Below are 57671 nucleotides of genomic sequence, written 5' to 3' on the forward strand. Positions count from 1 at the left end.
TTGCCCTCGGGGCGCAGGTCGGCGTCGATGAGCAGCGGCGGGTCGGCGGTGGGGAGCTGGAGGAGCCGGCGCAGTTCGTTGGCGACGGCGAACGCGGCCTTCGCGGCCTCCTCCGGGTCGCTGCCCTCGCGGGGTTCGTGGACGAACAGGACGTCGGCGTCGGAGCCGTAGCCGAGTTCGTGTCCGCCGAAGCGGCCCATGCCGATGACGGCGAACCGGGTGGGCAGGGTCTCACCCCAGCGGGACTGCACGGCGGCGCGCAGGGTGCCGGCGATGGTGGCGGCGTTGATGTCGGTGACGGCCTGCCCGGTGCGGTCGATCGCGCGGGCGGTGTCCTCGCCGGCGTACGCGCCGATGAGGTCGGCGGCGGAGGTACGGAACAGCTCGCGCCGCCGCACCCCGCGCGCCGCGGCGACGGCGGACTCGGCGTCGGCGCCGTGCCGGTGGACGGCGGCCAGTATCTCCTGCTCGAGGTGGGCCCGGCCGCGGGGCTGGAGGCCCTGTTCGTCGCCGAGGAGGGACACCGCCTCGGGGGCGCGCAGCAGCAGGTCGGGGGCGAGGCGGCCGGCGGACAGCACCCGGGCGAGGTTCTCCGCGGCGGCGCCCTCGTCGCGCAGCAGCCGCAGGTACCAGGGGGTTTTGCCGAGGGCGTCGGACACCTTGCGGAAGTTGAGCAGTCCGGCGTCGGGGTCGGCGGAGTCCCCGAACCAGCCGAGGAGGACGGGCAGCAGCGTCCGCTGGATCGCGGCCTTGCGGCTCATCCCGGAGGTCAGGGCCTCCAGATGGCGCAGGGCGGCGGCGGGGTCGGCGTAGCCGAGGGCGACGAGGCGTTCGCGGGCGGCCTCGGGCGACAGATGGGCCTCGCCGGGGGCGAGCTGGGCGACGGCGTCCAGGAGCGGGCGGTAGAAGAGCTTCTCGTGCAGCCGGCGCACCTCGAACGCGTGCCGCCGCCAGGCCTTGCGCAGTTCGGCGACGGAGTCGCTGCCGTAGCCCAGGGAGCGGCCGAGGCGGCGCAGTTCGGGTTCGCTGTCGGGCAGCAGATGGGTGCGGCGCAGCCGGTGCAGCTGGATGTGGTGCTCCATGGAGCGCAGGAAGCGGTACGCGGCGTCCATGGCGGCGGCGTCGGCCCGGCCCACGTAGCCGCCGGCGGCCAGGGACGTGAGGGCGGAGAGGGTGGTGGCGCTGCGCAGGGTGTCGTCGGTGCGGCCGTGCACGAGCTGGAGCAGCTGGACGGAGAACTCCACGTCCCGCAGTCCGCCGGGGCCGAGCTTCAGCTCCCGCTCGACCTGGCCCTTGGGGATGGCCTCGACGACCCGGCGGCGCATCTGCTGGACGTCGGTGACGAAGTGGTCGCGCTCGGCGGCCTGCCACACCAGGGGGGCGACGGCCTCGTGGTACTGCCGGCCGAGCTCCGCGTCGCCGGCGACGGGGCGGGCCTTGAGCAGCGCCTGGAACTCCCAGGTCTTCGCCCAGCGCCCGTAGTAGGCCAGATGGGAGGAGAGCGTACGGACCAGGGGGCCGTTGCGGCCCTCGGGGCGGAGGTTGGCGTCGACGGGCCAGATGGTGCCCTCGGCGGTGGTGTCGGCGCACACCCGCATCATCCGGGCGGCGAGCCGGGTCGCCGCCTGCACGGCCTTGCCCTCGTCGGTGTCGCCGCGGGGTTCGGCGACGAAGATGACGTCGACGTCGGAGACGTAGTTGAGCTCGTGGCCGCCGCACTTGCCCATGCCGATGACGGCGAGGCGGCAGGCCCTGGCGTCGTCGGGCTGCTCCTCGGCGGCGATCTCCAGGGCGGCGCGCAGGGTGGCGGTGGCGAGGTCGGCGAGCTCGGCGGCGACCTGGACGACGTCGGTGGTGCCGCAGACGTCGCGGGCGGCGATGCCGAGGAGGGCGCGGCGGTAGGCGACGCGCAGGGCGTCGGGGCGCGACAGGCCGCCGCCGCGCTCGCCCCAGACGCCCTCGGCGAGCTGCTGCTCGAACTCGTCGGTGGTGGGGTGCAGATCGGCGGACTCGTAGCCCGCCAGGGACTCCCACTCGCCGGGGTGGCGGGCGAGATGGTCGCCGAACGCCTCCGAGGCGCCGAGGACGCCCAGCAGGCGGTCGCGCAGCGGTTTGGCGGCGATCAGCGTGGCGAGCAGGGCGCCGCGTCCCTCCGGCTCCAGGGCTTCCGCCAGCCGGGTGAGAGCCAGCAGCGCCTGGTCGGGGTCGGCGGTGGCGCCGAGGGCGTCGAGCAGGACGGGGTCACCGCGCACCTCGGCGAGCGCCGGGCCGGTCAGCAGCCGTTCGGCGGCGGCGGGGTCGGTGAACCCCAGCCGCACCAGCCGGCTGAAGGCACTGCTGCGACGTCCCTGCGGCGACGACATCCCACCTCCGGTCCGATCCGCCCCGGTCGGCCGGGCCCGTTCCCGAGGGTAGCCCCTGACCGGTCGCGGGTCCTCACGTCGCGCGGCGATTCGACGCGGCGCCGCCCCCGGCGACGGTGAGGGTGCACCGGCCGTCGTCGCAGGAGCGCCGCAGCCGGCCCCGGGACACGGTCTGCAGCAGCCCGACCGTCCAGCACATCGGGCAGCCGCGCAGCGCGAGCAGTCCGACGGGCAGCAGGAGGAGGCTGACCGGGCCGGTGACCGGCAGCAGCGCGAGCGCCCCGGCGAGCCCGCCGAATCCCACGGCGCCGCGCGCCAGATGCCGGGGCAGCGAGGCGCTGGAGAAGTCGCGGGTGTCCGGTGAGCTCACCGTCCCTCCCCTCCCGCCCGCAGGGTGTGCCGGACCGCCGTCCGGGCTCGGTGCAGCCGGGACTTCATCGCGGCCGTGCCGATGCCCAGCGCGGCGGCGACCGCCCGGCCGCTGTGGCCCTGGAGGTCCCGCATGATCAGCACCCGGCGCTGGTCGGGCGGCAGGGCGGCGATCGCCGCGGCCACCCGGCCGGCGTCCAGCCGCCGCAGCGCCTCGTCCTCGGCGGAGTCGGCGGCGGTCTCCGGGCCGGCGTCCTCCAGCGGCGTACGGTCGCGTGCGGCGGTCCGGATCCGCCGCAGGCACTCGTTGCGGACGATACGGAACATCCACGACGCCAGCGCCCCGGAGGCCCGCAGCATCCCGACCTTGCGGTACAGGATGATCAGGGCCTCCTGCGCCGCGTCCTCGGCGTCCTCCGGCGTCGCGCACAGCGAGCGGGCCAGGCGCCGCACATTGGGGTGCGAGCCCGACACCAGTGCGGACAGGGAGTCGGGGTCGCCGCGCCGGGCGGCGGCGACGAGGTGTTCCTCCGGCCAGACGGTGTCAGCCACGACGCCCCCGCTTCACGACCAGCACACAGGTGCACAGCAGCACGACACCCACGACGACGGCGATTCCTGCGATCACGGCAACCTCCAGGTCCTGTCCCGGCGTTCGGATCGCCGGGACAGGTATGAGAGGCACGGGCCGCCCGAAAGGATTCGCGGACGGCTACAGCACGGGCAGGCTCTTGCGCAGCTCGAACGCGGTGACCTCGGAGCGGTACTCCTCCCACTCCTGCTTCTTGTTGCGGAGGAAGAACGCGAAGACGTGCTCGCCCAGGGTCTCCGCGACGATCTCGCTGTGCTCCATCAGGGAGATCGCCTCGCCGAGGTTCTGCGGCAGGGGCTGGATGCCCATGGCGCGGCGCTCGGCGTCGGTGAGGGCCCAGACGTCGTCCTCGGCGCCGGGCGGGAGTTCGTACCCCTCCTCCACGCCCTTCAGGCCCGCCGCCAGCAGCACCGAGTACGCCAGATACGGGTTGCAGCCGGCGTCCAGGGAGCGGACCTCGATCCGCGAGGAGCCCGTTTTGCCGGGCTTGTAGAGCGGGACGCGGACCAGGGCGGAGCGGTTGTTGTGGCCCCAGCAGATGTACGAGGGGGCCTCGCCGCCGGCGCCCGCGGTGCGCTGGGAGCCGCCCCAGATGCGCTTGTAGGAGTTGACCCACTGGTTGGTGACCGCGGAGATCTCGGCGGCGTGGGTGAGCAGGCCGGCGATGAAGGAGCGGCCGACCTTGGAGAGCTGGTACTCGGCGCCCGACTCGTGGAAGGCGTTGCGGTCGCCCTCGAAGAGGGACAGATGGGTGTGCATGCCGGAGCCGGGGTGCTCGGAGAAGGGCTTGGGCATGAACGTCGCCTGTACGCCCTGTTCGAGGGCGACCTGCTTCATGACCAGGCGGAACGTCATGATGTTGTCGGCGGTGGAGAGCGCGTCCGCGTACCGCAGGTCGATTTCCTGCTGGCCGGGGGCGCCCTCGTGGTGGGAGAACTCCACCGAGATGCCCATCGACTCCAGCATGGTGATCGCCTGGCGGCGGAAGTCCATGCCGACGTTCTGCGGGGTGTGGTCGAAGTAGCCGGAGTTGTCGGCGGGGACCGGGGGGCGGCCGTCGACGGGCTTGTCCTTCAGCAGGAAGAACTCGATCTCCGGGTGGGTGTAGAAGGTGAAGCCCAGGTCGGAGGTGCGGGCCAGGATGCGCTTGAGGACGTAGCGCGGGTCGGCGTAGGACGGGGAGCCGTCCGGCATCAGGATGTCGCAGAACATCCGCGCGGTGCCCGGCGCCTCGGCGCGCCAGGGCAGGATCTGGAACGTGGACGGGTCCGGCTTGGCGATCATGTCGGACTCGTAGACGCGGGCGAAGCCCTCGATCGCCGAGCCGTCGAAGCCGATGCCCTCCTCGAACGCCTGCTCGAGCTCGGCGGGGGCGACGGCCACGGACTTCAGGAAGCCCAGCACATCCGTGAACCACAGCCGTACGAAGCGGATGTCGCGCTCCTCCAGGGTGCGGAGCACAAACTCCTGCTGCTTCTCCATGGTCCACATCCTTGCAGGTCAGAGGGCTGGTCACGCCCCTGGCGGGGTGCGTGCGGACACCAGTATCACGGTACGGAATTAACGGCGCGTTTCGGGAGGGGCCAGCCGCCCGGACGAACCGTCACTGCCATTGTGGGATACGTCTCACCCGGGCGCCGAGGTGGGGGCCGTCCGGCTCACTCCGCCAGCGCCCCGCGGATCCGCTCGGCGGTCTCGGCAGCCTGTACGTCGTCCGCGTACGTGGTGCGCGGCCAGAAGAACCCGCGCAGTCCGTCCTTGCGGTTGCGGGGTACGACGTGCACGTGCAGATGGGGTACGGACTGGCTGATCCGGTTGTTCATCGCCACGAACGTCCCCGCCGCCGCCATCCCCGTCTCGACCGCGCCGGCGATCCGCCGGACGACGGCGAAGAACGGGCCGACCTCCGCGGGCTCCAGATCGGTCAGGGTCTCGGCGTGCCGCCGGGGCACGACCAGCACATGGCCGGGGAAGAGCGGCCGGGCGTCGAGGAACGCGACGGCCGTCTCCCCCTCGTACACCCGGTGGGCGGGCGGCTCGCCGCCGGCGATGGCGCAGAAGACGCAGTCCACGGCACCAGTCAACCAGCGGCGGCTGCCGTCAGCGCGGCGGGCAGATGCAGCGCACGCGCCCGCAGTGCGGGCAAACGGGTACCAGCTGTTCCATACCGGTCGCCTTCCTCGGGATGGGCCCTCCCTTGAGGTGTTCCCGGTTTTGCGCGTCTCACCGTCACTTTCGAATGAAAGTGCTCTTGTTCGGGTCAGATTCGCGCAAGAACGCGCCGGAGCCGCCGGGCTTCGGCGGCCACGCGGGGCGGTTCGGTCAGGGCGGCGAGCTGTGCGAGGACGGGTGGCTCGTCGCCGCCGCCGGTGAGGGCGGCGCACTCCGCGGCGAGGGTCAGGACCGCGGGCAGGCCCCTGGTCGCGGGGTACGGCTCCAGCTCGTCCAGCAGGCGGACGGCCACCGTCCAGGTCTCGTGGGCGGCGCCCGCCCGGGCGGCGTCGCCGAGGGCGGGGAGGAAGCGGGTGGGGATGCCGACGCCTTCGAGCCACAGCCGGCCCAGCAGTTCGCCCAGCCGCTCCGCGTCGAGCCGGCCGTGGGCGGCGAGGGTGAGCAGGGCCTCGACGGCGGCGGCGCGATTGCCGGCGGGGGCCGCCGTCAGGCCGTACGCGAGGGCGAGATGGGTGACGGGTCCGCAGGGCCCGGTGGTGTACTCGGCGAGGTACGGCAGCAGCGTGTTCGCACGCCGGCCGGTCTCCCTCCCGGCGTCCATGGACAGACGGGGGATCGCGTGGGCCGCGACGAGGTCGGGGTGGGCCGGGGCGACGAGGGGCCACAGGACGCCGAGGAGACCGCCCTCCCTGCCGTGGTTCCGGAAGCGGAACAGGGCGTCGGGGTCGGGCAGGTCTGCGAGGGTCGCCGCCAGTGAGCCCTCCTCGGGCTCGTCCCGCCGGGCGAACACCGGGACGAGATGGGCTCCGGCGACCCGCCGGTCGGCGTTCACGAGGGCGGCCTCGTGCTCCGTGTGACGCCGCAGCCGGAGCTTCGCGAGGACCGGCAGCCCGGGCCCGGTCCCGGGCAGGCCCGCCGCCTCGCGCAGGGCCGCGACCGTGCCCGCAGGGGTGCCCGCGGGGAGCCGGAGGAACGCCTGCTCCAGGTCGTCGGGCCAGGGGGCGGCCCCGGCGGTCGCGTACGCCGTCAGCCGACGGCGCAGGGCGTCGGGGTGTATCAGGCCGTCGGGATCGGTGGGGAACGCCAGCAGACAGGGGACGGGGTCGGTAGCGAGCCGGGAGGTCAGTTCGTACACGCGCCGGATCGGCACCAGGTCCAGGCAGTGATGTCCGTGTTCGGTGCCGGTCGCCAGGAAGTCCCGGGCACCGCTCCAGTGCGGCCGGGGACGGCCCGCCAGAGTCTCGATCAGACAGCCGAGGGCCCGCCGCAGATGGGAGTACGACAGGTGCTCCGTCTTCTCCGCGATCCTCCGGGAGGCCAGCGGCTCCAGCGCCTCCGCCGTCGCCGCCCGCTCGTACCAGGTCAGGGCGACGGCTGCCTGGAGGACTCGTTCGAACTCGAGGGGGTCGGTCAGGGCGCCGTCGACCAGCGCGGCGATCCCGGCGGCCAGCCGGACGGGCGTGTCGAGCTCGGGCGGCATCGCGCGGGCGGGGGCCGTCAGGGGGCTGGCCGAAGGCGGCTCGGGGGCGGCCGGGGAGCCGAAGACCGTACGGGCGTCCCCCTGCAGCGCTGCGTCCACCGTCTCGGCCGCCGCCCGCAGTTCGTCCCGTACCGCCGCGTCCGCGCCCCCGAGATGGCGGGCGGCCACCCTCAGCGCCCGCTCCTGCACGGTCACCGCCGGGTGTCCGAGGGCGAGCGCCACCGTCGCCAGGAGGGGGCCGAAGCGGGCGGGGTCGCGGCGCAGGGCCTTGTCCAGCAGCTTCAGCTGATCGGTGACGAGGGTCTTCTCCGTACGGGCCAGCACGGCACCGCACAGGTCGGCGAAGACGTCGCCGTCCAGCCTCCCGGCCGCGTCGAGCGCCTTCAGCGCCTTGTGCGCCCGGGTGGCGGCGGGCCCCGCTCCGTCGGCGGCGATCGACGCGTACATCCGGACCCGGGCGGCGGTCTCCTCGAGGGTGGGCGCGAGCCCGTCGTAGATCATCGTGAAGGCCTTCAGCGCGCCGGGGCGGTCACCGCGCAGCAGTCGGGCGAGGGTGCGGTCGAGGAGGTCGGCACGGTCCAGCCTGCCCTCGCGGGTGAGGACGACGAGCGCCTTGGGCCATTCGTTGTCCTCGCCGCGGTGATGGGCGTACGGCTCGGCGAGCAGCGCGCCCAGCCCGTCGAAGTCGAAGAGGCGCGGCACCAGTTCGGCCAGCCGCGGGCGGGTCCGCAGCCATTCCAGCAGGGAACCGAAGGGCTGCACGGCCGGCCCCAGACCCTGCTCCCCGAGCCATTCGTGGACGTCCCACTCCCAGCTCGTGGAGAGGTACCTGCGGCTCCCCCGGCGCACCCAGCCCGTCAGATATCCCTCGGTGACCGGGATGTCCGCCCCGGCCCGGACGGCGAGTCCCTCGGCGAGGTCCCAGACGTCCTGGCCCCGCCCGGCGGGCAGCCATTCGGTCAGGCGCACGGCCAGCTCCCGCTGCCACTCGAGGTCGCGGTGCGGCAGGAACAGCAGGGTCAGGAGCACCCGCTCACGGGTCCCGGGCGACTGGTCGCCGAAGGCCGCCGGCCGGAACAGCTCGAGCTGATCGCGGTCCGTGAGCCACCGCAGCGCCTCCCGCGGCGTCCCGGCGGCCAGCACCCCCGCGACCTGCAGCGCGGGCAGCTGCGACCGGGACGACTCGCGGTCGGCGCGAAGCTCACGGCGCAGCGCCTCCAACGGCGCCCGCAGCGCCCGCAGTTCCTCCGGCGGCACGTCCCGGAGCCGCTCGATCACCGCGAGCGGCCCCCGCCCGGCGATCAGCGCCCGCAGCTCCGCCCACTCCACCCCGCCGACGGAAACCCCGCCGCTCCCGATCTCCATGGCGCCAACGTAGCCCCCGGCACCGACAACGACGGGGGACGGCGAGAGGCCGCCCGCACCCCCTCGCCGTCCGCGCGGAGCGCGGGCGGGGGGATACGGACGGCCTCCGACGGGGCCGGTGGGATCAGCGCGCCGCCGCGAGCGTCAGCGCGATGTCGATGATCATGTCCTCCTGGCCGCCGACCAGCCGCCGCCGGCCGCACTCCATCAGGATGTCGCGCACGTCGACCTCGTAGCGCTCGCCGGCGATCTCCGCGTGCCGCAGGAAGCTGGAGTAGACGCCCGCGTAGCCGAGGGTGAGGGTCTCGCGGTCCACCCGGACCGGGCGGTCCTGCAGCGGACGGACGATGTCGTCGGCCGCGTCCTGCAGCTTGAACAGGTCGCAGTTGTGCTTGAAGTCCGACAGGTTCGCCACCGCGACGAACGCCTCGATCGGGCAGTTGCCGGCGCCCGCGCCGTGCCCGGCGAGGGAGGCGTCGACCCGGCGGACGCCGTTCTCCACCGCGACCACCGAGTTGGCGACCGACAGGGAGAGGTTCTCGTGGGCGTGGATGCCGATCTCGGTCTCCGCGTCCAGGACGTCGCGGTACGCGCGGACCCGGGCGGTGACGTCGTTCATCGTCAGCCGGCCGCCGGAGTCGGTGACGTACACGCAGTGCGCGCCGTAGGACTCCATCAGCTTGGCCTGCCCGGCCAGTTCGGCGGGCTCGGCCATGTGGGAGAGCATCAGGAAGCCGGAGACGTCCATGCCCATCTCGCGGGCGGCCTTGATGTGCTGGGCGGAGATGTCCGCCTCGGTGCAGTGGGTGGCCACGCGCACGGAGCGCACCCCGAGGTCGTACGCGCGCTCCAGCTCCTCGATGGTGCCGACGCCCGGCAGCAGCAGGGTGGTGAGGCGGGCGTTCCTGACGACCGACGCGGCCGCCTCGATCCACTCCCAGTCGGTGTTCGAGCCGGGGCCGTAGTTGACGGAGCCGCCGGCGAGGCCGTCGCCGTGGGCGACCTCGATGGCGTCGACGCCGGCCTCGTCGAGCGCGGTCACGATGCGCTTGACGTCGTCGGGGGTGATGCGGTGCCGGACGGCGTGCATGCCGTCCCGGAGGGTGACGTCCTGGACGAAGACGGGGGTGCTCACTTCGCGGCCTCCTTGCCGGCGGCGATCTTCTCGGCCATCTGCACGGCGGCCGAGGTCATGATGTCGAGGTTCCCGGCGTACGCGGGGAGGTACATCCCGGCGCCCTCCACCTGGAGGAAGACCGACACCTGGTGGGTCGGGCGGGGCCGGGAGGGGTCGGCGAGGAGGGTCTCGACCGGCTGGTCGGCGGGGATCTCGGTGATCTGCACGTCCTGGACCTTGCGGTAGCCGGGGACGTACGCGGAGACCTCGGCGACCATCTTCTCGACGGACTCGGCGATCTGCTCCTTGACCGTCTCGCCGTCGTCGCCCTCGGGCAGGTTGACCAGGGCGAACACGGTGTCGCGCATCATCAGGGGCGGCTCGGCCGGGTTCAGGATGATGATGGCCTTGCCGCGCTCGGCGCCGCCGACCTTCACGATCGCCGAGGACGTCGTCTCGGTGAACTCGTCGATGTTGGCCCGGGTGCCGGGACCGGCGGACTTCGAGGCGATGGAGGCGACGATCTCGGCGTACGCGACGGGGACGACGCGGCTGATCGCGGCGACGACCGGGATGGTGGCCTGGCCGCCGCAGGTGACCATGTTGACGTTCGGCGCGTCGAGGTGCTCCCCGAGGTTCACGGCCGGGATGACGTACGGGCCGATCGCGGCCGGCGTCAGGTCGATCATCCGGATGCCGAGGGGGCGCAGCTTCTCGTCGTTGTGCTTGTGCGCGCCGGCCGAGGTGGCGTCGAAGACGATGCCGATCTCGTCGATCTGCGGGGACTTCAGCAGTCCGTCGACGCCCTCGTGGGTGGTCTCGAAGCCGAAGCGGGCGGCGCGGGCCAGGCCCTCGGAGGCGGGGTCGATGCCGACCATGACGCCCATCTCGAGGTGCTCGGCGGTACGCATGATCTTGATCATGAGGTCGGTGCCGATGTTGCCCGACCCGATGACGGCGACCTTCGTCTTGCTCATCGTCATTCCTGTTCGCTGAAGGTGACCGACACCTGGCCGAGGCCGGTGACGGTGGCGTGGACGGCGGCGCCGGGCGCCACGGGGCGCATCGGGCCGAGGGCGCCGGAAAGGACGACCTGCCCGGCGCGCAGCGGCGAGCCCAGGTCGCGGGCGGTCCGGGCGAGCCAGACCACGGCCTCGACGGGGTCGCCCAGGCAGGCGGCGCCGGTGCCGGTGGAGACGGTCTCGCCGTCGACGGTCATCTCCATCTCGGCGGCGACGGGGTCGAAGCCGGAGAGGGGGACGCGCCGCGTGCCGAGGACGTAGGCGCCGGCGGAGGCGTTGTCGGCGACGGTGTCGCCGAAGCTGATGTCCCAGCCGGCGACGCGGCTGCCGCAGATCTCGAGGGCGGCGACGGCATAGTCCACGGCCTCGCTGACCTGGGCGTGGTCCAGGGGGCCCGCGTCCAGGTCGGCCTTGAGCACGAACGCGATCTCGGCCTCGACCCGGGGCTGCAGGACGGCGCCGGCGGGCACGGCGGCGCCGTCGGCGTACTCCATGTCGTCGTAGAGGATGCCGAAGTCGGGCCGGTCGACGCCCAGCTGCTGCTGGACGGCGGCGGAGGTCAGGCCGATCTTGCGGCCGACGACGTTCGCGCCGGCGGCGATCCGCTCGGCGGCGAGCAGGCTCTGCACGGCGTACGCGGCGTCGATGTCGTCGCGGCCGATCAGGTCGCGCACGGGCGCGGCGGGCACGCCGGTGGCGGCGGCCTCGCGGAGCCGGGCCGCGGCGGCGGCGATGCTGTCGGTGCCGACAGCGGGCTGGGTCTGGGGCATGCATCCAATCTGGGGCACGGTCCGGGAGAGATCCACGGGAGCGTTCCACTCAGCGATACGCTGTTCGGCAGAGGGGGAGGAAGGGGTTCCGGTCATGGCGGAGGTTCCCGAGACCGAGGTGACCGGCAGCGACACCGTGCTCGGCAAGGCGCTGGCCATCCTGCGCGCCTTCGGCCCCGCCGACTCCGTGCTGCCGCTGGCCGAGCTGGTGCGGCGTACGGGGCTGGCCAAGCCCACCGTCCACCGGGTGGCCGGGGATCTGGTGCGCCACCGGCTGCTGGACAAGACCGGGCACGGCTACCAGCTGTCGGGGGGCCTCTTCGAGCTCGGTCTGCGGGCCGCCGCCGAGCGGACGCTGCTGGAGCTGGCGATGCCGTTCCTCCAGGACCTGTACGAGCGCACCCACGAGACCGTCCACCTGGGCGTGCGCGAGGGCCAGGAGGTGGTCTACATCGCCAAGATCGGCGGCCACCGCCAGGCCCAGGCCCCCTCGCGCACGGGCGGACGGATGCCGCTGCACTGCACCGCGATCGGCAAGGTGCTGCTGGCGTACGCCCCGCAGGAGGACTGGGCGGCGGTGCTGAACGGGCCGCTGGAGCGCCGTACGCCCCGGACCGTCGTCGCGCCGGGGCTGCTGCGCCGGCAGCTGACGAAGGCGGTCGAGACGGGCGTCGCGTTCGAGCACGAGGAGTCGAGCCCCGGCCTGGTCTGCGTCGCCGCCCCCGTCCTCAAGCCGGACGGCACGACGGCGGTGGCGGCGATCAGCGTCAGCGGCCCGGCGACCCGCTTCAAGCCGGAGTCCCATGCCACGGCGGTACGGGCCGCCGCCACGGCCCTGGGCTCGACATTGGCCCGCCGCAGACGCTGACCGGCGTTACCGCCCCGCGGCGGCGACCATCGCGTCGCCGATCCCCGCCATCGCGTCCGCGAGCTGGTCCATCCAGTCCGTGATCGACCGCCCGTCCCCCGCCTGCAGGGCCACGAAGGCGCCGTCGAAGCCGGCCATGCCGAAGTGCGCGAGGGCGTCGCCGACCCGCCCCGCGATCTCCTCGCCCTCCCCCAGATACGCGGAGCGGACCATGTGCCGCATGTAGTCCCGGCCCTCGTCACGGACCGTGATCACCGTCTGCTGCGCCTCCGGGGCGTCCGCCGCCTCCCGGCTCATCACCAGGACGAGCAGCAGCCGCAGGAACTCCTCCCGGTTCTCCAGCACGGCCCCGGTCCGCCGCAGATACCAGCGCAGCCGCTCGCGCGGGGTGCCGCCGTCGGGCGGATTGCGGTGGGCCTCGCGCATGCCGTCGAAGAAGCCGTGCGCCCCCTGGGCCATGACCGCCGAGAGCAGCCCCGCCTTGGAGTCGAAGTGGTGATAAAAGGCACTCTTCGGCAGACCGGTCTCCTTGGCGAGCGTCGACATCGACGTGCCGGCATAGCCGCGCACGGACATCACCCGCGCCGAGGCGTCCAGAATCTCCTGCCGCGATCTGCGGCCGCGGCTGTTCCCGCTGCGGGGGGTCTGCGGCACGGTCTCCTCCACGTTTTCCACCGTCCGGAGTCTAAGCGCTTGCACAGCCGGACCCGATCCAGAAGGGAATTAGCGGGATATTCAAGGGCCATTCACCTCTTGACAGGGTGGCACGCCATGTCGTTAGCTCTGTTTTGAACCGACCGATCGGTACAAAACAAGGCTGCTCCCGCCACGAAGAAGTGGCCGCGCACACCGCACTGGCCGACGATCGGAATCACCACCCCGAACCTCAGTGCCTTGTGCCCGAGCGAACCCGGAGCCCGCATGACCAGCTACGACGCGGATGTCGCCATCGTCGGATACGGCCCGACGGCAGTCGTCGCCGCTCTCACCCTCGCCAAGTACGGCGTTTCCACCGTGGCCCTCGAGCGCGACCGGGAGATCTATCCCCGTGCCCGCGCCGTGACGGTGAACGACTGGACGATGCGGATCTTCCAGGACGTGGGCATCGCCGACCGGGTGGAAGCCGTGATCGACCCGCAGCGGGCGCTGCGCTGGGTGACGTACGACGGCAAGGAGATCATGCGGGTCGAGCACCCGCCGTCGACGCTGGGCCGCAAGCCGCGCTTCTACAACATCTACCAGCCGACGATGGAGGCCGAGATCCGCGCGGCCGCCCAGGACCGCTACCCCGGCCTGATCGACGTCCGCTACGGCCACGAGGTCACCGGCATCGAGCAGGACGCCGACGGCGTCACGGTCACCGCGACGGCCGACGGCGAGACCCGTACCGTCCGCGCCAAGTACGCGATCGGCGCCGACGGCGGCTCCAGCTCCACCCGCGGCAACATCGGCTGCACGCTGCTGGGCGACACCCACGACTTCACCTGGGTCGTCATCGACTGCTACGTCAAGCGCTGGTGGCCGGACCGCGACTTCCTGACCTTCTGGTCAGACAAGGAGCGCCCGGTCGTCGACATCGCGCTGTCCGCGGGCAACCACCGCTGGGAGATCCCCCTCAAGCCCGACGAGACCCCCGCGGACTTCCCGACCAGCACCGAGGTGTGGCCGCTGCTCAAGGCCCTCGGTGTCACCGAGGACGACGTGGACATCCACCAGCACGCGTTCTACAAGCACCACGTGCGGATGGCCGACACCTGGCGCAACGGCCGGGTCTTCCTGGCCGGCGACGCCGCCCACCTGATGCCGCCGTGGGCGGGCGCGGGCATGCAGTCCGGTATGCGCGACGGCCACAACCTGGGCTGGAAGCTGGCCCGCGTCATCAAGGGCGAGCTGCCCGAGAGCTGGCTGGACACCTACGAGGCGGAGCGCCGCCCGAACGTCCAGTTCTTCACCGACCTCGCGGTGGGCCTGGGCCGGGTCATCAAGCAGGAGGCCTCCGCGGAGGAGGTCGCCGCGATGAACGCCGTGCCGGAGAACACCGTCACCCCGTACGAGCCCCCGCTGATCGCCCCGCCCGTGCTGACCGCCGGCTGGCTGCGCGGCGAGACCGGCGACGCCAGCGTCATCGGCCGCATGATCCCCCAGCCCGTCACCGGCGACACCGCCGGCCGGATGGCCCTCCTGGACGTCCTGCTCGGCGACGACTTCGTCCTCCTCGGCGACGACGTCGACCCCACGACCGTCCTCACCCCCGGGGAGAAGGCCGGCTGGGACGCGCTCGGCGCCCGCTACGTCGCCGTCCGCCCCAAGACCGCGTACACCCAGGGTCCCGACGACCTCGTGGACCTCGACGAGGTGCTGCTGCCGTGGATGCGCCGCTACGGCGCCCGCGTGATCGCGGTCCGTCCCGACCGGTTCGTCGCCGCCGCCGACACCAGCGGCCTCGCCGTCCCCGCCTGACACCGGCGTTGCCCCGCCACGTACCACGCACTACGCAAGGAGAGACACATGTCCGGAGTCAAGGAACTCGGCTATGTCGTCTACGAGGTGAGCAGCCTCGCGGACTGGGAGCACTTCGGTGTCGAGCTTCTCGGCATGCAGTACGGCGAGAAGACGGACGACGGCTTCACGCTGCGCACCGACGAGAAGGCCCACCGCTGGGTGATCACCGAGGGCGCCGCCGACGACCTGGTGGCCTCCGGCTACGAGGTCGCCGGCCTCGCGGAGCTCGACGCCCTGGTGGCCAAGCTGCGCGACGCCGGCCTCGAGGTCACCGAGGGCGACGCGGCGCTGGCCGCCGCCCGCAAGGTGGAGCGGATCTTCGTCACCGCCGACCCGATGGGCAACCGGGTGGAGCTCGTGCACGGCCTCGCCGACGCCGCCACCCCGTTCCACTCGGACAAGCTGCTCGGCGGCTTCGTCACCGGCGCCGGCGGCGCCGGCCACCAGGTGCTGCTCACGCCCGGCGTGTCCCGCGAGACGTACCTCGCCTTCTACATCGACCTGCTGGGCTTCAAGGTCAGCGACATCATCGTCGAGGAGCTCGCTCCCGGCATCGTCGCCGACCTGATCTTCCTGCACTGCAACGGCCGCCACCACACCGTCGCCTTCGGCGACATGCCGTCGCCCAAGCGGACCCACCACTTCATGGTCGAGGTCACCGACATCCGCGACGTCGGCCTGGCCTACGACCGGTGCATGGACGCCAAGCAGCCGTTCGAGATGACGCTCGGCATGCACCCCAACGACCACATGTTCAGCTTCTACGTCATCACGCCGTCCGGTTTCAGCATCGAGTACGGCTGGGGCGGGCTGATCATCGACGACGCGACGTGGGAGGTCAAGACGCTCGACCGGCTGCACAGCTGGGGCCACCGCCCGCCGGGCGTCGTGGCCGAGCTGCTCGCCGCCGCCCCCGCGCCGCACGGAGAGGACCACTGATGGCGCTCGACCCCAAGGACATCGCCCGTACCGTAGAGGTCGCCGACGGCACCCTGCGCTACTACGAGGCGGGCTCCGGCCACCCGCTGCTCCTGCTGCACGGCTCCGGCCCCGGCGCCACCGGCTGGAGCAACTTCGCCGGCAACATCGAGGCGCTCGCGGAGAACTTCCACGTGTACGCCGTCGACATGCCCGGCTGGGGCGAGTCCTCCGCCGTGACCGTCGACGAGATCGACCACGTGCGCACCGCGATCCAGTTCCTGGACGCCCTGGGCATCGACAAGGCCGCGTTCGTCGGCAACTCGATGGGCGGCCAGAACTCGCTGCGCCTGGCCACCGAGCACCCCGGGCGGATCTCCCACCTGATCACCATGGGCCCCCCGGTCGGCATGCGCCCCACCCTCTTCGGCGCCGGCGACGGCCCGTCCGAGGGCCTGAAGCACCTGATCGCCGCCTACCGGGACCCGAGCCCGGAGAACATGCGCCGGCTCGTGGAGATCATGGTCTACGACAAGGCCACCTTCGCCACCCCCGAGCTGTGCAAGGCCCGCTCCGACGCCGCGCTCGCGCGCCCGGACCACCTGCGCAACTACGTGGAGGGCATGCCCAAGGGCGCCCCGCTGCCCCAGTGGGTCAAGCCCGAGCTGCTGTCGAAGATCCAGGTCCCGACGCTGCTCATCCACGGCCGCGACGACCGCGTCGTGTCGTACGAGAACTCGCTGTTCCTGCTGGCGAACATCCCCAACAGCCGTCTGGTGGTCCTCAACCACTGCGGTCACTGGGCGATGATCGAGCACCCGGACGAGTTCAACCGGCTGGTCACGGACTTCGTCAAGAACAACTGACCGGTCCCCCCGCTCCGGGGGCGTGCGGACTCCCCCGTGCCGCACGTCCCCGGTCCCTTGTCCGCGAAGGCGGCCACGCGCGTTGGTCGGGCGCGCCGGGTGATTGTCCCGACGTCCGGCTGATGACCCGTGGCCGCCTTCGTGGCACGGTTCCCTCGTATCGGGATACGAGGAAGTGGAGACGGCCCTGCGACGCTACGCGTTCGACCCCGAGCTGGCCGCGGCCCTGGCCATGGTGCCCGACGTCGACATCTCCGACGTGCCCGCCGCCCGCGCCGCCCAGGCCGGGCAGCTCGCCCCCGTGGCGGCGCTGCCCACCCCCGGCGTCGACGTCACCGAGCGGCTGGTGCCGGGGCCGCAAGGGGCGCCGGACGTACGGCAGGTCGTCTACCGGCCGCAGGGGGTCGCCGGGCCGCTGCCCGCCGTGTTCAGCGTGCACGGCGGGGGCTTCGTCGTCGGCACGCCTTACGTCGACCACGAGTCCAACGCCCGGCTCTGCCTGCGGCTCGGTGCCGTCGTCGTGGCCGCCGGCTACCGGCTGGCCCCCGAACACCGGCACCCCGACGCGCTGGAGGACTGCTACGCGGGACTGTGCCGCGTCGTCGAGGACGCCGGGGCGCTGGGCGTGGCGCCGGACCGGATCGCCGTCAGCGGGGACAGCGCCGGAGCCGCGCTGGCCACCGGCGTCGCGATGCTGGCGCGGGACCGGGGCGGGCCCAAGATCCGGTTCCAGCATCTGTCGAGCCCCGCGGTCGACGACCGGCTCGTCACCGCGAGCTCCGTCGAGTTCACCGACACCCCCGTATGGAACCGGCGCTGCGCCGAGCTGTCGTGGGCCGCGTATCTCGGACCCGGGGTGCCCGGGTCCGCGGACGTGAGCCCGTACGCGGCGCCGGCCCGGGCGGACGCGGCCCAGCTGGCGGGGCTGCCGCCGGCGTTCGTGTCCGTGATGGAGTTCGACCCGCTGCGGGACGAGGGCATCGCGTACGCCCGGGCGCTGCGGGCCGCGGGGGTGGCGACGGAGCTGCGGCTGTACGAGGGGACCTTCCACGGCGCGGCGATGGTCCGGCACGCGGCGGTCGTACGGCGGGCGTCGGACGACGCGGTGGCGGCGCTGGCGGAGGCGCTGACGCCGTGAGTCACGCCGGCGGGCCCGCCGCCCGGTAGGCGTGCAGGGCGAGCTGGGCGCGGAAGCGGTCGTGCGGGTTCTGCAGATGCCAGCCCAGCGCGGACTCCACCCGGTGCAGCCGCGCCGCGACCGAGCTGTGGTGCAGGTGCAGCACCGCCGCCGCCTGCCGCAGTGACCCCGTACCGCAGAACGCCGCCAGCGCCTCCAGACACTGCGCGCCGCCGTCGCGGTCGGCGAGCTCGGCCAGGGCACCGACCTCGGGGCGGGCCCGCAGCCGCTCGGCCGGAATGTCGGCGAGCAGCGACACCACCCCCAGCTCGTCGTGGTCGGCGACGGCCGTCCCCGGCGGATACGGCCCGGCGAACCGCAGCGCCGCCCGCGCCTCACGCCACGACCGGTCCGCCTCCAGCGCCGGCACGCTCCCCCCGACGCCCACCCGGATCCCGGCCAGGGTCCCGCCGCGCCCCAGCACCGCCGTCCGCAACTCCCCGGCCGGGGAGCCGTCACCGTCCGGCCGCTGCACCAGCACCGCGCCCAGCTCCCCCAGCCGCACCACCCGCACCGCACCCGTCAGCCCCGTACGCCCCAGCAGCGTGACCGCCGCGACTCCCGGATCCGGCGGACCGCCCGACGGGGCGACCGCGGCCACCGCCAGCACCCGCAGCGGCCGCTCCGGGACCAGGCCCAGCAGCCGCAGGGCCCGCGCCCGGTCGGCGACCTCCTCCCGCTCGGAGAGCACGAGCTCCGCCAGCGCCGGATCCGCGGCGTGCAGCTGACCCGTCCGGTCCGGGCCGGTGTCGGTGACCTGCGCCGCGATGGCCATCCACTCGAGGATCAGCTCGTCCAGCGGCCCCGCGCCCCCCGGCCGCTCCAGCCACACCCGCCCCGCCGGCTCCAGCGCCGCCTCCCCGGACACGGCCAAGGGCCCGGCCCCGGGCAGCGGATCACCCTCGGGCCCGAACCGTACGACCGGACCCTCCGCCGGCTCCCAGCCCGCCGGACACTCGGCGAGCCCCGCCGTGGACCGCACCAGGGCCTGCGGCTCCAGCGGACCGGCGCTCAGCAGCCCCTCGTAGTGGGCGATGACACGCAGCGCGGTCCCGGCCTCGGCGTCCAGCGCCGACAGGCGCAGCAGCAGACCCTTCACGGGCGCAGTCTAGGGACGGCAGGTGCATGACGAGAAGGACGCACGGCTGCCCGCGACGCCTGACAGTCCGCCGCGGGCATACCCCGACCTGCCGTTACGGCCGGAAGAGCCGGGCCGGAACGGAATCCGCGACGGCCCGGTAGCCGGCGGGGATCATGTGCAGATGGTCCCCGATGTCGTAACCGGGCAGCAGCTGCCGGGGATTCGCCGGATCACGCGTGACCTCGTCGAAGTCCAGTACCGCGTCGAACACACCGCTGTGCCGGATCCACTCGTTGACCTGCGCCCGGGACGCCTCACGCAGCCCCGCCGCGTCGTCGTACCCCTCGTTCCCGCCGAACGGGGTTATCGTCGCCCCGTAGACCTTGATGCCCTGGGCGTGGGCCCGCACGACGATCTGCTCGTACGCGCCGAGGAGTTCCCGTACGACGGCCTGCTGCGCCCCGGGCGTCGCGGCGGCGGTGCCGATGTCGTTCACGCCCTCGAAGACCACCAGCCACTCGACGCCGCTGGCCGACAGGACGTCACGGTCCAGACGGGCCAGGACGTTGGGACCGAGGCCGTCGTCCAGGACGCGGTTGCCGCCCGCCGCCTGGTTGAGCAGGGCCAGATCCGCCGTGCCGCCGTGCGACTGGAGCTGGTCCAGCATCAGGTCCGGCCAGCGGTCGTTGCCGTTGGTCGTCGAACCGCGGCCGTCGGTGAGGGAGTCACCCAGCACCGCGACGGCGGACGCATGGCCGGGGGCGAAGACCTCGACACCGCTGAGGAAGTACCAGTGGTCCGCGCGCGCCGCGCCCGGCAGGTCACCCGCCAGCGTGTGATCGCCCGCCAGCAGATACGAGGAGGTACGCGACCCCGGGTGCGAGGTGATGCTCTCCGACGCCTGCCCGTCCGCCAGATACGCCGTCACCGTGAGATTGGTGCCCGGCTTCACCGCGAACGGCAGCGGATCGGACACCATCTGCGCGCCCATCGGCACGTTCACGGACGACGCCCCGCCGAACGTGACCCGCCGCGAGCTGCCCTCCTCGATCGCGCTCGCCCCTGCCTGCCCCCCGGCGGGCAGGGCCACGGCCACCGAGGTGATCGGCAGATCGGCCCCGCCGAAGGCGTTGGAGAACCGCAGCCGGATCCGCTCCCCGCCCGCCGTGACCCGCACCGTCTGCCGCAGCGTCGCGTCCCGCAGCACCCGGCCGGGCTGCGTGAACGGCGCCGGCGGCATATTGCCCGGCTCCGTCAGCTGCGGCATCGACGCCCAGGTGTGCAGCCAGTGCCCGGCACTGTCCGGCACCGCGGCGACCGGCGCCTGCCGCGGCCCGGACCCGGACCGCAGCGCCCCGCCCAACGTCGCCGACCCGACGACCACCACCGCCGCGACGGCCGCGGCGATCAGCGGGCCGGTGAAGCGTGACGTTCTCTCCATTGGCGCTCGCCCTCCCCTGGAATCACCGGTGCCTCCGGTGGCCCGGTCATCGTGGCAGCGCCGTGGCGGCAGGGCATCAGACACGTGTCGGGCATCCGGCGGGTCCCGCCCGACCCCCGTGTCACACCCATTGACACCTCCGCCGGACGACGGGGATAAAGAGTCAGCCGATTTCCCTGTACAGGACACACGTCACCCGGAAACCGGCGCCCCGGTACGGGACTTGCCCGCCCCGTACTCCCTGCCACCCCCGCGACGACGCGGGGTCCCCTGGAGGTCCTGGTGCTGCTGTCCCGGTACCTGGCAGCCGCGGCCGCGGCTGCCCTGGCGTTCGGCACGCTGACCGCTCCGGCGGCGGCCGGCGAGGAGAACGGGGGCGCCGGCTGCGACCCCGTCGTCCCCGCCGAATGTCTGCTGCCGTTCCCCAACGACTGGTACACCGTCCACGACTCCGGCACCGACACCGGACGCCGCGTCTCCCTCTCCCCGGCCGCCATGCCCCACAACGTCCTGGGCCAGGGCATGGACCCGGCGGAATGGAACCGCGCCGACGGCTTCTCCCCCGGGTCGATGCTGCTGGCCCAGGTGCCGGGGCTCGACCTCGCCCGTACGGGAGCGGCGCCGCTCACCGACATCGGGGCGTCGCTGCGGCGGGACGCGCCGATCGTGGTCGTGGACGCCGACACCGGGGAGCGGTGGCCGTACTGGGCGGAAACGGACGCCAACGCCACGGACCCCGCGCGGCAGGCGCTGATCATCCGCCCGGCGCGGAACTTCCTCGAGGGCCACCGGTACGTCGTCGCGCTGCGGAACCTGAAGGACGCCGCGGGGCACCCCATCCCCGCCGGAGACGCGTTCCGTACCGTCACCGGGCCTCAGCTGCGGCGGGGACACCCGCTGTACGAGCGCCAGCAGGCCATGCGGGGCGTGGAGAAGGCCCTGCGGCGGGCCGAGGTGCCGCCCAAGGGGCTCAACCTGGCATGGGACTTCACCGTCGCCAGCGAGCGCGGCCTCAGCGAGCGCATGCTCCACATCCGTGACGACTCCTTCGCCGCCCTCGGCTCCGCGTCCCCCTCCTTCACCGTCACCGACGTCGTCGACAACCCGGCCGTCCGCCAGGTACGCGGCACCTTCCAGGTCCCGAGCTACCTCAACCAGCCCGGCGGACCCCCCGGCTCCGGCTTCCACTACGGCTCCGACGGACTGCCCTCCCAACTCCCCGGCAACACACAGACCGCCCTCTTCCAGTGCGAGATCCCCCGCAGCGCCTTCACCCACCCCGCCAAACCCGCGCTGTACGGCCACGGACTCCTCGGCCGCGAGTCCGAAGTCGGCTCCGCACCCCAGCTGTCCCTCATAGCCGCGCACAACCTCGCCCTCTGCGCCACCCGCTGGCAGGGCATGGCGGAGGAGGACACCCTCAACGTCGCCGCCACCATGGGCGAGCTGGGACGCTTCGGCACCGTCGCCGACCGGCTGCAGCAGGGCGTCCTCAACGGCCTGTGGCTCGGGAAGCTGATGACACACCCCGACGGCCTCAGCTCCTCCCCCGCCTTCCGGTCCGACAGCGGGTCGCCGGTCCTCGACACCGGCGCCGAACTCGGCTACTACGGCAACAGCCAGGGCGGGATCATGGGCGGCATGCTCACCGCCGTGTCCACGGACGTCACCAAGTCCGTGCTCGGGGTCCCCGCCATGAACTACTCCACGCTCCTCAACCGCAGCGTCGACTTCGCCCCCTTCCAGCAGATCATGGACCAGGCGTACCCCGACAAGCTCACCCAGCAGCTCGGCTTCGCCCTGATCCAGATGCTCTGGGACCGGGGGGAGGCCAACGGCTACGCCCAGCACATGACGTCCGACCCCCTGCCCGGGACTCCGCGCCACCAGGTGCTGATGCACGTGGCCTACGGCGACCACCAGGTCTCCCCCACGGCGGCGGAGGTCGAGGCCCGCACCGTGGGCGCCCGGATCCACACCCCCGTGGTCGCGGCCGGCCGCAACCCGGACGTGGTCCCGTACTGGGGGATCCCCTCGCTGCGGGAGCCGGCCCGGGGCTCGGCGATGGTGGTCTGGGACAGCGGCTCTCCGTACCAGCCCCTGACGAACACCCCGCCTCTCGCGGGACGCGACCCGCACAGTGACCCCCGGCGGTCGCCGGCCGCGTGGGACCAGATGTACACGTTCCTGACGACGGGGGTCGTGGCGGACGTGTGCGGGCGCGCGGCGTGTACGGCGTCCGCGGGTTGACTCCGTCGCGCGGCGGTGTGCGTCCGGCCGGTGGCCGTTTGCGGCGGTCTTCGGCTGGCGGTTGCGTCGGCTGACGCGCATCCGGCCTTCGGCCGGAGGCCTCAAGCGCCGGCCGGGCTGAGGGTGGGTGACTTGGCCTCTGCGTCGGTGCCTGGTCGATCGTGGTGCGCTCCGGCCCTCTGGGGGTCGGGGCCGCCCGACACACCTGTGCGCGTACTGCCGCGTCGTGGTCCATTCGGGCGCGCTTCCCGTACGCGCACAGGTGTGTCGGACACCCCCTTATAGCGTCGGCGGCTGTCCGATCCGCCGTGGGCATGTTATTCAACCCCGTTGCCCAGGGGTAATGGGCCGACTCCGCCACGGGCCGAGCCCCCGGATTCCGGCGGCCGCCGACGAAAGCCAGGGGACGTCCGACACGCCTGTGCGCGTACGGGAAATGCACCCAACCCAACCACGACGCGGCAGTACGCGCACAGGTGTGTCGGGCGGCCCCGACCCCTACCGTGACTGCGGCGCACCCCGATCGACCAGGAACGGCTGAGGAGGCCAACAACCCCACCCCCAGCCCGGCCGGCGCTTGAGGCCTCCGGCCGAAGGCCGGATGCGCGTCAGCCGACGCAACCGGCAGCCAAAGACCGCCCACACCGCCACGCGACTACATCATCCGCCGGAGCACCGCCTCCACCGCGTCCACCAGCAAATCCCCCCCAGCGCGCGGATGCCGCGCAAGGCCGAACTCGACGTCCGGCAAGGCCGGCAGCGCGGACGCCGCGGGGGAGGCCGTCGCGGGCGAGAGGTTCACCGGCATCAGGGCCGCCGCCCCCAGACCCGCCCGTACCGCGGCCTGGACGCCGACCAGGCTGTTGCTCTCGAACGCGACCCGCCACCGCCGCCCCGCCCCCTCCAGGGCCTCCAGCGCCGACGTCCGCCAGAAGCACGGATGGGAGAAGAGCACCACCGGCAGCGGGTCGGCGCCGACATCCACCCCTGGGCCCACCGCCCAGGCGAGCGGCTGCCGTACGGTCCAGCGCGGGGGTCCGGGGAGGTCCGGGACGTGGTCGAGGACCAGTTGGACGCGCCCCGCCGCGTACGCCTCCCGCATTGCCGCCGTCGGCAGGCAGAGCACCTCCAGCGTCGCCCCCGGGTGCAGCCGGGCGAGGTCGGCCAGGGCCTGCGGGAGCCGGGAGGCGGCGAGGTCCTCGAGGAGGCCGACGCGGCAGTGGCCGGTGAGCGCGCGGCCGGTCTCGGTGAGGGCCTCCGTGCAGAGGGAGAGGATGCGTTCGGCGTACGGGAGGAGGTCCTCGCCCGCCCGCGTGGGCAGGACGCCGGAGGGCGAGCGGTGCAGGAGCGGGCGGCCGACTATGCCCTCCAGGCGGCGTACCTGCTGGCTGAGGGCCGGCTGGGTGTGGCCCAGCGCGGTCGCGGCGCGGCTGATGCTGCCGGACCGTACGGCGGTGACGAACGAGCGGAGGAGGGCGATCTCCAGATCCTTGGCCATAAGGATTCATTATGCCGGCGACAACCGATTCACGTCTTCCTATGGCCGGTCGGGAAATCTAGCGTCGGGGGATGACCGGCTACCGACAGATCCTCGCCCTGCCGGGGATGGCCCCGCTGTTCGCCGTCTCCTTCCTCGCCCGCACCGCGATCACGGCCGACGCGATGGCGCTGACGATGTACGTCGTGCTGGATCTGGACCTCGGCTACGCCGCGGCGGGCGGTGTGGCGGCGGCGCTGACCGCGGGGCTGGCGGTGGGCGGGCCGCTGCTCGGGCGGGTGATCGACCGGCGCGGGGCGCGGGGCGTGCTGCTCGGGACGGCCGGGGCGCAGGCCGTGTTCTGGCTGGGCGTCCCCGTGCTGCCGTACGCGGCGCTGCCGGCCGCCGCGTTCGGGGCAGGGCTGCTGATGGTGCCGGCGCAGTCCGTGACCCGGCAGGCGATCACCGCGGCGACCGGGGCGGGGCAGCGGCGGGCCGCGTTCGTGCTGGAGTCGGTGCAGGGGGAGTTGTCGTATCTGGTGGGGCCGGCGGCGGTCGTCGCGGGGGCTGCGGCGTGGTCGCCGGGGGTGGTGGCGTGGGCGGTGGGCGCCTTGATCGTGGCGGGCGGGGCCGGACTGGCCGTGCTCGATCCGCCGTTGCGGACTCCGGAGGAGGAAGGGGCGCCGGCGCGCCGGAAGTGGCTGGACGCGCGCATGGTGGCCGTCCTGGTGATGGCGCTCGGCGCCAACACGCTGCTCGGCGGGGTCGATATCGCGGTCGTCGCCGCGCTGGAGGAGGCGGGTCAGGTGTCGTGGGCGGCGGGCGTGGTCGTCGTGCTCGGGGTGACGTCCGTCGGGGGCGGGCTGACGTACGGTGCGCTGGACCGGCCGCTGCCCACCTGGGTGCTGCTCGGGGCGCTGGGGCTGGTGACGATGCCCGTCGGGCTCGCCCACGGGTGGCCGTGGCTGGCGGTGGCCGCCGTCGGTACGGGGCTGCTGACCGCGCCGACCATGTCCGCGGTGGCCGACGCGGTGAGCCGGCTCGCTCCGGCGGGGGCGCGGGGGGCGGCGACGGGGCTGCAGTCGGCGGCGCTCAGCGCGGGGTTCACGCTGGGGGCGCCGCTCGCCGGCGCGGTGATCGATGTCACCGCGCCGGCGGGCGGGTTCGCGGCGGCCGGTCTGGCCGGACTCGCCGCCGCGGTCATCGGGTGGCTGCTGCCGCGGCTGAGAGGCTGTTGCCGAACCCCCGTCGTCCGCGCGGAGCGCGGGCGTCGCGGCGGTCGGTGCGTGCTCTCGGCGTGCGCTGTCCCAGGTCATGTGGCGGAGCCACCTGTCCTGGGACGGCGTGCGGCGAGAGTGCGTGCCGGGCGTCGGGGCGCAGACGGGGGTTCGGCAACAGCCTCTGAGCACGGGAAGGGCGACGCCGCCCGTCGCCCTCCCCGCACGGTCCCGGTTACCCAGCCGTATACACGGCAACCGTCCTGCCGGGCACGGTGAACGTCCCCGATTCCGCGTCGTACGACGACTGGCGTACCACCTCGTCGGAGCCCCCCGCCTGCACGGGGTGGAGCCGGTAGTCCGTACCGGCGAGGGAGCCGATCCGCTGGCCGGTGGTCTCCGGAGTGGCGTTGAAGACGACGACCAGCTTCCCCAGCCGCATGGTGATCACGCCCGGCGTCTCGGCGGTCCCGGAGAGCGGGAAGGACAGCGCCGACTGCACCCCGGCGGCGGAGGTCTGCGAGAAGCCGCCCTCCGTGGCGCGGATGCGCAGCAGGTCCTGGTAGGCGCCCGAGGCGCCGGCGATGTCCGGGCAGCCGACCTGCAGCGACGCGGCCTTCAGCAGGGGTGCCGCGTAGCCCCACTTGGGCTGGTTGTCGGCGGCGGGGGGCAGTCCGCGGCCGAAGCCGTTGCCGGCCCGGCAGTCCCAGTGGATGGCGTTGAACCAGTCGCCGCTGTCGTACGAGTTGCGGTCCAGGGACTTCGACCGCAGCAGGTCGGAGCCGGCCTGGGAGAGCGCCGGGCCCTGCGACAGCGCGGCGGTGGCCAGGGCGACGACCTGCATCCGGGCGCGGGCCGCCGGGGTCACCGACGCCGGCAGCTTGAAGGCCAGCGCGTCGAACAGCGTCTCGTTGTCGTGGGCGTCGACGTAGGCGAGCGCGTCGCCGGGGTTGTCGGCGTAGCCCGCGGGGGCGCCGTTGTAGTCGACGTCCGCGCCGGTCACCTCGTGGCCGGAGGTGTCGGTGAAGCGGTAGCCGGCGAGGTTGCCGGTGAGGCCGACCTTGATCTGGTCCTGGTAGTGCAGCAGCCGGGCCCGTTGTTCGGCGGTCGTGCCGTTGGCGGCGGAGCCGTTGGGCTCGTTGAAAAGGCCGGAGGCGAAGCCCTGGACGCCGGGGTCGGCGTCGAAGGGGCCGCCGCCGCGGACCGCGTCGCGGGCGCGGTCGGAGAAGGTGGCGATGCCCGTGCCGGCCATGTGCTTCTGGGTGGCCTGGACGAAGCGGGCGTCGTCGGCGATCTCGCCGAAGTTCCAGCCCTCGCCGTACAGGATGATCTTCTTGCCGTCGACGCCGTCCTTTTCGGGGGTGAGGGCGTCGAGGGCGGCCCGTACCGCCAGCATGTTGGCCTTCGGGTGGTGGCCCATCAGGTCGAAGCGGAAGCCGTCGACCTTGTACTCGCGGGCCCAGGTCACCACCGAGTCCACGACCAGCTTGCCCATCATCGCGTTCTCCGGCGCGGTGTTGGCGCAGCAGGTGGAGGTGGCGACGGAGCCGTCGGCCATGAGGCGCTGGTAGTAGCCGGGGACGATCTTGTCGAGGACGGAGGTGGCGGCCTGGCCGGAGGCGGAGGTGTGGTTGTAGACCACGTCCATGACGACGCGCAGGCCGTCGCCGTTGAGCGACTGGACCATCTGCCGGAACTCGCGGGTGCGGTCCGTGCCGTTCGGGTCGCTCGCGTAGGAGCCCTCGGGGACGGTGTAGTGGTACGGGTCGTAGCCCCAGTTGTACGCGTCCTTCGCCGCCGCCTTGCCGACGCACTCCTGCTGCTTGTCGGAGTCCGGGGCGAAGGAGGGCAGGTCGCAGGCGGGGACGGACTGGTCGGCGGTGCGCTCGGGGATCGTGGCGATGTCGAACGCGGGGAGCAGGTGCACGTACGAGGTGCCGGCCTTCGCGAGGTCGCGCAGATGCCGGGTGCCGTCGGAGTCCCGGTCGGTGAAGGCCAGGTACTTGCCGCGGTGGGCGGCGGCCGTCGTGGGGTCCTCGGCGGAGAAGTCGCGGATGTGGAGTTCCTGGATCCGCGCGTCGCGCAGGGGTACGGCCTCGGGCTTGGTCAGGGTGGACCAGCCCGCCGGGGCGAGGGACTTGTCGCGCAGGTCCACCAGGAGGCTGCGTTCGGAGTCCGTCGTGAGGGCCACGGAGTACGGGTCGGTCACCCGGTTGGTGACGACCTCTCCGGCGGCGGGGGCCCAGACGGTCACGGCGTAGCGGTACGCCTTGCCGCGCCAGCTCGCGGGGCCGGTGACGGTCCAGACGCCGGAGGTGGCGTCGCGGCGCATCGGGACGGTGGTGCCGTCGATCTCGAGGGCGACGTGCTGGGCGGTCGGGGCCCAGAGGGAGAGGGTGGGGCGGCCGGCGGTGAACACCGGGCCGAGCTTCGCCTTGGCGGCGGTCCGCCCGTAGAGGTCGTCGAGGACGCCGGCGAGCTGGACGCCGGTGGCTGTGAGGACGGCGCCGTTGGCGGCGCGCTGGGTGGCGACGAGCTGGCCGCCGAGGGCGTCGCGGACGCGGTCGCTGTCGCGGGGGTCGATGTGGAAGGCGGGGTAGTCCTTGAGGTGGGGGAATTTCGTCTTCTGGGCGTCGGTCAGCTCGGCGGGGGTCAGGCGCAGCCAGTGGGCCTCGCCGGTGAGCCGGCCGTCCTGGACGGCGATGCCGCCGTCGCGGGAGTAGAGGAGCTGGGTGGAGGCGGCGGCGGGGCTGCCGTGCCAGGCGACCGTGGTGGCGTCGAGCCAGACGGCCTGGGCCTTGCCGAGGTCGAGCGCGGCGCCGCCGCCCTTGGGCTGCGGGAGGAGGTATTTCTCCCGGCCGTTCAGCAGCCAGACCTCGTGGCCGTCGGCCTTGAGGTCGAGGGACTGGTCGGCGGGGAGGTCCTTCTCGTCGCCCTTGTGGACGATGTAGCTGAGGGAGGTGGCGCCGTCGGTGAGGGGCACCTCGAACACGGCGCCGTAGGCGTCGGTACGGGTGGGCCGCAGGGGCTGGGCCCAGTCGGTGGGGTTCGCGGCGCCGGTCCAGGTGTGCAGGCCCCAGCCGTCGTAGTCGCCGTCGGCGCGGTGGTAGTGAAGGACGGCCTTCGAGGTGTCCTGCGGGGGTGCGTCGGGGGCGGTTTCGCGGACTTCGGGCTTGCCCTGTTCGACCCAGACCTCGCCGGTCTTCGTCAGGTCGACGAAGCGGTCGGCGTCCACGTCCTTGACGCCGTTCTTGTCGACGACGATGAAGCCGACGCCGGATGCTCCCGGCTTGAGCTTGACGTACGCGAAGGCGCCGTTGGCATCGCGGCCGATGAACGGCTGGCCCTGGGGCCAGGGGCCGGACTGGCCGTCGGCGACGTCGCCCCAGGTGTAGAGGTTCCAGTCGGTGTAGTCGCCGTCGGGGCGGCTGTAGTGGACGACCGCGTAGTCGCGGCTGACGGCGGTCGGCGGCGCCTCGGCGGGGACGGAGCCGGCGGTGGTGGCCGCGGTGGCGCTCGCCGTGTGGCCGGCGGAGTCGATCACGACGGCCTTGTAGCGCAGGTCGGTGCCGGCGGGGGCGGTGATCTTCTGGGTGACCTTGTACGGGGCGTGGTCGGCGGAGCCGAGGATCCGCCAGGGCTTGTCGCCCTGCTGGGCGGCGAACACCACGCGGTTGAGCTGCCCGCCGTCGGCGCCGGCGCCGATCTCCACGGTCCCGGCGGCGCCCGCCTCGGGGGCGTGGAGGGTGAGCGTGGGGTCGGTGGTGGGGGCGGGGAGGGGGGTGGTGGCCTCGAGGACGACGGTGCCGAGGGCGGGGACCTCGAGGTCCAGGGTGCCGTCGGCGGTGCTGTGGACGGTGCCGTCGCCGCCGTAGAGGCGGGTGAAGTCCGTGTCCGCCGAGCCGGTCGGGACGCGGACGGTCTTCGGTTCGGTGGCGCTGTTGACGGCGACGAGGTATTCGGTGCGGGCGGCCGTACGGGAGAACGCGTACACGCTGCCGTCCGCGAGGCGTTCGGTCTGGACGCCGTCGCGCAGGGCCGGGTTGTCCTTCGTCAGCTTCGCGAGCGCGGCGATGCGGCGGTACAGGGGGTGGTCGGGGTCGTAGGCGTCGGTGGCGTGGGTGCGGTCGGTGCCGAGCTGGTCGTCGTCCAGGTAGTCGGGCGTCCGGGAGGCGAAGAGGGTCTGGCGGGCGTCCTTGTCGCCGCCGGCGCCGGTGAAGCCCTGTTCGTCGCCGTAGTAGACGACGGGGTTGCCGCGGGTGAGGAACATGAGGTCGTTCGCCAGGCCGTACCGCTTCAGGAGCTCGGCGTCGGAGGCGCCCGGGTTGTCCTGCTTCAGGAACGTGCCGAAGCGGCCCATGTCGTGGTTGCCGAGGAAGGACACCTGTTCGTAGGCGTTGGACTTGTCCGTCGTGTAGCGGTAGTCCTGCGCGAAGAGCCGGGCGAGGGCGTCCGCGCCGCCGCCGCGTGAGGCGAAGGTGCGGGCGGTCTCCTGGAAGGGGAAGTCGAGGGTGGAGTCGAGGCGTCCCTCGGTCACATACGGCGCGGTGATCGCCGGGTCGGCGGAGTAGACCTCGCCGAACATGAAGAAGTCGTCCCGGCCCCGCTCGGCCGCGTATGCGTCGAGCGCGGTGGCCCACTGGGTCCAGAACGGCATGTCGACGTGCTTGACCGTGTCGATACGGAAGCCGTCGACGGCGAAGTCCCGTACCCAGCGCTCGTAGATCTTCTCCATGCCCGCGACGACCTCGGGGCGTTCCGTCCACAGGTCGTCCAGGCCGGAGAAGTCGCCGTGTTCGGCGGACTCGCCGGCGAAGGTGGAGTCGCCGCGGTTGTGGTACATCGTGGGGTCGTTGAGCCAGGCGGGGACCTTCCTGGTCGCGCCGGGCGCGGGGGTGCGGGGGAAGGAGCCGGCGTCGACGGCGGGGAAGCCGTTCGTGCCGTCCGCGTAGTCCGAGTCGTCGAAGGGAACGCCGTCCTTCGTCAGGTACGGGAAGGCGCCCTTGCTCAGATAGCCGTAGGACTTCTCCTGGTAGTCGACGACGTCGGCGGTGTGGTTGGTGATGACGTCGAAGAAGACTTTCATCCCCTTCCCGTGCGCCTTGTCGATCAACCGCGTGAGGTCGGCGTTGGTGCCGAAGTGCGGGTCGACCTGGGTGAAGTCGGTGATCCAGTAGCCGTGGTAGCCGGCGGAGGCGTCGGCGCCGGTGCCCTGCACCGGGCGATTCTTGAAGATGGGCGCCAGCCAGATCGCGGTGGTGCCCAGGCCCTTGATGTAGTCGAGCCGGTCCGTCAGCCCCTTGAGGTCGCCGCCCTGGTAGAAGCCCTTGTCCGCCGGGTCGAACCCGGTCTCGAGCCGGCTGCCCGTCAGCCCGCCGCGGTCGTTGTTGGTGTCGCCGTTCGCAAACCGGTCGGGGAGGACGAAGTAGAACTGTTCCCGGGTCAGGTCGTGCCGGGCCGGTGCGGCGGCCATCGCGCTGTCGGACGGCGGGGGCGGCGGTGCGGCGGCGGCCGCGGGGACCGCCGGTGCCAGGGCGGCGAGGAGCGCCGTCGCCACGAAGGCGGCGGTACGGCGCGGGGCTGGGCGTCTCATACGGGCGGGTCTCCTCGGTACGTACGGTGGCCGCCCGGTGGGGAGCCCGGGCGGCCGGTTGGGGTGCCCCCGGCGCGCGGCCGGGGTCCGGGGTTCAGCAGCGGGCGCCGGTGTGCAGGGCGAGCGCGGTCTGGGCCGGGATGCTCGCGGTGAACCAGCCGCTCGCGTTCACCGTCACGCAGCCGCCGCGCTGGACGTCGCGGTAGGAGCCGGCGGGCAGCTGGGTCTGGAAGGAGCGGTCGAGGGTGGAGCCCTCGTGGTTGATGACGGTGTAGCCCTTGGTGCCGCGGCCGAAGGCGATGGCCTGGTAGCCGTTGTCCCACCAGTTGACGACGGCCTGGCCGCGGGTGGTGTTGCGGAAGCCGACCATGCCCTTGATCTCCGGCCAGGCGTGCTGGCACTTCCAGCCGTCCTGCCAGCAAGCGCCCACGGTGCCGCCGTTCGGCGGGCCGGCGTCGGCGTTGCTCCACTCGTAGCCGGAGTTGATGTCGGGGGCGCCGTAGGGCCAGGCGAGCATGAAGACGTTGGCGAGGGTGTAGTTGGCGCCGTTCTTGTAGTTCAGGGTCGAGCCGTTGCGTTCGGTGTCGTGGTTGTCGACGAAGACGCCGGCCTTCGAGGAGCTCAGATAGCCCCAGGGTTCGCCGTAGTTGTTGAGGTAGGCGAGGCGTTCGGAGGTGAAGACGCGCTTGAGGTCGTAGGCGTAGCGGAACTCCTGGACGTCGCCGCTGCCGGTGTACTCGCCGGGCTGGACGGCCTCGCCGGCGCCGTAGATGACCTCGTGCTTCCAGTAGACACCCGGGTTGGTCAGCCGGGACTTGATGTTCGCGAGGTCGGCGGCTGCAATGTGCTTGGCGGCGTCGATGCGGAAGCCGTCGACGCCGAGGGAGAGCAGGTCGTTGAGGTACGCGGCGATGCGGCCGCGTACGTAGTCCTCGCCGGTGTCGAGGTCGGCGAGGCCGACGAGCTCGCAGTTCTGCACGTTCCAGCGGTCCGCGTAGTTGCTGACCTGGGAGGTGCAGTTGTCGAAGTCGGGACTGGAGTAGACGCCGGGATAGTTGTACTTGCTGTACGAGGAGCCGCCGGTGCCGGTGCCCGAGCCCGCGGACATGTGGTTGATCACGCTGTCGGCGACGACCTTCACCCCGGCGGCGTGGCAGGTGTTGACCATGTTCTGGAAGTCGGTGCGGCTGCCGAGGCGTCCGGCGATCTTGTAGCTGACGGGCTGGTACGAGGTCCACCACTGGCTGCCCTGGATGTGCTCCTGGGGCGGGGAGACCTGGACGAAGCCGTAGCCGGCGGGGCCCAGGACGTTCGTGCACTCGCGGGCGACGGAGCCGAACTTCCACTCGAAGAGGACGGCGGTGACGTCCTTGGTGCCGGGCGGTGCGGCACCGGCCGTTCCGGTGCCGGGTCCGGCGACGGCGGTGACTGCGGCGAGCGCGACCAGTACCGCGGCGGTTCTTCGGGCCATGACTCCTCCTGGAGGGCACTGAAGGTTCTTGCAGAAAGATTCAGCGCTGTATTGCGGAGGACGGTAGGGCGACATGACCTGGCGGTCAACCCTGAGGACGTAATGCGGTGGTGTCCGGGCCGTATCGATACGGAGGAGGCCGGCGGAGGGCTCTGCAAGAAATTGCAGGACCGGTCGGCCGGCGCGCCCGGACACAAAGAAGGGCAAGGAGTCGTTCGCTCCCTGCCACTCTCAACCTATAGCGCACCGGGGGGCTTGCGGCAAGACCGGGGCTCTGGCGCACAATGCCGGGCCGAGGCCACAACCTGCGGAAACGGGCGTACAGATGACTGACGTGATCATTGTCGGCGGCGGGCCGACGGGACTGATGCTGGCTGCCGAGCTGCGGCTGCGCGGGGCCGCCGTGGTGGTCCTGGAGAAGGAGACGCGGCCGACCCCGTTCGTGCGCTCGCTGGGGCTGCATGTGCGGAGCGTCGAGGTGCTGGACCAGCGGGGGCTGCTGGAGCGGTTCCTCGCGCACGGCACGCGGTATCCGGTGGGCGGGTTCTTCGCGGGGCTGCCCGGGAGGGCGCCGGACGATCTGGACACGGCGCATCCGTACACCCTCGGCATCCCGCAGACGGTCACCGACCGGCTGCTCGAGGAGCACGCCGTCGGGGTCGGCGCGGAGATCCGGCGGGGGTGCGAGGTGACGGGGGTGAGCCAGGACGACGCGGGGGTGACGGCAACGCTTTCCGACGGTTCGCGGCTGGGGGCGCGTTACCTCGTCGGCTGTGACGGCGGGCGGAGTACGGTCCGGGGGCTGCTCGGGGTCGGCTTCCCCGGGGAGCCGACGCGTAACGAGACGCTGCTGGGCGAGATGGAGGCCGCCGCGCCGGCGGAGACGGTGGCGGCGGTGGTGGCGGAGGTCCGGGAGACGCAGAAGCGGTTCGGCCTCGGGCCGCTCGGGGACGGGGTGTACCGGGTCGTCGTACCGGCCGCGGGGGTGGCGGAGGACCGTGGGGTGCCGCCGACGCTGGAGGAGTTCCGGGCCCGGTTGCGGGCGGTCGCCGGGACCGACTTCGGGGTGCACTCGCCGCGCTGGCTCTCCCGCTTCGGGGATGCCACGCGGCTGGCCGAGCGCTACCGCACCGGCCGGGTGCTGCTGGCCGGCGACGCCGCGCACATCCATCCGCCGACCGGCGGCCAGGGCCTCAACCTCGGCCTCCAGGACGCCTTCAACCTGGGCTGGAAGCTCGCCGCCGAGCTGTCGGGGCGGGCGCCGGAGGGGCTGCTGGACAGCTATCACGCCGAACGGCATCCGGTCGCCGCCGCCGTACTGGCCAACACCCGGGCGCAGATGGAGCTGATGTCCACCGAGCCGGGGGCGCGGGCGGTGCGGGCGCTGGTGGCGGAGCTGATGGAGTTCGAGGACGTCAACCGGCGGCTGATCGAGAAGATCACCGCGATCGGCATCCGCTACGACCTGGGCGCGGCACATCCGCTGGCCGGCCGCCGGCTGCGCGACGTGAAGCTGACGTCGGGGCGGCTGTACGAGCTGCTGCGTACCGGGCGCGGACTGCTGCTGGACCGTACGGGGCGGCTGTCGGTGGCGGGGTGGACGGACCGGGTGGACCACGTGGTCGACGAGGGCGACCTGGACGACGGCCTGAACGTACCGGCCGTCCTGCTGCGCCCCGACGGACACGTGGCGTGGGTCGGCGACGATCAGGCGGAGCTGTCCGGCCCGCTGGAGCGGTGGTTCGGCGCGGCCGGCTGAGGGTTACGGGTCCGGCGCCGGACAGGGCCGTACTCACGCCCCCTTCCGCCGCCCGGAACGGGACGCGACGTCCTCCGCCCGGCCCACGCCGAGGACAGCCACCGCCAGCAGCGGCCACACCAGCGCGAACAGCACCCACTGCGACCCCAGCGGCAAATGCTCCGCCAGCACGTCGACCTGCCACAGCCGGTCCAGCAGCAGCACCCCGCCCACCAGCGCGACCTCGTGCCACAGGTACACCGTCACCGCCCGCCGGTTGAGCACCCGCACCAGCCGCTCCCCGCCACCCCGCAGCGACGGCACCCCCCGCGGCCGGAACCGCATCAGCGCCAGCACGAACCCCAGCGACCACAACGCCTGCGCCAGCGGAATCCCGCCCAGGTCGTACCCCCCGTCCGGCACCCGGTGCGTCACCGCGTACCAGCCCCCCGCCCCCAGCAGCACCCCCGCACCCACCAGCACCGTCCGCCCCCGCACCGCGTCGAGCGACCCGTCCCGATGCGCGAACCCCAGCAGCCAGCACGCGCCGAAGATCCCGAAGTCCGAGAGCGCCGCGGACACCGGCTCGGGCAGCCCCCACACCTCGTACTGCGCACACGCCGCCAGCCCGAGGAACCCGCCGAGCAACGGCAGCGGGGCCCGCCGCCAGGCCCACAGCAGCACCGGCGACAGCAGCACGAACCACAGATAGGCCCGGATGTACCAGAGCGGCCCCGTCAGCTGCTCCCCCCACGCACTGCCCGGCGGATCCCCCAGCGGCACCACCCACAGCACCAGCCGCCACGGCTCGGCCGGATGCCACCCGCGCTCCAGCATCCACCCCACCGCGACAACCGCGAACACCCAGAAGGGGATCAGCAGCCGCCGCATCCGCCCCCGGATCACGGACCACGCGGACCGGTCCCCCAGCGACCGCGCCATCAGCGATCCGGCCAGCGCGAACATCACGCCGAGGGACGGGAACAGCACCGTCAGCCACGCCCAGCCGAAGGTGTGATAGACGACCACCCGCACCAGCGCGACGGCCCGCAACAGGTCCAGCCAGCGGTCCCGTCCGGCGGGCTTCGGCGGCGAAGGCGCCGGCGCCGGACGGGGATCCGGCGGAACCGGCGGGGTGCCGGAGCCCGGGCCGGACCGGGGCCCCGCCATCACCACGGCCACCGCCGGCGACGGAATGACCACCTTGCGCGGCACGGACGCCACGAGTTCCCCCACCTCCCCCGTACGCCGCAGCTTGTGCCACTTCAGCCGACCGCCGCTCAGCGCCGTCACCGCCGACTGGAGCAGCACCAGATACATCAGCTGCCGGTACACCAGATGCTGCAGCGGCAACGCCCACAGCACCCGCGGCGGCTCCCCGTCCAGCCGGAACGCGTACGCCGCGCACACCGCCTGCACCCCGAGCACCGCGCCCCACGCCAGCGCCGTACGGGTGGGGTCCAGGAACACCAGCCCGTACACCGCGAACAGGTCGACCAGCGGCCCGAGCAGCGGCGCGACCACGGTGAACAGCGTGACCAGCGGCAGCCCGACCCGGCCGAACCGCCCCGAGTGGCCCCGCTCGACGACCGCGTGCCGGTGCTTCCAGATCGCCTGCATCGTGCCGTAACTCCAGCGGTAGCGCTGGCGCCACAGCTCGCCGAAGCCGCCGGGGGCCTCGGTGTGGGCGACGGCGGACGGCTCGTACACGACCCGCCAGCCGTCGCGGTGCAGGGCCATGGTGAGGTCGGTGTCCTCCGCGAGGGTGTCGGCGCTCAGCCCGCCGATCCGGGCGAGGGCGCCGCGGCGGTAGGCGCCGACCGCGCCGGGGACGGTGGGCATGCAGCCCAGCACGTCGTACATCCGGCGGTCGAGGTTGAAGCCCATCACGTACTCGATGTGCTGCCAGCGGCCGATCATCGTCCGCCGGTTGCCCACCTTGGCGTTGCCGGCGACGGCGCCGACGCGCGGGTCGGCGAACGGCTGGAGGAGGCGGTGGACGGTGTCCGGCTCGAAGACGGTGTCGCCGTCGACCATGACGATCAGGTCGTGACGGGCGGCCATCAGCCCGTTGTTGAGGGCGGCGGCCTTGCCCTGGTTGGTCTGGCGGACGAGGCGGACGCCTGGCAGGTCCAGGGCTTCCACCAGCTCGGCCGTGCCGTCGGTGGAGCCGTCGTCCACCACGATCACCTCGACGGGGTGCTCGCCGGAGGCGAGCGAACGTATCGCGTCCTCGATGCACTCCGCCTCGTTGTACGCGGGCACGATCACCGTCGCCGGTTCGGTGACCGGCGGGCCCCAGCCGAAGCCGGGCGCCCGCCGGATCCGGGCGTGGCGGCGGGCCAGCCACAGCATGGCGCCGAGCCGGCCGAGGAGCAGCACGCCGACGAGCCCCAGGCCCCACGCGAGTACGGGCAGCACGCGGTCGGAGAAGACGATCCCGCCCACGAAGACCCGCCCGCGCCACAGTTCGGCGCCCGCGACCGGGTGGTTGAAGGCGTCCGCGCCGGTGGCGCCGGCGATCGTGGTGAAGGTGTAGCCGCGGGCCCGGAGATCCGGGATGAGCAGGTCGAGCGCGGCGACGGTCTGCGAGCGGTCGCCGCCCGAGTCGTGCAGCAGGACGACCGCGCCCGCGCCGGCCTCCTCCGGCACGGCGCGTTCGGCGATGGTACGGGCGCCGGGGCGCTGCCAGTCCTCGGTGTCCAGATCGTTGAGGGCGATGACGTAGCCGTCCCGGCCGAGCTCGGCCACCGCCGGCCAGGAGGAGTCGTCCAGGGCGTCGGCGCTCGAGGAGTACGGGGGCCGCAGCAGCGAGCTCTTGATGCCCGCCGCGCCGGCCAGGGCCAGCTGGGACAGGGACGTCTCCCGGTCGATGCCGTCCGCGTCGCGGTACGCCAGGTCGGGGTGGCCGAAGGTGTGCAGTCCGATCTCGTGGCCGTCGGCCACCATGTCGCGCACGATCCCCGGGTGCCGGGCGGTCATGGCGCCGGTGACGAAGAACGTCGCGGGGACCCGGTGCCTGCGCAGGACGTCCAGGACCTTCGGGGTCCAGATCGGGTCGGGGCCGTCGTCGAAGGTGAGCACGACGGTCCGGTCGGGGGTGCCCAGGGAGCGGACGACCGGGCCGGTGGCGTCGATGACGGGGCCGCCGGTACGGACACCGGCGGGTACCTTCCCGGCGGCCACGGGCGGGTGGACGCGGTGGTCGGCGGCGAAGTCGCCGCGTACCCAGCCGCCGGCCAGCAGCACACAGGTGAGGGTCAGCAGGACGAGCAGCGGCAGGACGACGGGCAGCCGGCGGGGCCGGTCGGCCCGCCTACTCACCGTCCCCGCCGGCGAGTCCGTCCAGGAGGCCCGTCACGGGGTCTGAGGCGGAGTCGGTGGGGGGTTGGTCCGATTCGGTCGGGGGTTGATCTGTTTCGGTCGGAGGTTCGGCTGATTCGGTCACGGCATCGTCCGATTCGGCCGCGGGCTCGGAATCGGCCGATTCGGCGGGCACTTCGGAATCGGTAGTGGATTCAGATAATTGAGCGACAGCAGGTTCGGAATCGACTGCAGGTTCGGGTGATTCGGCTGCGACAGCAGGTTTATCCGATTCGCCGGCGGGTTCGAGGATGTCGGTCACAGGCTTCAGCGCCTGCTCCAGCGGCTCCGTTGCGGGCTTCAGCGCGTCGGTGACCGGCTTCAGCGCCTGGGTCAGCGGCTCGGTGACCGGGCGGAGCAGATCGCCGACGGGATCGGTGACGGGCCGGAGCAGATCGCCCACCGGTCCCGTCACGGGCTCCAGCAGATCACCGACCGGCTCGGTGACGGGGCGGAGCAGATCGCCCACGGGCTCCGTCACCGGCTCCAGCACGTCGCCGACCGGCTCGGTGACCGGATCGAGGACACCGCCGCCGGACGGCTCGTCCGCCCCCGGCTCCGTACCGCCGCCGCCCCCGGGGTCCGATCCGTCGGCAGGGTCCTCACCTGTGGGTATGTCCTCTGCGGGCGCCTCGGCCCCACCGGGGTCGCCGCCCCCGTCACCCACGCCCACGCGGTCCTCCGCGCCGCCCGCCGGCGCCTTCCCGGCGGCGTCCGGCTCCGGGGCGTCCGGCTTCGCGTCCGACGGCTGCGTGCCCCCGAGCCAGGGCGGGAGGCCGGCGGAGTCCCGGCGCGGCGAGGGCGCCTCGCGGGCCTCGCCCCCGGGCTCGTCGGGCCCGGTGCGGGTGGGCCCCCGGAAGGGCCACAGGGTGTCCGGGGGGAAGGGCGTGGCGCCCGTCATGCTCAGGCCCAGCGCCAGGACGTAGGCACAGCACACCCCGCCCGCGCCCCGGCCGGCGCGCCGCACCCAGCGGGCGCGGCGTCCGGTGACGTCCACGAATACGGGGGTCACGCTTTCCCCCGCGGACGTACCGCTTTCCCCAAAATCCCCGGCCCCCACGGTCTCGTCGCCAGCCATCAACGGCCCCCCTCGAAGTCATACAGTCAAATTTTCAACGGTGACCCTAGATCAGAATTCCCCCCTCCGTAAGCTGGATTTCCGGTCACACCGAAGAACGGCGCGGATATCCGGGAAATTCAATATGCCCTTGGCAAGATCACGCTAAAATCCGGTGGACGCGCGGTGTCCGCACACGTTTGGGTGGGGGTCATGTACCGGACCCAGCCCCCCGTGCCCCATGAACTCCGAGGCTTCCTCCAGGACGGCCGCCTGCTGCGCCTCCCGGCGAAGTACGGCAAGCAGCTGCTGGTGCTCGACTATCTCGCCCGCGCCGCCTTCGAGCCGGACCGGATCTACGACGAGCCCGCGGTGAACGACATCCTGCGCGGCTGGTGCGAGCGCGGTCAGACGGACCACGCGGCGGTACGGCGAGCACTGGTGGAGGCGGCACAGCTGCGGCGTGACCCCGTGCAGGGTTGGTACTGGCGGGCAGAGGACTAGAAAGCCATCGCGGCGGCCACCGGACGGTGGTCGCTGCCCGTCTGCGGCAGCACCCAGGAGCTCGTCGGCTCCAGGCCGCGGACCATGATCTGGTCGATCCTGGCCATCGGGAAGCCCGCCGGGAAGCTGAAGCCGAAGCCGTCCCCGGCCGCGCCCTGCGCGGAGCGCAGCTGGGAGGTGATGTTGGCCAGCGCCCGGTCGTTCATGGCGCCGTTGAGGTCCCCGAGCAGCAGGACGCGGTCCAGCGGCTCCGCCTTGATCGCCTCGCCCAGCGCGTGGGCGCTGCGGTCGCGGCGCTGGGCGGTGAATCCGGCGTTCACCTTCACCCGTACGGACGGCAGATGGGCGGTGTAGACGGCGAGCGGGCCGTCGGCCGTGGCCACCGTGGTGCGCAGGGCGCGGGTCCAGCCGAGCTCGATGTCGACCGGCTTCGTGCCGGACAGCGGGAGCTTGCTCCAGATCCCGACGGTGCCCATGACCTGGTGGTACGGGTAGGTGGCGGCGAGGCCGCGCTCGTAGTCCGCCCGGTTGGCGCGGGTGATCTCCTGGAGGGCGATGATGTCCGCGCCCGAGTCGGTCAGCGCGCGGCTCGTACGGTCGTGGTCGAGGTTCTCCTCGGCCACGTTGTGGCTGAGGACCGTCAGATCGTGGGCCGGGCTGGACTTGTCGGTGAGGAGTCCGCCGAAGAGGTTGAACCAGACGAACACCGGCAGCAGCAGCGCGGCCGTCGCGCTCGCCGAGCGGCGCAGGACGGCCGCCGCCGCCAGCGGGACGAGGAGCAGGCCGAGCCAGGGCAGGAAGGTCTCGGTGAGGCTGCCGAGGCTGCCGACCCGGTTGGGGATCCGGGCGTGGAAGAGCATCACCAGGCCCAGCAGCACCGTGAGCACCGCCGGGATCAGCCCGCGCCGCCAGGGGCCGGGGTCGGTGAGGCGCCGCTTCAGCTCGGACCAGTCACGGATGTCACGCACCCGCCGGCGGCCACCGCCCGCGTCCCGCGCGCCCGTCTCCGCCGTATCCAGCTGCGCCATACGGTGCCCTCGCTCCTTCACCGGTCGTCTGCACGTACGGGTCAAGACGCCCACCGCCCCGCCCGGGGTTCCGCCCGGGGACAACATCCGAACCCGGCCAGAACTCCGGCACGGCTATCCACCGTGACCCCGAGTAAACCACCGCAAAGCGCGATGTCGCCTCACGTGCGGCTGCGGGCGCCCTCCAGCAGGGCGTCGACCAGGCGGGCGGAGAGGTCGTCCGGCGTCGGGCGCCACTCGTGCAGGATCGTCCGGACCAGCATCGGCCCCACCAGCATGTCCACCGTGAGCTCCACGTCGAGGTCCGCCCGCAGCTCCCCCCGCTCGATCCCCCGCCGCAGCACCGTCCGCATCAGGTCCCGCCGCCGCTCCACCACGCTGTGGTGGTAGAGCTCCGCCAGCTTCGGGTTGTCCCGCCCCTGCATGATCACCGTGCGCCACAGCGCCGAGGAGCCCTTCGTGCCGCCCATCTCCCGGACGGCCTCGAGGTACGCGATCAGATCGCCCCGTACGGACTCGCCCGTCGCCTCGACCGTGAACGTGCCCTCGAGCTCGGCGAGCACGTCCACCAGGAGTTCGTCCTTGCCGCCCCAGCGCCGGTAGATGGTGGCCTTGCCGACCCCGGCGGTACGGGCGACGCGCTCCACGGTCAGCTCGCTGATGGAGACACCGTCCTCGAGCAGATGCAGCACGCCCTCGATGATCGCCCGCTCGGCCGCCTCGCTGCGCGGACGCCCGCGGGCCGGCCGCCCCGGGGTGTGCTCGCCGTGCCGTTCCCTCAGCCCCACAGCCCTGCGCCGCCCCTCATCGTTCCCCCGCGGCCGCGTTCTCCCGCGCCTCGTCGGAAGCGCCGGCCTCCGGGTCGTCCTCCCGGCCGGGCAGGAAGTAGCCCACCAGTACGGCGGCGACCAGCGCGATCCCGCCGGCCACGGCGGACGTGACGTGCATGGCGTGGACGTACGCGGCGTTCGCCGGCCCCATCAGCGCGTCCCCCGCGGCGCCGAGGCGCTCGGCGACCGTCCGGGTGGCCTCGATGGACTCGGCGGCGGTGTGCCGGACGCCGGGCGGCAGCGGGGTGGCGGCCAGCTCGCCCTCGATCCCGCCGCGGTAGACGGCCGAGGTCAGGGAGCCCAGCACGGCGACGCCCATCGCGCCGCCGACCTGGCGGAAGGTGTTGTTCACGGCGGAGCCGGAGCCCGCCTTCTCCCGGGGCAGGGAGTGCATGATCGAGACGGTGGCCGGCGGCATGACCAGGGCCATCCCGCTGCCCATCAGCAGGAAGACGATCTCCAGGCCGACGATCGGCGTGTTCTCGTCCAGGAACAGGAAGCCCAGGAAGGCCAGCCCGACGATCACCATGCCGCCCGCGCACACCGGGCCGGTGCCGAAGCGTTCGACGACCTTGTTGGCCCGCGGCGCGATGATCAGCTGGGCCACGGCCAGCGGGAGCAGCAGCAGACCGGTCTGCAGGGGGGAGTAGCCGCGTACGGACTGGGTGTAGAAGACGACGAAGAACGTCACGCCCATCAGCGCGAAGAACGCCAGCCCGATGGTGGCCACGGCGGCCGAGAAGCGCGGGTTGCGGAAGTACGCCATGTCGAGCGCCGGATGGCTGCTGCGCCGCTCGTACAGCACGAAGGCCGTCAGGATCACCAGGCCGCCCAGCACGGTCGCCCAGACCTCGGGGCGGGTGAAGTCGGCGTTCTGCCCGCCGCGGATCACGCCGAAGATCAGCAGCGTCAGACCGGCGATGGACAGCAGTACGCCGAAGGGGTCGAGCCGGCCGGGGTCGGGGTCCTTGGAGTCGGGGACCAGCAGCACCATGGCGACCAGGGAGGCGGCCACGATCGGCACGTTGATCATGAACACCGAGCCCCACCAGAAGTGCTCCAGCAGGGCCCCGCCGGTGATCGGCCCGATCGCGATGGCCAGGCCCACCGCGCCCGCCCAGATGCCGATGGCCCTGGGCTGCTCGTCGCGCTCGAAGACGTTCATGATGATCGCGAGGGTCGCGGGCATGATGAACGCGGCGCCGAAGCCCATCAGGGCCCGGAAGCCGATGAGCTGTCCGGGCGACGCGGAGTAGGCGGAGAGCAGCGAGGCGACGCCGAACACGAGCATGCCGCCCAGCAGCATCTTCTTGCGTCCGAGCCGGTCGCCGAGCAGGCCCGCGGTGAACAGCAGGCCGGCAAAGACCAGGGTGTAGGAGTTGACCGCCCACTCCAGCTCGCTCTGGGTGGCGCCGAGCCCGCTGGGCGCGGGGGTGGCGATCGTCTTCATCGCGACGTTGAGGATCGAGTTGTCGAGGACGACGACCAGCAGGCTGAACAGCAGGACGGTGAGGATCGCCCAGCGCCGGCGGTGGATCTCCGGTGGGACGTGAGACGTCGGGCCTATGGCAGTGGACATACCTCGACGGTAGCCCTCTTTACGAAACGGCACCGTCTCGTATCGCAAAGACCGGGCAAACTCGCGTCTCCCCGGGGTCCCCCTTTCGGTGTATGCGACCGCGTGTCAGCATGGAGGTGATCCGGGGACGCCGGCAGGGCGCCTCGAGACGACACAGACGAACAGGAGCGTTGCGATGACGCACGCCGTCAATGAGCGCGGGCAGTCCGCGCCGCAGGACGCGAAGCCGGCCGACAGCAGCAAGGCGCTCTACGGGGGCACGAGCTCCCGCCGTGTCACCGTCCGGGACATCGCCCGCGCCAAGGAGCGCGGCGAGAGGTGGCCCATGCTCACCGCGTACGACGCGATGACCGCCTCCGTCTTCGACGACGCCGGCATCCCGGTGATGCTGGTCGGGGACTCCATGGGCAACTGTCACCTCGGGTACGACTCGACCGTGCCCGTGACGATGGACGAGATGACGATCCTGACGGCCGCGGTGGTGCGCGGCACCAAGCGGGCGATGATCGTCGCCGACCTGCCCTTCGGGTCGTACCAGGAGGGCCCGGTGCAGGCGCTGCGCTCGGCGACCCGGCTGCTCAAGGAGGCCGGCGCGGGCGCCGTGAAGCTGGAGGGCGGCGAGCGTTCGGCGCACCAGATCGAGCTGCTCGTGCAGTCCGGCGTCCCGGTGATGGCGCATGTGGGCCTGACCCCGCAGTCGGTGCTGGCCTTCGGCGGGAACGTGGTGCAGGGCCGCGGTGACGAGGCCGCGCAGCAGCTGCTGCGGGACGTGAAGGCCGTGCAGGACGCCGGGGCGTTCGCCGTGGTCCTGGAGCTGATCCCGGCGGAGCTGGCCGCGGAGGTCACGCGGTCGCTGCACATCCCGACGGTGGGCATCGGCGCCGGTCCGGACTGCGACGCGCAGGTGCTGGTCTGGACGGACATGGCGGGCCTGACGAAGTGGCCCGGGCGCACCCCGAAGTTCCTCAAGCAGTACGCGGATCTGCGTACGGTGCTGGGCGACGCCGCCAAGGCGTTCGCCCAGGACGTGGTGGGCGGCGCGTACCCGGACGCGGAGCACAGCTTCCACTGACGTACCGGACCGGAGAGGGGCGGGGGCGAGTCCCCTGCCCCTCTCCGCTGCCTCGAGACCTGCCCCGACCTGCGGTGTCGGTGCCGTGTAGGTGGCTGTCGGTCCGCTGTCGGCGGTCTGTCGGACGCTCCTGGCATGGTCGTTGCCATGACGCGAACGACTACGAACGCCATCGAGGTCCGGGGCCTCGTCAAGCACTTCGGCGACACGAAGGCCCTGGACGGGGTCGACCTCGACGTGAAGGAGGGCACCGTCCTCGGTGTCCTCGGCCCGAACGGCGCCGGCAAGACGACGCTGGTGCGCTGTCTGTCCACGCTGCTGCGCCCTGACGCCGGCACGGCGACCGTCGCCGGGTACGACGTGGTGCGCCAGCCGCGCGCCCTGCGCCGCACCATCGGCCTGACCGGCCAGTACGCCTCGGTCGACGAGAAGCTGTCCGGCCGGGAGAACCTGTACATGATCGGGCGGCTGCTCGATCTGTCCCGTACGGAGGCCCGGCGCCGCGCGGACGAGCTGCTGGAGCGCTTCTCCCTCACCGACGCGGCGCGGAAGGCCGCCATGGACTACTCGGGGGGTATGCGCCGGCGGCTCGATCTGGCCGCCTCGATGATCGGCAGCCCGGCGGTGCTGTATCTGGACGAGCCGACGACGGGCCTGGACCCCCGGACCCGTAACGAGGTGTGGGCCGAGGTCCGGCGGATGGTCCGCGAGGAGCGGGTGACGGTGCTGCTCACCACCCAGTACATGGAGGAGGCCGAGCAGCTGGCCGGCGAGCTGGCCGTGATCGACAGCGGCCGGGTCGTGGCGGGCGGCCGGGTCGACGAGCTGAAGGCCCGGGTCGGCGGCCGCACCCTGCGCATCCGCCCGGTGGACCAGGCCGATCTGCAGAAGATCGCCGACGCGCTGGCCGCCGCGGGCCTGGACGGGGTCGCGGGGGCCCACGTCACCGACGGCGCCGTCACCGTACCGATCCTCACCGACATCCAGCTGACGGCCGTCGTCACCCTCCTCGGCCGCAGCGGCGTCACCCTCGCCGGCATCGACACCCAGCTCCCCAGCCTGGACGAGGTCTTCCTGGCCATCACCGGCCAGAAGGCGACCACCACGCAGGACACCGCCACCGCCCACGAGCTCGAGGAGGTCGCCGTATGAGCGCCGCCGTTCTGACCAAGCCCGCCCTGCCCGTGACCGACGAGGGACGCATCGGGCTGCGCGCCAATCTGCGGCACATCGGGGCGCTCGCGCGCCGCAACATGCTGCAGATCAAGAAGGACCCCGAGTCGATGTTCGACGTGCTGATCATGCCGATCATCTTCACGCTGCTGTTCGTGTACGTCTTCGGCGGCGCGATCTCCGGCAACGGCAACCAGGACGAGTACGTCAACTATCTGATCCCGGGCCTGATGGCGATGATGGGCATGAACATCGCGATGGCCGTGGGGACCGGGGTCAACGACGACTTCAAGAAGGGCGTGATGGACCGCTTCCGGTCCATGCCCATCGCGCGGTCCTCGGTGCTCATCGGGAAGATCGTGGTGGAGCTCGGCCGGATGGTCGTCGCGGTGACGATCCTGCTGGCGATGGGGTTCCTGGTGGGCTTCGAGGCGGACAGCGTGCCGGGGCTGCTGGCGAGCGTGGCGCTGTCGCTGGGCTTTGGTGTCTCGCTGATGTGGATCTTCATTCTGCTGGGGCTGTCGCTGAGCAGCCCGCAGGCCGTGCAGGGGATGGCGATGATCGTGCTGATGCCGCTGCAGTTCGGGTCGTCGATCTTCGCGCCGACCAGCACGATGCCGGGCTGGCTGCAGTCCTTCACCGACGTCAACCCGCTGTCGAATCTGGCGGACGCGGCCCGGGCCCTGACGCAGGGCGGTTCGGTGGGCAACTCGGTGTGGATCACGCTGGCCTGGGCGGTGGGCATCACGGTGGTGACGGCGCCGCTGGCGGTGGCGAAGTTCCGTAAGGCGGCGTAACACACCGCTCCTCGAAGACAGCCCCTTCCCGCTTGTCCAGCGGGGAGGGGCCAATGCGGTGATCTTATTAGCTGTCCGGGTGCCGTCGCGTGGTGCCTGCGCCTCCCCGGCTCCTCGCGGACCGACTGTATGACCGGCAGACGCGTCAGTCGGCCGGTGCTCGCCGCCGGACCGCGTGGAGAAGGAGGCCGCCCGTATGAACCGATGGCAACGAGTGTCCCTGGCGCTCGCCGCCCTGCCGCTGCTGCTGGCGGCGGCGCCCCCGGCACAGGACCCGCCGGACGACGGCGGCTCGTACGCGCAGGACGGGGACCCGAAGAACCCGGGCGGGGCCCCGGCCGGTGTCCCCGACTTCGGTACGTTCACGCCCCCGCCGCAGGGCGACTCCGACGACACCCCCGCGCTGGCCGCGGCGGCGCTGGCGGCGATGTCGATGGGCGCGGCGGCGTTCGTCCTGGGCTGGGGCCGCAAGCCGGGCGCGCGGCGGGAGGAGAAGCCGGGGGCGTCGTGACCCCCGGGCTCAGATCAGCTCCGCCGCCTCCGGCAGGGTGAGGGCGCGCCCGTCGTCGTACTCCCGCTCGTACGCGGCGTCGTCCCCGAGGGCCGCCCGGACCTCCCGTTCGGCGCGCTCGCGGTACTCCCGCTCCACCGGCAGCGGACGCGAGCCGACGCGCTGTTCGGCCAGGGCGTCGTACGCGCCGAGCAGCCGGGCCCCGGTCAGCGGGTCGCCGAGTCCCGCCTTGGTCCAGCCAGCGAAGACGAGCTGGATGATGGCCAGATGGGGCGCGATCAGCTCCGCCAGCCGGTCCTGGGTGCCGACGACGGCCGCCCGCAGCCGGGGCAGCGCGTCGGCGTACTTCCCCTCCAGCAGATCGATCCAGGCGAGGAACCCCTCCGCCATATGGACGAAGAACGCCGGTCCCCGGCCGCGCAGTTGTACGGCGACGGCCTCGAACAGCTCGCGGGCCTCGGCGGTCCGGCCCGTGCGCCCGTAGTGCGCGGCCAGATGGATCCGGCAGAAGTGGCGGGATTCCCCGCCCTGCCGGCCGGAGTCCGCCACCGCCACCAGCAGCAGCCGCTCCCCCTCGGCCGTGTCGCCGGTCTCCACCAGTACGGCCCCGAGCCGGGCCTTCATCATCGGCAGCTGCGAGAGGGCGCCCAGCCGTTCGGCGCGTTTCAGGGCCTCGCGGTAGTCGGCCGCCGCCGCGGCGAAGTCCAGCTGCCGCTCGTGGGCCTCGCCCCGGCTGGACAGCGCCTCGGCGCCGCCCCAGTCGTCACCGAGGCGTTCGAAGATCACCAGGCTCTCGTCGGAGTCCCGGGCGGCCTGCTCCTGCCCGCCGGGCCGTTCGGCGAACACCCGGGCCCGCAGCTGCAGGGCGAAGGCCAGCTCCCACTCCCAGCCCAGCCGGCGGCAGGTCACGACCGCCTCCTCGATGACGTCGGTCACCAGGCCGAAGTCCCCGGTCAGCATCGCCGCGTAGATCCAGCTCGAGCCCGGATGGCGGCACACCTGCGGCTGGCCCGGCCGGTACGTCGCCAGGACGCCCGCCATCTCGCGCCGGACCTCGGGGCTGCTCAGGGTCGTCATATCGCCGTCGGAGGTGTTCAGGACCATCATCCGGACCGCCCGCCGGGCCTCCAGCAGCACCTCGTCGTCGTACGGGGGCGGCAGGTCGCCGGCGCCGTGCTCCAGATCGGGCGCGGGGCCGGCCGGCGGGTCGAAGGGGTTCGGCGCCATCGCGGACACGGCCTGCGCCCAGATCCGGGCCTCCGGCTGCAGGTCGCGCATCAGCCAGAACCAGCTCAGCGAGATCGCCAGGCTCAGCGCCTCGTGCTCGTCCGGCAGGGCGACCGCGTGCCGCAGCGCGGCGCGCAGGTTGTCGTGTTCGCGCTCCAGGGTGTCCAGGGCCTCGAGCTGGCGCCGGCCGCGCAGCAGGGCGTCGTGGGCACGGGCCAGCTCGCGGTAGTACGTCAGATGGCGGCGGGCCGTCGCCGTACGGTCGGCCGGGTCGGCGGCGAGGCGTTCGCGGGCGTACTCCCGTACGGTCTCCAGCAGCCGGTAGCGCATCTCGCCGGCCACCGGCTCGGCCACCACCAGGGACTTGTCGACCAGCGCGCCGAGCAGCCCGGGGAGGTCGCCCGGGGCGGCGCACACGGCCTCGGCGGCGGTCAGGTCGCAGCCGCCGGCGAAGACCGACAGCCGGGCCAGCACGGCCCGTTCGGCGTCGTCGAGGAGGTCCCAGGACCAGTCGACGACCGCGCGCAGCGTCTGCTGGCGGGGCAGCAGGGTGCGGGCGCCGGAGGTCAGCAGCCGGAACCGGTCGTCGAGCCGGTCGACGAGCTGGCGCGGGGTGAGCAGCCGCAGCCGGGCGGCGGCGAGTTCGACGGCCAGCGGCAGCCCGTCCAGGCGGCGGCAGAGCTCGGCGCACGCCTCGGGGTCCTCGTCGGGGGTGAAGCCGGGGCGGGCGGCGGCGCCGCGTTCGGCGAGGAGGCGCAGGGCGGCCGGGTCGGGCAGCGGGGCGAGGGGGCGGACGGCCTCGCCGGGGACGGCGAGGGGTTCGCGGCTGGTGGCCAGGACGGTGACGCCGGGGCAGGCGGTGAGCAGCCGTTCGGCGAGGGCGGCGGCGGCCTCGACGAGGTGCTCGCAGTTGTCGAGGACGAGGAGCAGCCGCCGGGGGGCGCAGTGTTCGACGAGGCGTTCGAGGGGGTCGGTGGGGCGCAGGGCGTCGGCGGCGGTACCGCGCAGGACTGCCTCGCGGGCGCCGAGGGCGCTGAGCACGGCGGGGGCGACGGCGTCGGGGTCGTCGACGGGGGCGAGTTCGGCGAGCCAGACGCCGTCGGGGTGGCGGGCCCGGTCGGCGGCCTCCTGGGCGAGGCGGGTCTTGCCCGCGCCGCCGGGGCCGGTGAGGGTGACGAGGCGGCGGGCGCGCAGGTCGGCGGCCAGGGCGGTGAGTTCGGCCTCGCGGCCGATGAAGCTGGTGAGCCGGGCGCGCAGGTTGCCCTTCCCCGGGGCCGGGGTCTGCGGCCGGAGCAGTTCGGCGTGCAGGGCGCGCAGTTCGGCGCCGGGGTCGGTGCCCAGCCGGTCGGCGTACTCCGCGCGGAGCTCCTCGTACGCGGCGAGCGCCTCGGCCGGGCGGCCGGCGTCGCGCAGGGCGCGCAGGTGCAGGGCGCGCAGGGGTTCGTCCAGCGGGTGGGCGGCGGTGAGTTCGGCGAGCTCGGCCAGGACGGCGCCGGGGCGGCCGAGGGCGAGCGCGGCGGCGGCGCGGGTGCGGCGCGCGTCGAGGCGGCGGGCCTCGAGGCGGGCGGCCTCCGCGGTGCGGTCGGGGAGGTCGGCGAGGGCGGGGCCGCGCCAGAGGGCGAGGGCGTCGTCGGCGAGCTCGCCCGCCTTCCCGGCGTCCTGGGCGGCCAGGGCGTCGGCGGCCTGGGCGGTGAGGGCGTCGAAGCGGTGGACGTCGACGTCGTCCGGGACGGCGTTCAGGGTGTAGCCGCCGGCGGCGGAGGTGATCGCGTCCGCCCCCAGGACCCGGCGCAGGCGGCCGACCAGGGCCTGGAGCGCCGCGGGGGCGTCGGCGGGGGGATCGCCGGCCGCCCACACCGCGTCGATCAGCGCCTCGGCGGTGCGGGGGCGCCCCGGGCGCAGGGCCAGCGCGGTGAGCAGGGCGCGCAGCCGGGGTCCGCCGAGGGGCACGGGGTCGCCCGTGTCGGTGACGGCTCGCGCGGGGCCCAGGAGGTGATAGCGCACGGGACCATTGTCCCCGGGACACCGGTGCGCGTCCGGCCCGGGGCCGTACCGGCACCGGAACGGCGGGGTCCGGCGCCGGAACACCCCGGGCCCGAGCCTCGTTCCAGGGGTGAGCCCTCCGCGACGTGAAGGCAGGCACCGTATGACCCCCTCCGACAGCGCCCGGGCGATCAGCCGCCGCGACCGCCGGATCAGCCCCGTGTTCCTGGGGATCGTCGCCGTGATGGCCGTCGCGGGCTGGGCGGTGTACCGGGACAGGGGCCTGCCCACCGGGGTGGGGGTGTTCCTCTTCGTCACGGCGGCCTGGGTGGTGTCGCTGTGTCTGCACGAGTACGCGCACGCCCGGACCGCCCTGCACAGCGGCGACATCTCGATCGGGGCGAAGGGCTATCTCACCCTGAACCCGCTGAAGTACACGCACGCCATGCTGAGCATCGTGCTCCCGCTGCTCTTCGTGATCATGGGCGGGATCGGTCTCCCCGGCGGCGCGGTGTTCATCGAGCGGCAGCGGATCGAGGAGCGCTGGAAGCACAGCCTGATCTCCGCCGCCGGCCCGCTCACCAACGCGCTGCTGGCGGTCGCGCTCACCGCCCCCTTCTGGCTGGGCGCGGCGGACGACTGGCCGCTCGCCTTCCGCTGCGCGCTGGCGTTCCTGGCGCTGCTGCAGGTCACGGCCGCGATCCTGAACTTCCTCCCGGTCCCGGGCCTGGACGGCTACGGCGTGATCGAGCCGTGGCTGCGCCCGGAGACCCGCGCCAAGCTGAACCAGTACGCGGGCTTCGGCCTGCTGGCGGTGTTCGCGCTGCTGTGGATCCCGGAGCTGAACCGGGTCTTCTTCGACGCGGTCCACGCCGTCCTCGACGCCCTCGGGGTGACGGAGGCGGAGGTGCAGTGGGGTCTGGACTGGTTCCGGTTCTGGGACGGTCAGCCCGGGTCCTGAGGTTCTTTCCGTATCGGAAACTCGACTCTTGCCGTGTCGGAAACTCACCGGCTAGAGTTTCCGTCATGGAAACAGACGAGGGAACCTTCCCCCTGAGCCCGGAGCAGGCCCGCGCCGCTCTGGCCGACACCGACCACATCCGTACGTCCGTCTCGGCGATCTCCGCCACCCCGTGGCCGCTCTGGTTCGTCACGGCGATCACCGCGATGCTGTTCGTCACCCCGATAGCCCTCGGCGGCGTGATGGCCGAGCCCGGCGACTGGCTGATGCCCCAGTGGGTCTGGCTGACGGGGCTGCTCTCGGCCGAGGCGGTGTTCTACGCGCTCTTCGCCGTCGCCGCGAAACGCTGGCGGGAGACGACGGGCGTGGCCCTGCGCTTCGACGTGCTGCCGAAGGCCGCCACCCTGCCGCTGTGCGTGGTGCTGCCGGTGATCGTCGTGGGCTCCGGCTTCGTCTTCCGGGAGACCGGCGAGCCGCTGTGGCTGTACGCGGCCTCCGCGCTGGGCGCCGCCCTCTCGATCGGCTTCCACCTGTGGTTCGTACGGCTGCACGGGAAGACCGCGTGAGCGCGGGCACCGAGGACCCGATGGCCGGCTTCGACGCCACCATCCACGCGCCCAACCGGCTGCGGATCTGCGCCCTGCTGGACACGGCGGGCGAGGCGGAGTTCGGCGTCGTACAGGAACAGCTCGGGGTATCGCCGTCCGTCCTCAGCAAGCACGTCACCGTGCTGATGGACGCGGGCTACGTCGAGCAGCGCAAGGCGGTGCGCGACACCCGCCGGCGGGTGTGGCTGTCCCTCACCCGCGAGGGCCGCGAGGCCTACCGGGCGCACCTCGCCGCCCTGCGGGCGATCGTCGGGCCCTGATCAGCTCTTCGGCGCCGCCGCCGCGCGGGCCCGGCGGACGTAGTACCAGGCCATGTTCGACGACAGGCCCGCGAGCAGCAGCCACAGGGCGCCCAGCCACAGGCCGTTCACGAACGAGACGACCGCGGCGGCCACCGCCAGGACACACACGGCCGAGGCGAACAGGGCCAGGCGCTTCGCGTCAGTGGGCATGGTTGAGGACTCCTTCGTACCGATGTGCCGCGTCCATTGTCCCCTCGCCTCAGATGTCCGTGAGCCGGACCCCCGCGTGCGCCTTGTAGCGGCGGTTCACGGAGATCAGGTTCGCGACCAGCGACTCGACCTGGTGGGCATTGCGCAGCCGGCCCGCGAACACCCCGCGCATCCCGGGGATACGGTTCGCGAGGGCCTGGACCAGGTCCGTGTCCGCGCGGGACTCGCCCAGCACCATCACGTCCGTCGCGATCTCCGCGACCCCGGGGTCCTGGAGCAGCACGGCGGACAGATGGTGGAAGGCGGCCGTCACCCGGGAGCCCGGGAGCAGCGCCGCGGCCTGCTCGGCCGCGCTGCCCTCCTCGGGCTTCAGGGCGTAGGCGCCCTTCTTGTCGAAGCCCAGCGGGTTCACGCAGTCCACGACCAGCTTGCCCTCGAGGGCGTCGCGCAGGCCCTCGAGGGTCTTGGCGTGTCCGTCCCACGGCACGGCGACGATCACGATGTCGGACCGCCGGGCGCAGTCCTCGTTCGCGGCGCCCTCGACGCCGGACCCCAGCTCCGCGGCGGCGGCCCCGGCCCGCTCGGCGCTGCGGGATCCGATGATCACGCGCTGCCCGGCCTTCGCCAGCCGGTACGCCAGCCCCCGGCCCTGGTCGCCGGTGCCGCCGAGGACACCGACGGTGAGCCCGGAGACGTCGGGGAGGTCGAAGGGGTCCTTGGGGGCGGGCCTGGGGGCTTCGGTAGTCATGGGTGAATCGTACGAGGACGGGGGTCCGGGGCGGGTGGGCCCCCGGCGATCGGAGGTCTCCGGCCGCGGTCGCCTCCTCGTACGGGGGAACCCTCCGCGTATCGCCTGCGGGCGTGCTGCGGCCGGGGCAGGATGCGCGCCCATGGATGCCGTACGCGTGGCCCTGCTGCGGGAGGTACTGGCCGGATCCGAGTGGCTGCCGGCCACCCGGCGCTTCGCCGCGTCGCTGCGCGCGGCCGTGCAGACGCACGGCGGGGGGCTGCTGCTGGTGGGCACGCGGGAGTACGAGCCGTGGCATCTGGCCGCCCATCTGGACGACGAGGCCGCCTGGTCCGGCCGGCCGGAGCTGTCCCCCACGCTGGTCCGCCACCGCGTCCCGTACGCCGCCCCGGCCCATCTGGCGGTGGACCTCAGCCGGCTCGAGGCGGCCGGGCGCGGCCAGACGGTGCTGGTCGTGGCCCCGGGCGAGCCGGGCGGGGGGCTGCTGGAGCGGGTCAGCGACGCGCGGCGCGGCGGGGCGACGGTCCTGGCCATCGACGGCCCCCGGGAGCTGACGTCCCTGGCCCACGAGACGCTGGCCGCGGATCCGGCGGGCGGGGTGGATCTGGACACCGTCCAGCATCTGGTGAGCGCCGCCGCGGGAGAGACGGCGGACCCCGCGCCGCCGCCGCGCGCCAGGCGCCGCTTCACCGACCGGCTGGCCCGCCTCGCGGAGCAGCTGGCGGCTCCCCCGCCGCCGCGCTGGTGACTGCCTCTCCCTGTCGACGCCCCACGTCAGGCAGGGAAACCAGTTGCCCTCCCCGGCGGGCGCGCATCAGCATGACCCCTCGTGACCGAAGCCACCGACGCCCCCACGCGCCCGACCCGCGGGATCCGGGCGCTCCTGCCCGACCTCGCGCCCTGGCGGGCCTCCGCCGACTTCCGGCGGATCTGGGTGGCGGGGCTGATCACCGGCTTCGGCAGCTTCCTCACGTTCGTCGCCGTCCCGGTGCAGATCAAGGACCTCACCGGCTCCGCGGCGGCCGTCGGGGCGATCGGCGCGGCCGAGCTGATCCCGCTGATCGTCGTCGGGCTGTACGGCGGGGCGCTCGCCGACGCCTTCGACAAGCGCCGGCTCATCATCTGGACGGAGGTCGGCCACGGGGTGCTGGCGGCCCTGCTGCTGGCCAACGCGCTGGCGCCGGAGCCGGCGGTCTGGCCGCTGTACGTCGTCGCCGCGGGGGCGGCGTCCCTGACGGCGATCCAGCAGCCGGCGCTGGACGCGATCATGCCGCGGATCGTGGCCCACGAGCACATACCCGCGGCCACCGCGCTGAACTCCCTGCGCTGGCAGGTCGGCGGCGTCGCGGGCCCGGCGGTGGCGGGGTTCGTCGTCGCGTACGCGGGGGCGGAGTGGGCGTACGGGGCGGACGCGGTGACGTACGCGGTGTCCGCACTGCTGGGGCTGGGGATCGCGGCGTCGCCCGCCTCGCACGCCGCCGCGAAGCCGTCGCTGCGGGCGGTGCTGGAGGGGGCGCGGTACGCGTGGAGCCGTAAGGAGCTCCTCGGTACGTACGCGGTGGACATGTCGGCGATGTTCTTCGCCTTCTGCCTCGCGGTGTTCCCGTTCCTGGCGGACGACCTGAACGCGCCGTGGGCGCTGGGGCTGATGTACGCGGCGCTGCCGGCGGGGTCGATGCTGGTGTCGCTCACGAGCGGGTGGACGTCGCGGGTGCACCGGCACGGGCGGATGGTGGTCGTGGCCGCCGCCGGCTTCGGTCTGTGCACGGTGGTGGCGGGTCTGGTGCCGAACGTGTGGCTGGTGCTCCTCTTCCTCGTCCTGGGCGGGGCGTGCGACATGGTGTCCGGGATCTTCCGGGCGGCGATGTGGAACCAGACGATCCCGGACGAGCTCCGGGGCCGCCTCGCGGGGATCGAGCTCCTGTCGTACGCGGTGGGCCCCCAGCTGGGCCAGGTCCGCTCGGGCGGCATGGCGGCGCTCACAAACGTCCGGACGTCGGTCTGGTCCGGCGGCCTCCTCTGCGCGGCGTCGGTGGGACTCCTGGCCCTGTGCCTCCCGTCGCTGATGTCGTACGACGCCCGCACCAACGCCCACGCCCTGCGCGTCCGCGAACTCCGCTCCCCGGGGGAGGGCTAGGCCTCGGGGTCCTTCCACCTCTCGTCCGTGTCCCACTCCTCGTTCCGCGACTCCGCGATCTCGATCGCGTGCGCGGCCGCCTCCCGCGAGGGGTAGGGCCCGAGACGGTTCTTGGCCGGGCACTCCGGCCCCTCCTCGACCGTCCGGTGCTCCAGGCAGTAGTACCACTCACCCGCCTTGCCGACGGTCTTCTTCTTGAACAGCGCCACGTCACACCCACTCCCGTGTCAAGGCCGGCAGAGCCCATCTGCCCGCCATCGTGCCCGATACCGCCCCGATACACTCACCCGCATGTCGCTGCTCGCCCCGGGGACCCTCTCCCCCACCCGTCCCGTACCCCCGTCGATCCCGCGCCCCGAGTACGTGGGGAAGCCGGGGCCTGCCCCCTACACGGGGTCCGAGGTGCAGGACGAGGAGACCGTCGAGCGGATGCGGATCGCCGGAGGGATCGCGGCGCGGGCGATGGCCGAGGCCGCCGAGCACATCGCGCCCGGGGTGACGACCGACGAGCTGGACCGCGTGGCCCACGAGTACATGTGCGACCACGGCGCCTACCCGTCCACCCTGGGCTACCGGGGCTTCCCCAAATCCCTGTGCACCTCGGTGAACGAGGTGATCTGCCACGGCATTCCCGACTCCACGGTGCTGCGCGACGGCGACATCGTGAACCTGGACGTGACCGCGTTCATCGGCGGCGTGCACGGCGACAACAACGCCACGTACCTCTGCGGCGACGCCGACGAGGAGTCCCGGCTCCTCGTCGAACGCACGCGGGAGGCCCTGAACCGGGCGATCAAGGCCGTCAGGCCCGGCCGCGCGGTCAACGTCCTGGGGCGGGTCATCGAGTCGTACGCCAAGCGCTTCGGCTACGGCGTGGTGCGGGACTTCACCGGCCACGGCATCAACTCGTCGTTCCACAGCGGCCTGATCATCCCGCACTACGACAGCCCGCATCACACCACCGTGATGCGCCCCGGCATGACGTTCACGATCGAGCCGATGCTGACCCTCGGCACCCACGAGTACGACATGTGGGACGACGGCTGGACGGTCGTCACCAAGGACCGCCGGCGCACCGCCCAGTTCGAGCACACCCTCGTCGTCACGGAGTCGGGCGCCGACATCCTCACGCTGCCGTAATCACAGCCTGACCACCGTCCCCGACAGCCGCGCCTCCTCGGCCGCGAACACCACCCGGTGGGTGTCCGCGCTCTCCGCCGCCCCGGTGAGCAGCAGCTCCGGCCTGCCCTCCCGGTGGGCGGTGACGAACGCCTCGATCAGCCCGAGGTCGCCGCCGCCGTGCCCCTCGCCGGCCGAGGCGCCTCCGGCGAGGGTGTCGATCGCCGTCCGCGCCTCCGTCGCGAAGTCGAAGACCTCGATGTGCCGCCCGTCCCCCGTGAGCTGCCCCCGGGTGCCGAAGATCTTCGTGTGCCGGTGCTCCATCGGGGTGAACGCGGTCAGGGTGAACGAGGCGGTGACCCCGCCCTCGTACTCGAGGTTCACCACCTGGTGGTCGACGACGTCGTTGTCCGAGGCGTACACGCAGCGCCCGTACGGCCCCTCCGCCAGCGCCCGTTCCACGGCGTCCGCGGTCAGCTCCCCCGCCGCCACCCACGCCACGTGTCCGCGGCCGGTCGTGGGGTCGCCCTCGCGCAGGCCGGCCTCGTACAGCCGCTTCGCGGAGAAGTCGCAGTCCGGCTCGACCGCGCACGACACGCACCGCTCCCCCGCGCCCTGCGGCGCCCGCTCGGGGCGGAAGTGGCGCAGGGAGCCGAAGGAGGACACGGCGGTGACGGGGCGGCCGATGATGTGGGCGAGCCAGTCGATGTCGTGGCACGACTTGGTGAGCAGCAGCGGGCCGGAGGTGTCGGAGCGGCGCCAGTTGCCGCGTACGTAGGAGTGCGAGAAGTGCCAGTAGCCGACCGGTTCCAGATGCTGGACGCTGACGATCTCGCCGAGGACGCCCGCGTCGAGGAGCTCCTTCACCTTGCGGGTGTACGGCATGTAGCGCATCACGTGGCAGACCGTCAGACTGACCCCTGCCGCGTCGGCGGCGGCGGCGATCCGGTCGCACTCCTCGGCGGTGGTGGCCATGGGTTTCTCGAGCAGGATGTCGTAGCCGCGGGCGGCGAACGCCTCGGCCGCCTCGGCGTGTTCGGCGTCCTGGACGGCGATGATCACGGCGTCCGCCAGCCGCGGGCCGGCGGCCAGGTCGTGCCAGTCGGCGAACCGCGCGGCCGCGGGCACGCCGTGGGCCCCGGCCAGCGCGGCGCGGTGGGACGCGCGGGGTTCGGCGACGGCGGTGATGCGCGCCGGGGAGCCGGGGCGGGCGGCGATCCGGGCGTAGCCGGTGCCGCGCGAGCCCGCGCCGACGATCGCGAGGTGCAGCGGGCGGTCGAGGGAACGGCCTTGATGCGTACGGAGGTTGCTGTGCTGGACGGTGTCGGTCACAGTCATATCCGGTTCGGCCTTTCGGGCGTCACATCCGGTGAATTTTGCTACCTTCTACAAGAAGTTGCGCCCCGTCAAGGCCGAGTCGAGAGAGCAGAGGGACGTACGTGACCACCGCAGGCGGCGACTCCTCCCTCCTTCGCCGGCTCAACACCACCGCCGTGCTGCGCACGTTGTACGGGGGTGGCCCGTTCACCCTGAGCGAGCTGGTCCGCGCCACGGCCGTCACCCGGGCCACCGTGGAGAACGCCCTGGCCGCGCTGGTCCGCCAGGGCTGGGCGGCGGAGGTCCCGCCGGCCGCCGACGGCCGCCGCCCGGTGGGGCGGCCCCCGCGCCGCTACCGCTTCCGCGCGGAGTCCGGCTGCGTGGTGGGGCTGGACATCGGGGCGCACAAGGTGCTGGCGGTCGTCGCCGACCTCGGCGGCGAGGTGCGGGCGGTACGGCAGACGGCGGTGGCGCGCGACGTGCTGCCGGAGGACCGGCTGGCGGCGGCGTGGAAGCTGGGGCACCGCGCGCGCCGGGCGGCGGGGTTCGAGGCGGATCAGGTGCGGGCGGTGGGTGTGGGCGCCACGGGGGTGGTGAACGCGGCGGGCACGGTGCTCGTCAGCGAACTGCTCCCCGGGTGGGCCGGCACGGAGCTCCCGGTGGAGCTGGGGAAGTCCTTCGGCGCCCCGGTGGCCGCCGGCAACGACACGAACGTGGCGCTGCTGGCCGAGCACTGGCGGGGCGTGGCAGCGGGCGCCCGGGACGTGCTGTTCCTGCACGCGGGGCACGAGATCTCCGCCGGTCTGCTGATCGGGGGCCGGGTGCACCAGGGGCGGCACGGGGCGGCCGGGGAGATCGGCATGCTGCCGGCGGCGGGCTGGTCGGACACCGCGCGGGCGATGTCGGAGGGCTGGGGGGAGGACATCGGCGCGCTGTTCGAGGCGGCGCGGTCGCGGGACGCGAAGGCCGTCGAGTCGCTGCGGAGGTTCTGCGAGGGGCTGACGCACGGGGCGGCGGCGATGGTGCTGGCGGTGGACCCGGAGCTGGTGGTGCTGGGCGGGGGGCTGTCGCGGGCGGGTGACCTGCTGGCGGATCCGCTGCGCCGGGGGCTGCGGGAGGCGTGTCTGTTCCCGGTGCCGGTGGCGGTCTCCGAGCTGGGGGTGGAGGCCGTGGCGCTGGGGGCCGTACGGCTGGCGCTGGACGAGGTGGAGCGGGAGCTGTTCGAGATGGCGGGAGTGACGTGAGGCGACCGCGGGCATTCTCTGTGCACGGGAGCGCACGCTGAGCGACAATGGGGTTGCCGACGCCCTGTCGGCATCCTGTCGCGCCCGGGACAGCCGGGGCGCGGGAGCCGGA

General features: G+C 73.1%; 45 protein-coding genes and 1 pseudogene (1 of these 46 cut by a window edge). 20 read left to right on the top strand and 26 right to left on the bottom strand.

From position 1 onward, the window contains the following. The 9 genes from SRB5_RS06410 to SRB5_RS06450 form a co-directional block, all read right to left on the bottom strand. Positions 1 to 2363, bottom strand: the 5' portion of a protein-coding gene (locus tag SRB5_RS06410; protein WP_153450477.1) for a bifunctional [glutamine synthetase] adenylyltransferase/[glutamine synthetase]-adenylyl-L-tyrosine phosphorylase. Its footprint begins 640 nt before the window's first position; the window shows 2363 of its 3003 coding nt (coding positions 1–2363); its start codon is at positions 2361 to 2363; the stop codon falls past the left edge of the window. Between the two features lie 73 nt (positions 2364 to 2436). Next, a complete protein-coding gene (locus SRB5_RS06415; protein ID WP_323377170.1) occupies positions 2437 to 2733 on the bottom strand; it encodes a hypothetical protein in 297 nt (98 codons plus the stop codon). Further along, complete coding sequence (locus tag SRB5_RS06420) at positions 2730 to 3284, bottom strand: RNA polymerase sigma factor (protein WP_323377171.1); 555 nt, start codon at positions 3282 to 3284, stop codon at positions 2730 to 2732. Before SRB5_RS06420 ends, SRB5_RS06415 begins: the two co-directional genes overlap by 4 nt. Positions 3285 to 3444: 160 nt before the next feature. Beyond that, on the bottom strand, positions 3445 to 4806 hold the full coding sequence (locus SRB5_RS06425) for a glutamine synthetase family protein (protein ID WP_153450478.1): 1362 nt from the start codon (positions 4804 to 4806) through the stop codon (positions 3445 to 3447). 176 nt (positions 4807 to 4982) lie between these two features. Next, a complete protein-coding gene (locus SRB5_RS06430; RefSeq protein ID WP_323377172.1) occupies positions 4983 to 5396 on the bottom strand; it encodes an HIT family protein in 414 nt (137 codons plus the stop codon). Between the two features lie 188 nt (positions 5397 to 5584). Beyond that, the gene (locus SRB5_RS06435; protein ID WP_153450480.1) at positions 5585 to 8341 is read right to left on the bottom strand and encodes a DUF6493 family protein; all 2757 of its coding nucleotides are present in this window, start codon (positions 8339 to 8341) and stop codon (positions 5585 to 5587) included. Positions 8342 to 8465: 124 nt separating this feature from the next. Next, on the bottom strand, positions 8466 to 9476 hold the full coding sequence (dmpG, locus tag SRB5_RS06440; RefSeq protein ID WP_323377173.1) for a 4-hydroxy-2-oxovalerate aldolase: 1011 nt from the start codon (positions 9474 to 9476) through the stop codon (positions 8466 to 8468). Beyond that, positions 9473 to 10435 (bottom strand): acetaldehyde dehydrogenase (acetylating), encoded by a 963-nt coding sequence (locus tag SRB5_RS06445; RefSeq protein ID WP_153450481.1) that lies wholly within the window; start codon positions 10433 to 10435, stop codon positions 9473 to 9475. The genes dmpG and SRB5_RS06445 overlap by 4 nt, the downstream gene beginning before the upstream one ends. A 2-nt stretch (positions 10436 to 10437) precedes the next feature. After that, positions 10438 to 11250 (bottom strand): 2-keto-4-pentenoate hydratase, encoded by an 813-nt coding sequence (locus tag SRB5_RS06450; protein ID WP_153450482.1) that lies wholly within the window; start codon positions 11248 to 11250, stop codon positions 10438 to 10440. 94 nt (positions 11251 to 11344) lie between these two features. On the opposite strand from SRB5_RS06450, the gene SRB5_RS06455 reads away from it, so the two are divergent. Beyond that, entirely contained in the window at positions 11345 to 12118 is a 774-nt protein-coding gene (locus tag SRB5_RS06455) for an IclR family transcriptional regulator (protein WP_153450483.1), read from the top strand. Between the two features lie 6 nt (positions 12119 to 12124). Here the strand turns inward: SRB5_RS06455 and SRB5_RS06460 are convergent, their stop codons facing one another. Then, positions 12125 to 12793, bottom strand: coding sequence for a TetR/AcrR family transcriptional regulator (locus SRB5_RS06460; protein WP_323377175.1), 669 nt, complete (start codon positions 12791 to 12793; stop codon positions 12125 to 12127). A 246-nt stretch (positions 12794 to 13039) separates the two neighbouring features. Between SRB5_RS06460 and SRB5_RS06465 the strand changes: the two genes are divergently transcribed. The 4 genes from SRB5_RS06465 to SRB5_RS06480 all read left to right on the top strand — a co-directional run bounded on the left by SRB5_RS06465 (position 13040) and on the right by SRB5_RS06480 (position 17542). Next, positions 13040 to 14578 (top strand): bifunctional 3-(3-hydroxy-phenyl)propionate/3-hydroxycinnamic acid hydroxylase, encoded by a 1539-nt coding sequence (locus SRB5_RS06465; protein ID WP_153450484.1) that lies wholly within the window; start codon positions 13040 to 13042, stop codon positions 14576 to 14578. A 48-nt stretch (positions 14579 to 14626) separates the two neighbouring features. Continuing rightward, positions 14627 to 15559, top strand: a complete 933-nt coding sequence (locus SRB5_RS06470) for a VOC family protein (protein ID WP_153450485.1) — start codon at positions 14627 to 14629, stop codon at positions 15557 to 15559. Further along, positions 15559 to 16404: an alpha/beta fold hydrolase gene (locus SRB5_RS06475; RefSeq protein WP_153450486.1), complete on the top strand. Its 846-nt coding sequence runs from the start codon at positions 15559 to 15561 to the stop codon at positions 16402 to 16404. Before SRB5_RS06470 ends, SRB5_RS06475 begins: the two co-directional genes overlap by 1 nt. A gap of 175 nt (positions 16405 to 16579) precedes the next feature. After that, positions 16580 to 17542 carry an alpha/beta hydrolase gene (locus SRB5_RS06480; RefSeq protein ID WP_323377176.1) on the top strand — a complete coding sequence of 321 codons (963 nt, stop codon included), beginning with the start codon at positions 16580 to 16582 and terminating at the stop codon, positions 17540 to 17542. Between the two features lies 1 nt (position 17543). Here SRB5_RS06480 and SRB5_RS06485 read toward each other — a convergent pair whose 3' ends face one another. Together SRB5_RS06485 and SRB5_RS06490 are read right to left on the bottom strand one after the other, a co-directional pair. Then, the gene (locus tag SRB5_RS06485; RefSeq protein WP_323377177.1) at positions 17544 to 18680 is read right to left on the bottom strand and encodes a PucR family transcriptional regulator; all 1137 of its coding nucleotides are present in this window, start codon (positions 18678 to 18680) and stop codon (positions 17544 to 17546) included. 94 nt (positions 18681 to 18774) lie between these two features. Further along, entirely contained in the window at positions 18775 to 20103 is a 1329-nt protein-coding gene (locus SRB5_RS06490) for an SGNH/GDSL hydrolase family protein (RefSeq protein WP_153450487.1), read from the bottom strand. A 285-nt stretch (positions 20104 to 20388) separates the two neighbouring features. Between SRB5_RS06490 and SRB5_RS06495 the strand changes: the two genes are divergently transcribed. Then, a complete protein-coding gene (locus SRB5_RS06495; protein ID WP_228389879.1) occupies positions 20389 to 22353 on the top strand; it encodes a hypothetical protein in 1965 nt (654 codons plus the stop codon). Positions 22354 to 23008: 655 nt separating this feature from the next. Here SRB5_RS06495 and SRB5_RS06500 read toward each other — a convergent pair. Beyond that, positions 23009 to 23851: a LysR family transcriptional regulator gene (locus SRB5_RS06500; RefSeq protein ID WP_153450488.1), complete on the bottom strand. Its 843-nt coding sequence runs from the start codon at positions 23849 to 23851 to the stop codon at positions 23009 to 23011. Positions 23852 to 23922: 71 nt separating this feature from the next. Between SRB5_RS06500 and SRB5_RS06505 the strand changes: the two genes are divergently transcribed. After that, a complete protein-coding gene (locus SRB5_RS06505) occupies positions 23923 to 25326 on the top strand; it encodes an MFS transporter (protein WP_194292858.1) in 1404 nt (467 codons plus the stop codon). Here the strand turns inward: SRB5_RS06505 and pulA are convergent. Together pulA and SRB5_RS06515 are read right to left on the bottom strand one after the other, a co-directional pair. Further along, complete coding sequence (gene pulA / locus SRB5_RS06510) at positions 25283 to 30640, bottom strand: pullulanase-type alpha-1,6-glucosidase (protein ID WP_153450489.1); 5358 nt, start codon at positions 30638 to 30640, stop codon at positions 25283 to 25285. The two genes, SRB5_RS06505 and pulA, sit on opposite strands and share 44 nt — an antisense overlap. A gap of 94 nt (positions 30641 to 30734) precedes the next feature. Then, positions 30735 to 32111 (bottom strand): alpha-amylase, encoded by a 1377-nt coding sequence (locus SRB5_RS06515; protein WP_153450490.1) that lies wholly within the window; start codon positions 32109 to 32111, stop codon positions 30735 to 30737. Between the two features lie 325 nt (positions 32112 to 32436). On the opposite strand from SRB5_RS06515, the gene rox reads away from it, so the two are divergent. After that, positions 32437 to 33870, top strand: coding sequence for a rifampin monooxygenase (gene rox, locus SRB5_RS06520; RefSeq protein ID WP_153450491.1), 1434 nt, complete (start codon positions 32437 to 32439; stop codon positions 33868 to 33870). Positions 33871 to 33903: 33 nt separating this feature from the next. On the opposite strand, the gene SRB5_RS36320 is transcribed toward rox, so the two are convergent. The 3 genes and pseudogenes from SRB5_RS36320 to SRB5_RS06530 form a co-directional block, all read right to left on the bottom strand. Further along, entirely contained in the window at positions 33904 to 35019 is a 1116-nt protein-coding gene (locus SRB5_RS36320) for an acyltransferase family protein (RefSeq protein WP_228389880.1), read from the bottom strand. Between the two features lie 63 nt (positions 35020 to 35082). Beyond that, positions 35083 to 37143 (bottom strand): annotated as a pseudogene (locus tag SRB5_RS36325) (bifunctional polysaccharide deacetylase/glycosyltransferase family 2 protein); the annotation flags it as partial. A 22-nt stretch (positions 37144 to 37165) separates the two neighbouring features. Next, the gene (locus tag SRB5_RS06530; RefSeq protein ID WP_153450492.1) at positions 37166 to 38224 is read right to left on the bottom strand and encodes a hypothetical protein; all 1059 of its coding nucleotides are present in this window, start codon (positions 38222 to 38224) and stop codon (positions 37166 to 37168) included. Positions 38225 to 38503: 279 nt separating this feature from the next. On the opposite strand from SRB5_RS06530, the gene SRB5_RS06535 reads away from it, so the two are divergent. After that, entirely contained in the window at positions 38504 to 38773 is a 270-nt protein-coding gene (locus SRB5_RS06535) for a DUF2087 domain-containing protein (RefSeq protein ID WP_194292859.1), read from the top strand. Here the strand turns inward: SRB5_RS06535 and SRB5_RS06540 are convergent. The 3 genes from SRB5_RS06540 to SRB5_RS06550 all read right to left on the bottom strand — a co-directional run bounded on the left by SRB5_RS06540 (position 38770) and on the right by SRB5_RS06550 (position 42210). Then, on the bottom strand, positions 38770 to 39801 hold the full coding sequence (locus SRB5_RS06540) for an endonuclease/exonuclease/phosphatase family protein (RefSeq protein WP_153450494.1): 1032 nt from the start codon (positions 39799 to 39801) through the stop codon (positions 38770 to 38772). The two genes, SRB5_RS06535 and SRB5_RS06540, sit on opposite strands and share 4 nt — an antisense overlap. A gap of 161 nt (positions 39802 to 39962) precedes the next feature. Beyond that, positions 39963 to 40589, bottom strand: a complete 627-nt coding sequence (locus SRB5_RS06545) for a TetR/AcrR family transcriptional regulator (protein ID WP_323377181.1) — start codon at positions 40587 to 40589, stop codon at positions 39963 to 39965. A gap of 16 nt (positions 40590 to 40605) precedes the next feature. Continuing rightward, entirely contained in the window at positions 40606 to 42210 is a 1605-nt protein-coding gene (locus SRB5_RS06550; RefSeq protein ID WP_153450495.1) for an MFS transporter, read from the bottom strand. A gap of 175 nt (positions 42211 to 42385) precedes the next feature. On the opposite strand from SRB5_RS06550, the gene panB reads away from it, so the two are divergent. From panB to SRB5_RS06570, 4 genes are all read left to right on the top strand, one after another. Then, positions 42386 to 43282: a 3-methyl-2-oxobutanoate hydroxymethyltransferase gene (gene panB, locus SRB5_RS06555; protein WP_153450496.1), complete on the top strand. Its 897-nt coding sequence runs from the start codon at positions 42386 to 42388 to the stop codon at positions 43280 to 43282. Between the two features lie 147 nt (positions 43283 to 43429). After that, positions 43430 to 44434, top strand: a complete 1005-nt coding sequence (locus SRB5_RS06560; protein ID WP_153450497.1) for an ATP-binding cassette domain-containing protein — start codon at positions 43430 to 43432, stop codon at positions 44432 to 44434. Continuing rightward, entirely contained in the window at positions 44431 to 45252 is an 822-nt protein-coding gene (locus SRB5_RS06565; protein WP_153450498.1) for an ABC transporter permease, read from the top strand. The genes SRB5_RS06560 and SRB5_RS06565 overlap by 4 nt, the downstream gene beginning before the upstream one ends. A gap of 196 nt (positions 45253 to 45448) precedes the next feature. Further along, on the top strand, positions 45449 to 45763 hold the full coding sequence (locus tag SRB5_RS06570; protein WP_153450499.1) for a hypothetical protein: 315 nt from the start codon (positions 45449 to 45451) through the stop codon (positions 45761 to 45763). 9 nt (positions 45764 to 45772) lie between these two features. Here SRB5_RS06570 and SRB5_RS06575 read toward each other — a convergent pair whose 3' ends face one another. Further along, complete coding sequence (locus SRB5_RS06575) at positions 45773 to 48994, bottom strand: BTAD domain-containing putative transcriptional regulator (RefSeq protein WP_323377182.1); 3222 nt, start codon at positions 48992 to 48994, stop codon at positions 45773 to 45775. A gap of 142 nt (positions 48995 to 49136) precedes the next feature. Here SRB5_RS06575 and SRB5_RS06580 point away from each other — a divergent pair, with 142 nt between their 5' ends. The 3 genes from SRB5_RS06580 to SRB5_RS06590 all read left to right on the top strand — a co-directional run bounded on the left by SRB5_RS06580 (position 49137) and on the right by SRB5_RS06590 (position 50802). Then, on the top strand, positions 49137 to 49934 hold the full coding sequence (locus tag SRB5_RS06580) for a site-2 protease family protein (RefSeq protein WP_153450500.1): 798 nt from the start codon (positions 49137 to 49139) through the stop codon (positions 49932 to 49934). A gap of 65 nt (positions 49935 to 49999) precedes the next feature. Continuing rightward, positions 50000 to 50500: a hypothetical protein gene (locus tag SRB5_RS06585; protein WP_153450501.1), complete on the top strand. Its 501-nt coding sequence runs from the start codon at positions 50000 to 50002 to the stop codon at positions 50498 to 50500. A gap of 20 nt (positions 50501 to 50520) precedes the next feature. Then, the gene (locus SRB5_RS06590) at positions 50521 to 50802 is read left to right on the top strand and encodes a transcriptional regulator (RefSeq protein WP_153450840.1); all 282 of its coding nucleotides are present in this window, start codon (positions 50521 to 50523) and stop codon (positions 50800 to 50802) included. Here the strand turns inward: SRB5_RS06590 and SRB5_RS06595 are convergent, their stop codons facing one another. Both SRB5_RS06595 and npdG read right to left on the bottom strand, forming a co-directional pair. Beyond that, positions 50803 to 50994: a hypothetical protein gene (locus SRB5_RS06595; protein ID WP_153450502.1), complete on the bottom strand. Its 192-nt coding sequence runs from the start codon at positions 50992 to 50994 to the stop codon at positions 50803 to 50805. A 49-nt stretch (positions 50995 to 51043) separates the two neighbouring features. Then, positions 51044 to 51742 carry an NADPH-dependent F420 reductase gene (npdG, locus tag SRB5_RS06600; RefSeq protein ID WP_153450503.1) on the bottom strand — a complete coding sequence of 233 codons (699 nt, stop codon included), beginning with the start codon at positions 51740 to 51742 and terminating at the stop codon, positions 51044 to 51046. 142 nt (positions 51743 to 51884) lie between these two features. On the opposite strand from npdG, the gene SRB5_RS06605 reads away from it, so the two are divergent. Further along, complete coding sequence (locus SRB5_RS06605; RefSeq protein ID WP_153450504.1) at positions 51885 to 52490, top strand: hypothetical protein; 606 nt, start codon at positions 51885 to 51887, stop codon at positions 52488 to 52490. Between the two features lie 81 nt (positions 52491 to 52571). Further along, positions 52572 to 53879, top strand: a complete 1308-nt coding sequence (locus SRB5_RS06610) for an MFS transporter (protein WP_323377185.1) — start codon at positions 52572 to 52574, stop codon at positions 53877 to 53879. On the opposite strand, the gene SRB5_RS06615 is transcribed toward SRB5_RS06610, so the two are convergent. Continuing rightward, positions 53876 to 54088 carry a hypothetical protein gene (locus SRB5_RS06615; RefSeq protein ID WP_323377186.1) on the bottom strand — a complete coding sequence of 71 codons (213 nt, stop codon included), beginning with the start codon at positions 54086 to 54088 and terminating at the stop codon, positions 53876 to 53878. The genes SRB5_RS06610 and SRB5_RS06615 overlap by 4 nt on opposite strands. An 82-nt stretch (positions 54089 to 54170) precedes the next feature. On the opposite strand from SRB5_RS06615, the gene map reads away from it, so the two are divergent. After that, positions 54171 to 55019: a type I methionyl aminopeptidase gene (map, locus tag SRB5_RS06620; protein ID WP_153450505.1), complete on the top strand. Its 849-nt coding sequence runs from the start codon at positions 54171 to 54173 to the stop codon at positions 55017 to 55019. Here the strand turns inward: map and SRB5_RS06625 are convergent, their stop codons facing one another. After that, positions 55020 to 56330: a Gfo/Idh/MocA family protein gene (locus SRB5_RS06625; protein WP_323377187.1), complete on the bottom strand. Its 1311-nt coding sequence runs from the start codon at positions 56328 to 56330 to the stop codon at positions 55020 to 55022. A gap of 107 nt (positions 56331 to 56437) precedes the next feature. Here SRB5_RS06625 and SRB5_RS06630 point away from each other — a divergent pair, with 107 nt between their 5' ends. Continuing rightward, complete coding sequence (locus SRB5_RS06630; protein ID WP_323377188.1) at positions 56438 to 57559, top strand: ROK family transcriptional regulator; 1122 nt, start codon at positions 56438 to 56440, stop codon at positions 57557 to 57559. Positions 57560 to 57671: the final 112 nt, after the last annotated feature.

The organism is Streptomyces smaragdinus, from assembly GCF_009604385.1.
Taxonomy (GTDB): Bacteria; Actinomycetota; Actinomycetes; order Streptomycetales; family Streptomycetaceae; genus Streptomyces; species Streptomyces smaragdinus.

Excerpts from the sequence above, each read along its gene's own strand:
- SRB5_RS06425 (WP_153450478.1), bottom strand. The coding sequence starts at position 4,806 with ATGGAGAAGCAGCAGGAGTTTGTGCTCCGCACCCTGGAGGAGCGCGAC.
- SRB5_RS06435 (WP_153450480.1), bottom strand. The coding sequence starts at position 8,341 with ATGGAGATCGGGAGCGGCGGGGTTTCCGTCGGCGGGGTGGAGTGGGCG.
- SRB5_RS06445 (WP_153450481.1), bottom strand. The coding sequence starts at position 10,435 with ATGAGCAAGACGAAGGTCGCCGTCATCGGGTCGGGCAACATCGGCACC.
- SRB5_RS06450 (WP_153450482.1), bottom strand. The coding sequence starts at position 11,250 with ATGCCCCAGACCCAGCCCGCTGTCGGCACCGACAGCATCGCCGCCGCC.
- SRB5_RS06455 (WP_153450483.1), top strand. The coding sequence starts at position 11,345 with ATGGCGGAGGTTCCCGAGACCGAGGTGACCGGCAGCGACACCGTGCTC.
- SRB5_RS06465 (WP_153450484.1), top strand. The coding sequence starts at position 13,040 with ATGACCAGCTACGACGCGGATGTCGCCATCGTCGGATACGGCCCGACG.
- SRB5_RS06470 (WP_153450485.1), top strand. The coding sequence starts at position 14,627 with ATGTCCGGAGTCAAGGAACTCGGCTATGTCGTCTACGAGGTGAGCAGC.
- SRB5_RS06475 (WP_153450486.1), top strand. The coding sequence starts at position 15,559 with ATGGCGCTCGACCCCAAGGACATCGCCCGTACCGTAGAGGTCGCCGAC.
- SRB5_RS06490 (WP_153450487.1), bottom strand. The coding sequence starts at position 20,103 with ATGGAGAGAACGTCACGCTTCACCGGCCCGCTGATCGCCGCGGCCGTC.
- SRB5_RS06500 (WP_153450488.1), bottom strand. The coding sequence starts at position 23,851 with ATGGCCAAGGATCTGGAGATCGCCCTCCTCCGCTCGTTCGTCACCGCC.
- SRB5_RS06505 (WP_194292858.1), top strand. The coding sequence starts at position 23,923 with ATGACCGGCTACCGACAGATCCTCGCCCTGCCGGGGATGGCCCCGCTG.
- pulA (WP_153450489.1), bottom strand. The coding sequence starts at position 30,640 with ATGAGACGCCCAGCCCCGCGCCGTACCGCCGCCTTCGTGGCGACGGCG.
- SRB5_RS06515 (WP_153450490.1), bottom strand. The coding sequence starts at position 32,111 with ATGGCCCGAAGAACCGCCGCGGTACTGGTCGCGCTCGCCGCAGTCACC.
- rox (WP_153450491.1), top strand. The coding sequence starts at position 32,437 with ATGACTGACGTGATCATTGTCGGCGGCGGGCCGACGGGACTGATGCTG.
- SRB5_RS36320 (WP_228389880.1), bottom strand. The coding sequence starts at position 35,019 with ATGGCGGGGCCCCGGTCCGGCCCGGGCTCCGGCACCCCGCCGGTTCCG.
- SRB5_RS06540 (WP_153450494.1), bottom strand. The coding sequence starts at position 39,801 with ATGGCGCAGCTGGATACGGCGGAGACGGGCGCGCGGGACGCGGGCGGT.
- SRB5_RS06550 (WP_153450495.1), bottom strand. The coding sequence starts at position 42,210 with ATGTCCACTGCCATAGGCCCGACGTCTCACGTCCCACCGGAGATCCAC.
- panB (WP_153450496.1), top strand. The coding sequence starts at position 42,386 with ATGACGCACGCCGTCAATGAGCGCGGGCAGTCCGCGCCGCAGGACGCG.
- SRB5_RS06560 (WP_153450497.1), top strand. The coding sequence starts at position 43,430 with ATGACGCGAACGACTACGAACGCCATCGAGGTCCGGGGCCTCGTCAAG.
- SRB5_RS06565 (WP_153450498.1), top strand. The coding sequence starts at position 44,431 with ATGAGCGCCGCCGTTCTGACCAAGCCCGCCCTGCCCGTGACCGACGAG.
- SRB5_RS06570 (WP_153450499.1), top strand. The coding sequence starts at position 45,449 with ATGAACCGATGGCAACGAGTGTCCCTGGCGCTCGCCGCCCTGCCGCTG.
- SRB5_RS06580 (WP_153450500.1), top strand. The coding sequence starts at position 49,137 with ATGACCCCCTCCGACAGCGCCCGGGCGATCAGCCGCCGCGACCGCCGG.
- SRB5_RS06585 (WP_153450501.1), top strand. The coding sequence starts at position 50,000 with ATGGAAACAGACGAGGGAACCTTCCCCCTGAGCCCGGAGCAGGCCCGC.
- SRB5_RS06590 (WP_153450840.1), top strand. The coding sequence starts at position 50,521 with ATGGCCGGCTTCGACGCCACCATCCACGCGCCCAACCGGCTGCGGATC.
- SRB5_RS06595 (WP_153450502.1), bottom strand. The coding sequence starts at position 50,994 with ATGCCCACTGACGCGAAGCGCCTGGCCCTGTTCGCCTCGGCCGTGTGT.
- npdG (WP_153450503.1), bottom strand. The coding sequence starts at position 51,742 with ATGACTACCGAAGCCCCCAGGCCCGCCCCCAAGGACCCCTTCGACCTC.
- SRB5_RS06605 (WP_153450504.1), top strand. The coding sequence starts at position 51,885 with ATGGATGCCGTACGCGTGGCCCTGCTGCGGGAGGTACTGGCCGGATCC.
- map (WP_153450505.1), top strand. The coding sequence starts at position 54,171 with ATGTCGCTGCTCGCCCCGGGGACCCTCTCCCCCACCCGTCCCGTACCC.